The organism is Pseudomonas sp. ADAK18, from assembly GCF_012935695.1.
Taxonomy (GTDB): domain Bacteria; phylum Pseudomonadota; class Gammaproteobacteria; order Pseudomonadales; family Pseudomonadaceae; genus Aquipseudomonas.
In genome coordinates, this window is the sequence record NZ_CP052859.1 from 2,682,142 (window position 1) to 2,738,674 (window position 56,533).

Sequence of the window (56,533 nt, forward strand, 5' to 3'; positions counted from 1 at the left end):
TTTAGGTAATCGATCCTGGCTTCTTCAGGGGGATTGCGCAGGATAATGTCGATACGCACCTGTTTCCCCTGCTCCACCAAACGAGACGAGGCGTTCCCAAGAGCGTCCAACAGTTGCTCTGCCGTTACATCTGGCTTTTTGCCTTGCGTGATGAGCGTGTCACGAATCTTTCCGGCCACTTCGTTCATCGCTTCAGCCAGGTGCGTCAGTTGCGCTTGCGCGCTGATCGGCGTGTTGGAGGACTGTGCCTCTTTGCTCACCTGGCGACTGACCATCGCTTCCTTCTTCAGCAGCGCCTCGGCATCTGCCTGTAACTTGCGCAATGATCGCGCAGGCCTCACCACCGGACTGGGTGCGTCGACAACTTGCTCCCATTCGCCGGCGACGGAGCTCTGGCGAAAGCTGGCGACCGGGGTATGGTCGACAGGATCGCTGACATCCACGATCTCGCCCGCCGCACCGATGTCTGCGGGCGCACTCGCCCCGCCTGAATCCGATTTTTGCGGTCGCGTACCAGACGCCGGCCCGAGTCCCGCAGCGCAGTGGGCGTCGGTCTGATGGCGGGCTCTTCGGCTTGCTCCCTGAGTGCCAGGGCCAATGTGTGCTGAGCTTCCTGGCGTACCCCCTCGATCTGGCGGTGCAGCCCCCTGACCATGTCCTGGTCAATCAGGTCTGGCACGCTATCACCATAAAAACGCAGCCATCCCTGGGCATCCGCGTACTCCTGGAGAATCCCCTCCAACCCCTGGACTCGCTCCTCCAGACTGACGAGACCGGGCTCCTGCAAGGTCTTCTGTGAGCATGCCGCCAGCAGCACCTGATCACCTAGCCGCTTGAGGTCCACAAAGTCGTCGAACTCCTCCGGGAGCGGACGCCGGCGCAGCACCAGCCCCTGGTAGACCTTCAACTGTACGATCTTCCAGTCCAGCGGCGTTGCCGGCAGCGCCAGTACCTGCGCCAACGGGCTCGCTGACAAGTCGAACCCCGGCACGTTCAACAACTCACCAAAGCGCGCCAACTCCAGGATACTCAGGTCAATCAACTGATCGTTGTACCCGGCGACTTTCATCAAGTACCCATGCATCGCCTCGTGAGCGGATTGGGCCTGGGCCGAGTCTTCATCGTCGAGCTGCGAGAGCCAAACCTGACGTAGCTCCTCGGTCGGGCCCGCCGCCTGGCGCGCCAGAATCAGCAGAGCCATTTGTTGGCGCAGATTTTCCACGTGCCTCTCAAGTTGCATGATCAGCTCCGTTTCATAGCCAACCATGGGTTTATTGGCGTTCATTGCCTTGAGCAGGTCCATTTTGTCGAACTGGCATCGATTTTCATCCTGTAGTTCTTTCAGATAACGCACGGCAATGGCCTGGCGCTGGGGATCGGTAAACTTTTGCGCGTTGGATGCATGAGCACTTTCATGGAGTGTGAAGGCCGCATCGACTCCACGCTCGGCATTCACCAGCCGGGCGGTCAAAAGGTTGTAACGTTGCTCAAGTTCCACGTTGTAGCGGCGGATCTCTTCGCGCCGAGCGGCAGCGGGCTTCTTCGGCCCGCCCCCAAGCAACCGCATGTCAAAATCGAAATGCCACAGATCGTTACGCCCCCGTTTGAGCCAAGGCCCCCAGCGCGTTGGCTGTTTCAGATCGACCACCCTCAACTCACCTTCAAAGAGACTGACGGCATAGAACCCGCCCTCGATAACCGCATGATGGTGCCACTTTTGCGGCCCGATACTGACCCGCACCAGTCCGCGGGCGGTCCCCGTTTTTTCAATATTGCTCGGAATATTCGGCCACGCCTGCCCAGGACCGGGGCGCCATTTGAAGGTCTCGATCGCTGCCAACTGGGCCGTGGACAATCGCTGATTGGCATTTGCCCAGGAAAAATCCATTGCCGTGATATCGCCCAGGGTACGGCGCCAGGGGAACCTCGCCGCCGGCAGCTGAACGTGAACCGGACTGCTCATTACCTCAGGCAAGTGCCTGATTTCGGGTTTCGCTTCATTCAGCCCGAGTCGTTCATCAAGCCCCATCACACGGCTCGTGAGCAGGCCTGAGAGGCTCGCAATCAAATCGGTAACGACTGCCGCACGGGCAGCCTGATCAGCATCCTGGGGCAAGGTCACGAGCGCCTGGGTTGAAGCCAGTATCTGGCTCAACCACCCCGCGACAGCGACCGGCCCTCGCAGCAACGGCAACAACACATTGAACAACTGCCAGAGATCATTCTTGAAGACGGTCCAGCGCAACTCTTCGTTGGAGGCGGACTGCTTGTCGGCCTGCCGCCACAGGCTGATGGCGTTTTCCTTGAACACCACATCGAGGAAACCCTCCGGAATTTCCAAGTCACTTAGCAACGCGGGGCTGGGCTGTGTAACTGACTCGAACTCATCTCCTTGCAAAAAACGCCTTGCGTTCGGGCTGCGGAAACCGCCGTTGCCGAACAGTGCCCGACTGCGCTCGGACATACTGTCGAGGACAATATGCTGCAGCTCACTGCCCGGACGCATGACCTCATCAAGCAATGCCTGGCGACTGTCGAATTGCCTGAGGGCATTCACACTCGAAGGGTGATAAAGAATGTGCGGTAATGGGGTGTTATCCCGGGGGCCAATCACAAACAGGTTAAACGCCCGGTGCACTGACCCGCCCGCATGCTCCAGAAAGGCCAGGTGGCGCGCCACAATCGCCTCGCCGTCGACCACCCGCGACGTCGCTTCGGCCTGCATAATGGCCTGCATCACCCGATAGCCGGATGGGGTAAGGCCGCCGTGGCCTCGCAGCATGTATTCAAAGGCCTGCATCGGCAGTTGTACGCTCATCTGGTCAACGAAGAGTCGCCTTCGCCGATCGGCCTCGACCGCGTCGAGAATCAGCCGGTCCTTGAGCAGCATTGGATAGTGTTTGCCAATATCCACGGCGCTAATAAGACGCTTGAGATAACTGGGCGTTATCCACTTCGCAGGCCTTCCATCGGCGACTGCCTGGTTGCGTATATCAAGCCGCGCATAGGGCGTCATAAACGGGTTTTCCAGGGCGTATTGAGTCAGCGTGTGCGACACGCTTTCTGTCCACCCCACCGTGGAGCCCTGGGTGCGCACAAAAGTCAGTACGTAATTATCCGGATCGACCGTTACCTCCCGGGGATGATCCAGGGCCATTTGCCGCTGCAACGCCTTGCGGGCATAGACATCAATCGGATCGATGCCGTCGAGAAAACCCACCCCAGCCGCCCGTTGCTGGACATCCGCCAACCGCGCCAGCCAATGGCCGTAGGTCTTGCGATCAAGCGCCGAGGCTGTCTGCAACCACAACGGCAGTTGCTCCTCGCTAAGCTCTCGCGCAGCGTCAGAATCAAACCAAGCCAGGGGCGATGTCAGGGTACTGAGCAGTTTTTTATAGCTGGCGACCCGGGGAAGTTGCGTCCAATCGATCACGGATATATCCCGTAACTGCTTCTCCAGAAGACTCTGGGCCAGACTATCGAAAACATCGCCTTCGGGCTCCTTGAGGGTCCATTGGAGGACTTGATCGGGCGCGTAGTGACTCATGTAGCGTGGCAACAAGCTTCCTAACTGGTCCAGTGAGTCGAGCCTGAGCAGATACGAAGCCGGACTGTAGACATGAACACTGGCCCCCTGGAGCCTTTGAAAAACCAACAGCGGTACCCATTGCCCAAGCTGCGCACCACTGGCAACGTAGACCTGAGATATGTGTAACGCGTCGGGCCCTCCAAACCGTTGCCGATCCGCCTTACTCGGGTAGATTCCGTTCAGCAGCAATTGCTGCGACTCGCTGAGTGGTGGAATCTGTCGAGCGGTTTTCAAGCACTTTCGCAGCTGCTCACTGACCAAGCGCCACCGGGTCGACAACGGGTCCTGCGAAGAGATGCCATTCCAGTACTGCACCATCCGCGCCTGGAGCGCCGGGACCAGATCGGACGCCAGCGAGTTGAGCATGAACTCCAGGTCATCTACCGAAAACGCTGTGTTTTCCGGTGTGACACTCGTGCTCGTGCCCCCCACCAACACTTGATGGTAGTTAGGTGTGTAGTTCAGCGGTTGCCGGCTCATGCAGCGCGAAATCAAGGCATCGCTCAGCGACGTCAACTGACCGTAGGTCAAAGAGTCGCCTGCCCGCTGTATTACGCCAATCCATAAGGTATGGGCACGCACTAGCGAGCCTGTAAACCAGTCATTGATCCAGTCATTGATCAGGGACTCGGCGACGTCCTCCAACCTGGGACGGCCCGCGAACTCCTTGGCAAGGTAATCGCGGGACATGCGGATCTGTTCAAGCGCTATCTGAGGCTTACTCATCGGGGGGGGGTCCTGACTTTAGTGAGCACCAAAACTTAACGCGTGCCCCACACCGTTCAGGGGTAGATAGTTAGGCCCCGTTCAAGCCTGCATAACCACACATTGTCTTTGGCAAACTCACGGGTATAATCCAGCATAAACACGCACTAACAGGCATAAACATGCACAGCACAATTGATCTGCCCTCTCTGCGTAAACAAAAAATCCTGCTGCTGCTGGAACGCGACGGTAAAGTCATGGCATCGGAACTGGTGGATCATTTCGCTGTGTCCCAAGACACGATCCGTCGCGACCTCGGCGAACTGGCGTCAGCCGGCCTGCTACAGCGCGTCCACGGTGGTGCCTTGCCGCGCCCCAAGGACACTGGCAAGGACTACTTCACCCGGGTCAGTGAAACCAATGAGATAAAAAGACACCTGGCCCAGCTCGCGGCCAATCGTGCGCAGGACGGCCAGATCGTGCTGTTCGACTCTGGCACCACCACCTTGCAGATCGCCCAGTCACTCCCCCGCAACCTCACCCTGACGGCGGTGACCAACTCGCCACTGATCGCGGTTGCCCTGGCGGAGCACCCGCTCATCACGGTGATTCTGGCCGGCGGCCAGCTCAATCCGGCGACCATGGCCGCCACCGGCCATGAAGCCGTGCGGCTGATCCAGGGCATCAAGGCTGATCTGTTGTTCACCGGTGTCTGCGCCCTGCATCCGCAGATCGGCATCAGCTCATTGCACTACGATGAAGTCGCGGTGAAACAGGCTATGCTCGACAGCGCTTCCCACGTCGTGGCAGTGACCCTGGCCGATAAACTGGGCGCCTCGGAACCCTTCGTCGTTGCGCCTTGCTCGCGGATTCATACATTGATCACCGAAGAATCCGTGGCCCCAGGCAGCATTGACAGCTATCGCCAGATGGGGATCGAAGTGGTGCAAGCGGATGCGTGAATAGCTGGAAATGATGTTCGTCACTCCCTTCAAGAGGAGCATGCTGATGACGTTTCGCACCCTGATACTGGATGCCCCTGGCCCTGCGCTCCTGTTCGAAGAAATTGATCGTTTTCTTGAGCTGGGCCTATCAATCACGCTGAACCTTCACTACCTGAGCGAGAAGGACAACATCCAACAACGCTACGGCGAACGCATTCGCTACACAGACATCAACTGCCATGACCGAGCGGCGTTTATCGCCGCTGTCGTAGAAGCCGGCGGTTACAGCGCGTTCAAGACTCGGTTGAACATTCCCCTTGATGACGAACTGATAAAAGCCGTCGCTTCACCAGCCCTGGCGACCCCATTGCGAGCCATCGCCCAGGCGGGCGTTGGGCTTAACCATATCGATCGGCAAGAAGCCGCTCGAAGGAACGTGGCCATTCTGAACACGCCGGGCTCCAACGCGACAGCCGTGGCTGAGTACGTCCTGGCCCAGGCGTTGTTCCTGGCCCGTGACCTCAATCACTACAACAGCGAAACCCACAAAGGCCAATGGTCAAAAGGCACGCTCGCTCCTGCGTTGGAAATTGCCGAACTCACCCTCGGGCTGGTAGGCACGGGGCGCATTGCCCAGGAAGTGGCGCGCAAAGCCCAGGCGCTGGGCATGAGGGTCATCGCTACGGGCTCCGAGCATTTCACCGAGCAAGTGGCACAAGAACTTGGCCTTGAACGAAGGGCAACACTCAGCCAACTGTTGGGCGAGGCTGACATTGTGTCCATCCACACCCCACTCACACCGCTCACTCGTGGCCTGTTCGGGAGCCCCGCCTTTGCCCTGATGCGCCCAGGCTCGATCCTGATCAATACCGCACGCGGCGGCATCATCGACGAGGCTCAGTTGGCGACGTTCATGGCCCAATATCCCGGGCATATCAAAGCCGTGGCCATCGACACCTTCGCCCTGGAAAAGGATCGCTTCAACTCACCCTTGGTGGGCATCACCAACGCCGTCTTGACACCTCACATCGCGGGTAATACCCACACTGCAATCAGCGCTGCGTCGAGGCAAATCGTCGACAAGATCTACGCGTTCAACCAAGAACTTGCCCAGGCCACGACGACCTGAGATCAACCGATCCGCTTACAAGACAAGCGCCCTCGGGCACCTGTCTGTTTGCCGGTTCGGCCTCAACCCTTGCTGTGCTCCGACGACGCTGCGCCCCTGCCAAAAAGACCCCAGAGGATCAACCCCAGCAACGGCATGAAGATAATCACTACCAGCCACAGCCCCTTGTTTTCCCAGAGACTGCTGCTGCGCAACACCTGGTTGATCGCCCACAGCTCCGCCAGCACCAGCAGCACGGCCAAGCCAATCCAGACATATTCTATTTGCATGATTCACCTCCTGAGGTCTCAGGTATTAGGTCAAGAGACACGCATGAGGGTTCATTAAAATTGCAGGAAAGGCTCATTCCCCAGTGCTGGACAACGACGATTCATTGTCTTGGGTCTGATCAAACTGCTCCCGAGAGCGCCTGAAACCTTCCGCGTTTTCCACCACCCAGGTCCACAGCGGAATCATATGCACCAGCAGTTCTTTGCCCAGGCCCGACAGTTCATACTCGACCTTGGGCGGCACCTCCTGAAAGTCGTGGCGCAGCACCAGGCCATCGCGTTCCAGCTGGCGCAATGTGCGCGTCAGCATGCGCTGGGTGACGCCCTCCATGCGCCGGCCGATCTCGGCATGGCGCAGGCGCCCGTTAACCCCCAGCACATGCACAATGCCCAACGACCAGCGGTTTCCCGCATGGGTCAGCACTTGGCGTTTAAGCCCGTCGTCATCGGCGCTGAGGGCTTCGCAGGCGGCTTGTGAGCGCCTGATGATCTCGTCGTTATCCATGTCGTTCTCCCGGTATCACGGGTGTGCCTTCTTATGCGCGGTTGGTAATTCTGCAAGCATGACACGACTTTCACCTGGCAACCGCCCCCAACGGAGAACCCTATGACTTCGACGCTGAACACTTCCATCCTCGTGCTGGGCGCCGGCGAACTCGGCATGGCTGTGCTGCGAGAGGTGGCCGTTATGGCAGCCCCTCGCGACGTGCGGGTCACCGTCTTATTACGCCCCGCCACACTGCAATCCACCGCCGCCGACAAGCAAAAAGACCTCGCTGAATTGCGCGCCTTGGGCATTGAGCTGCTGGCCGGCGATCTGGTGAACGACTCTCAAACCGACCTCGCTGCAGTGTTCGCACCGTTCGACACGGTGATCAGTTGCATCGGTTTTGCCGCTGGCCCCGGCACCCAGCGCAAACTGGCGCGCGCAGCCATCGAAGGCGGCGTGAAACGCTTTGTGCCGTGGCAGTTTGGGGTCAATTACGACGTGATCGGTCGTGGCAGCGCGCAGGACCTGTTCGATGAACAACTGGATGTGCGCGACCTGCTGCGCGCCCAGCACGGCACGCAATGGATCATCGTTTCCACCGGGATGTTCACCAGTTTTCTGTTCGAGCCCTCCTTCGGAGTGGTGGACCTGGCGCAAAACACCGTGCATGCCCTGGGAGATTGGGACACCGCTGTCACCGTCACCACACCGAAGGACATTGGCCGGCTGACGGCGCAGATTGTGTTTGCCGAACCGCCCATCGCCAACCAGGTGGTCTACACCGCCGGCGATACCCTGACCTACGGCCAACTGGCGGATACCGTCGACACGGCGCTCGGTCGCACGGTAACGCGTGTGCGCTGGTCGATACCCGAGTTGCAATCCGATCTGTCTAAAGCGCCCGAAGACAGCCTCAAGAAATACCGCGTGGTGTTCGCTCAAGGCAAAGGCGTGGCCTGGGACCCGGCCAACACCTTCAATGCCCAACGGCAGATTGCCGTGACCGGCGTTGCCGAGTGGATCCGTCACAACCTCAAGGCACCGCTAACCAGCGTCTGAACCCACGCTTGCCGGGCAACGGGCACCAGGCAAAATCCCAAGGCAGTGGCGGCAGCTCCTCTTCCGATAACACCGTGCTGCATCCTGCGTCCTTCCAGTCGACGATCCGGATGGGCGCCCCTTGCCAGGCAAGCACCAGCCCCTGGGCCTGGCTGTCGTCAGTGTTGATCCAGCGCGCAGCGGCAGCAGTCATGAACACCTCAATCGTCTCTTCATCGATCTGTGCTCGATACCGGGAGCTCAGCAACCAACGACAGATACTCAAGTGATACGTCCAATTTTGCGGCGCACGGTTTCGGTAAGCCCAGGTCATGAAGCTGCGAAACAGGTTCAAGCCCTCCGGTGGATCGAGCTTGAGCAATCCCGGACAGACGTCGAACAAGGTATGCCAGTAAGGCAATAACCGAGCATCCAGATGGACAAAACAACGGGAGTTGCTCGGGTAATCAGGGAACGGTAGCAGCACGTCGCCGCGCGGCTGGCTGCGGGAGGTCTTGCTGACCAGACGCGCAGCGCCTGAAGGCAGAAGATAGGCCATGGAACACACTCACACTCGTGACGATTGACGCTGGCCGCCAATAACGGCGCAACGCACAGCAGGCGCCCTGATCACCGGACGCCACGGGCACACGTCAGAACGCCGGGGAAGCGCGAGGGTTGGCGGAAGGCCAAAGGTATCGGGGAGGTGTCTTGTTGCGCTGTTCGTGGCCAGGACGCGGCGTTTGCCCCAGGCTCAGCAGCCAGGCCAGGCAGAGCAGGTAGACGATTGCCAGCGTCACGGCCGAGCAGACCGGGCAGGCGAAGAAGTTCGACCAACTGCTGGCGCTCGGGCTGCCAAGACCGCTGTCCGAAGCAGGCGCCTTGCTGCCCAATGCCGAGCAAAACTGCCCGCCCAGGCCATTGAGCTCCAGGCCCATCATCTGCCCATGACCCAAACCGCAGACGAACACATTGAACAGGACGCAGAAATACAAGGTCCAGGCAATGAGCGAACGGTCCGGGCGGGTCAGTTTCATGGCGGCGACTTTAACACCGAACATCCAGGCGGATGAAGCCCGGCCTGCCCTGCGGCAGAACGTCGCAGATTACGTAGAGCGGCCAGGGTTGGTAGAATGTGCGCCCTCCTCGTTTACTCCTTTTCAAAGCCTGATTGATACGTTTCGCGGGACCCAGGCGCTTCACAGGATGCACCGTTGATGAGTACGTTATTCACCCGCCGCAAAGTCATCCAGGGCATGGGCCTGCTGGGCCTTGGCCTGCTGAGCGGCTGTGACAACAGCCCCAGACTGAACTTCAAGTACGGCAAGGATCTGAGCGACAAGATCATGGGCCGTACCTTCAGGCTCAAGAACACCGAGGGCGAATCCGTCACCCTCAGCTCCTTCCGTGGCTTGATGCCGGTGGTGTTTTTCGGCTTCACCCAATGCCCGGCGGTCTGCCCAACGACGCTTGCCCGGATGGCCCAGGCCAAGAAACTCATGGGTCGCGACGGCAAGATCATGCAAGTGATCTTCATCACGCTGGACCCGGAGCGCGATACGCCGAAGGTGCTCGACGCCTACGTCAAGGCCTTCGACCCCAGCTTCGAAGCGCTGTACGGCACCCCGGAAGAAATCGCCGTGGCCGCCAAGGAGTTCGGGATCTTTTATGAAAAGATCCCCGCCGGCGACAGCTACACCCTGTCCCACACCGCCACCAGTTTTGTGTTCGACACCCGCGGCAACCTGCGCCTGGGCCTGTCGGCATCCCTTAACGCCAAAGAGTGCGCAGAAGACCTGCTCACCGTTATGGAGGTCTGCTAATGACTGCCGTTCAAACCCTCAAACGCATCGCCCTCGGCCTTTCCCTGCTGGGCCTCGCCGCCCACGCCAGCGCCCAGACCCAGGTCAGCGACGCCTGGGTGCGCGCCACTGTACCGGGGCAGCCGTCCAGCGGTGCCTTCATGACCGTCACGGCCGACAGCGACAGCAAGTTGCTCAGCGTGGCGTCACCGGTGGCCAAGACCGTGCAGATCCATGAAATGAGCATGAAGGATGACGTGATGCGCATGGGCCCGGTGGACTTCGTCGCACTGCCCGCCGGCAAAGCGGTGAAGCTCGACCCTGAGGGCTACCACGTGATGCTGATCGACCTGACCGGCCAGATCAAGGAAGGCGACCAGGTGCCGCTGACCCTGACGGTGGAAAACGCCAAGGGCGAAAAACAGACCATCGACATCAAGGCACCGGCCCGTGCCTTGAACGGTATGGACCACAGCAAGATGCATTGATGCGCAGTGATGGCGCTTGCCCGTTTGCCACAGAGGGCAAGCGCCATACTTAGAACGTCTGCTATCAACACTTTCTATATATTTTCAATCTACAAACCAACTCGTTAGCCTGCTCAGGCCGGATGCGTCTCCCTGTCGCCGTCCGGCCACACAATTCTAAAAATAAGCAGCAGACAACGGGAATAACAATGAATAAGTCCCCCTTTGCCCTGGGCCTGACTTCGGCCACCCTCGGTTTGACCCTCGCCTTTCCCTCCTTCGCCGAAGCTGACTTTTTTGAAGACAGCAAAGCCGATCTGGAATTTCGCAACTTCTACTTCAACAGCGATTACCGTCAAGACGGCGCCAGCCAATCCAAGCGCGATGAGTGGGCTCAAGGGCTGATTCTCAACTATCAATCGGGGTTTACCGAAGGCCTTGTGGGATTTGGTGTGGATGCCATCGGCTTGCTGGGCCTCAAGCTGGATTCGGGCCCCGACCGACAAAATACCGGTTTGTTGCCCGTCGGCAGCGACAAGGCGCCCGACAGCTACAGCCGCATGGGCGCCACGGCCAAGGCCCGGATCTCCAAGAGTGTGCTGAAAGTCGGGACTTTGATCCCCAGGCTGCCCACCGTTTTGCCCAATGACGGACGCCTGCTGCCCCAAACCTTTCGTGGCACCCAACTGACCAGCCAGGACATTACCGACCTGACCCTCGACGCCGGGCGCCTGACCAGCAATACCCTGCGCAATGTCAGTGGCCACGACGACATCGAGGTGACCGCCAAAGGCATCAAGGGCGCCGTGCCCAGCGACCAATTCGACTTCGCCAGCGCCAACTACAAATGGACCCAGAACCTGGCCACCGGGTACCACTACGCCAACCTGGAAAACAACTACAAACAACACATCTTCAACCTGGTGCACACCCTGCCCTTGGGCAACGCCCAGTCGTTCAAGACCGACCTGCGTTATGCCGACTCCAGTAAGGACGGCAACACCAACGTCGACAACCAAGCCTTTGGCGCACGCTTCACCTACAGCATCCAGGGCCACTCGTTCGGTGCGGCCTACCAGCGCATGAAAGGCACCACGGGTTTCCCGCATCTGGACGGAACCGATTCCTACCTCGTCAACTACGTGATGATCTCGCCGGACTTTGCCAACCCCGAAGAAAAATCCTGGCAAGCCCGCTACGACTACGACTTCGCCGCCATTGGTCTGCCCGGTCTGACCTTCATGACCCGCTATCTCAAGGGCAACAACTTCGAGCGCAGCCGAGGCGTGGAAGGCACCGAATGGGAGCGCAACACAGACATTGGCTACGTGTTCCAGAGCGGCGCGCTGAAGAACCTCGAGGTGAAATGGCGCAATGGCACCTACCGCAGCAACGGCTCCGGTAGCGACATCGACCAGAACCGCTTCATCGTCAGCTACACCCTGCCCCTGCTTTAATTTTTCCGGAGCATTGCCCATGAATACCAAGAAAAGCCTGGTTCACCTGGCAGTGGCGTTCGCCCTGTTCAGTACTTACGGCGCCTATGCCGCCGACACCGGCGAGTTGCCTTGCAACACCACCGAACAATGCGCGGCTCAGGCGGCGAAAGTCGGTGCGTCAGTGGACACCTCGCAGTCCCCGCGCAAAGCCAAGGGCGACCCGACACAAACCCAGTTCGCCTGGCTCAACCGCATCAACAAAGCCTCGATCGTGATGCTCACTGAAGAAGGCATCGTCAAGCCGGACATGGGCCAGAAGATCGCCGGCGGCGTGCGCTACGCCATCGACCAGGCCGACCAGTCGGGGGGCAAACGCCCCAGTGATGTGCTGCAACTGGAAAAAATCATGACCGACAAAATCGGTCCCGAGGCCTCGCTGATCCACTCCGGCCGCAGTCGGCAGGACATGCTCGCGACCTTTCGCCTGGCCAAACTGCGCGCCCAGGTGCTGGCCTACAGCGATGCGTTGAACGCTACACGCCAGCGTATCCTGGCCATCGCCGAGAAGAACGTCGACACGCTGGTGCCGGCGTATACCAACGGCGTGCAGGCCATGCCCATCAGCTACGCCCACTACCTGCTGGCGTACGAGGCGGCTTTTGATCGGGACGGCCAGCGCATTCGCGAGTTGTACACGCGTTTGAACCTGAGCCCGATGGGTACGGCCGTACTGGCGAACTCCGCATATCCGCTCAACCGTGAGCGCCTGGCCGAGTTGCTGGGCTTTGATGGCGTGCGGGAAAACTCCCTGGATTCCAGCCAGGTGTCCACCTATGACATCCCGATTGAAGCGGCGAACCTGGCGGCCTCCTCGGCGATTCGCATTGGCGCGATGATTGGCGATATCCATACCCAATACCACCAGATCCGCCCTTGGTTGTTGCTGGATGAAGAGTCCACCTACACCAGCAGCGCCATGCCGCAAAAGCGCAACCCGGGGCTGTTGATGCGCACTCGCGAGTCGGCCTCGGATGTGGTCGGGCTGGCGCAGACCGTGACCTTGCGCGCCCATAACGTCACCACCGGCATGACCGACTACAAGTTCGCCTTTGATTCATTGGGACTGTTCCAATCCACGGGCGAGATGTTCACGAGCATGGACGCGGTGCTCGACGCCCTGCAAATCAACCCGCAGCGGGCGCTGGAGGAGCTGGAGTCGGAGTGGACCACCTCGATGGAGCTGGCCGACACCCTGGAGCGCCAGTTCAAGGTGCCGTTCCGGATTGGTCATAGCTTTGCTTCGCTGATCGTCACCGAAGCCCGCAGCAATGGCACCACCCCGAAAACCTTCCCATATGCCGATGCACAGAAGCTGTATCGCCAGGCAGCGGACAAGTACAAGTGGACACCCAACACCTTGCCATTGGATGAGGCCGGTTTGCGTTCAGCACTGTCGCCGACCAACATGGTCAAGACTCGCAAAGGCACGGGTGGACCACAGCCGGAAGAGGTCAAGCGGATGCTGGTCGAGGCGCACAAATCCCTCGAAGCTGATCAAAAGTGGCTGACGGGGCGCCGTGACAAGCTCAAGAGCGCGGAAGGTAATCTGGACAAGGCTTTCGAAAAATTGGCAAATAGCAAAGACTGAAACCCGATCAAAAGGTGGGAGTTGTCGAGCCCCGGCGAGGCTGCGATGGGGTCAGTACTGCAAACATTGGTGTTGGCTGACCCACCGCTATCGTAGCCTCGCTGGGGCTCGACAACTCCCACATTTGCCCTGTGTCAGACTCAAGATCCAGCAAGGTCCAGCGCCAGCTCCCGCCTCAATGCATCACGATCCAGGGCCTTCTGCCAACTGCAAATCGCCAGGCAAGCCACGCAATTACCCAACACATTGGTCAGCGAGCGGCACTTCATCAGCCGCTCCACCCCCAACAACAACCCCACCCCCTCCAGCGGGATCCACTGCAGAATGTTCAAGGTGGCAATCAAGGTAAACAACGCCGAGCCCGCCACGCTGGTGGACCCCAACGAGGTAAACAGGCAAATCAGCAACACGACCAGCAGTTCCGGCGCGGTGATACTCACGCCGGCCAAATGGGCCAGAAACATGACGGCAGTGGTCAGATAAATATGGCTGCCGGTTAAATTGAAGCTATAACCGGTTGTCAGTACCAGGCGTACTAACTGACGATCACACCCCAGCGCCTCAAGTTTACCGACAAACCCCGGAAGTGCTGCGACCGATGAGCCCGTAAACGCCACCAACAACAACTCTTCCTTCAAATAAACGATCAACCTGGACAATCGAACTCCCGCCGCCCGTGCGATCCCCGCAAACACCACAACAACAAATAATGCACAGGCCAGATAAATAACCACAATGAACTTCAGCAACGGCAAAACCGAGCTCATGCCATATTTACCGATAACAAAAGCCATGGCCCCAAATGCCGCCAACGGGGCGAACTTCAAGATAATGTGCAGCAGCCGAAAGAGCATCGCCAAAGACGACTCCAGCCAGGCCAGGCAGCGGTTGCTGCCTTTTACCCCACGACCGAGCAACAACCCGCAAAACGCAGCCGCGACCATCACCTGCAGCACCAGACTGTGGACAAACACCCCGTAAACGCTGGACAAGATCGGCATCAACGAAAGCTCATGCACGAGCGCTCCCGAGGTGTGTGTTGACACTCGCTGGCCAAAACCCAGGGACGCCACTTCGGTCTGATCAAGACCGAAGACTGAGCCGGCCATCAATCCCATCATCAGCGCACACAGCGACATCAGCTGGAAATACAGCACTATCCGGCCCACTACGCGGCTGTGTTTTTGTTCACGCTGAATACCGGAAACACCGGTAGTGACCAATACAAATAACAGAAAGGGCATCAACAAACCGACCAACTTTATAAAGCCGTCGCTGAGCAGCTTCATATCAATCGCTACATCTGGGCAGACCAACCCCAACATTATCCCAAGAGCAATGGCAACCAGGATTGGCATGCTCGTATTCCTGGCAGATCGGGTTGACATCGGTGTTCCTCAGTCTTTTTATTTATTGTTATTGTCGTGACCCAGCACTTTCGGCATATTGGTCACCAAGGCGCACCCAGGCCACAAATAATAAAGTCTTGCCACGGGATATACCACCATGGAACTTCGCCATTTACGCTATTTCATCATGGTGGCTGAAGAGCGACATTTCACCCGCGCCGCCGCCCGCTTGAACATGCAACAACCGCCCCTCAGCCAACAGATTCGCGCTCTGGAACAAGAGCTGGGGTTTGAGCTGTTCAAGCGCCACCCCAAAGGGGTCGACCTTACCGCTGGCGGGCTGGTGTTCCTCGATGAAGCGCGGATCATCCTGGCCCGGGTCGAGCACGGTTCCCTCAAGGCCTCCCGCGCCGCCCACGGCATCGAAGGCACCCTGGTCATCGGCTTTACCAGCTCCGCCGCCGCCCACCCGCTGATCCCGCGCATCATCCGCGCTTATCGCGAGCACTATCCGGGCGTGGAGCTCTCGGTCAAGGAAGGCAGCGCCCGGGAAATCACCGAAGAAACCCTGGAAAAACGCATCGACATCGGCATCCTCCGCGCCCCGGTCAGCGACCATCAAAGCCTCAGTTTCCACCGTCTGCTCAACGAAGAAATGCTCCTCACCCTACCCGTCGGCCATCCGCTGCTCAAAGGGCAAGAACCCTCAATCAGCCTGAGCACCCTCAAGGACGAACGCTTCATCCTTGTACGCCGCCCCGGCGCGCCGGGCATGTACGCCAACCTGATCAAGGCCTGCCAGAACGCCGGCTTTGAACCGAAGATTGCCTTTGAAGTGGAACGGATGCTGACCAACGTCAGCCTGGTGGCTGCGGGAGAAGGTATCTCGGTGGTGCCCGCCTCCATGCGCGATGTGCACCGGGACAGTGTTGTGTATTGCCGAATTCGAGATGCGCGACCACGGTTGTTGGCGCCAATCACCTTGGTACGGCGCACGTTCAACCCGTCGGCGCCGTTGCAGAATTTTATTGAGCTGGCGCGGGAGTTGGCTGGGGTTTATCGGAAGGGGTAATGCCTACGGGCTTTTGGGTCAATCCACCACAAACAACCTCGCTCCCGTGTCAGTCGATGACCGATGCCCCTCCATACCATTGCCCACCTGATAACTCATCCCAGCGGTGAGGGTGAATCGACGACCGTCCTCCAGTTCAGTGTGCAACTCGCCCTCCAGGCATAGCAGGACATGGCCTCTCCAGCACCAGTGATCGGCCAGGTAGCCGGGGCTGTATTCAACCATTCGCACCCGCACCGAACCGAACTGGCAGGCTCGCCAATAAGCATGGCCCGTTTCTCCGGGATGGAGAGTCGACTCCACAGTTGACCAGTCAGTGGTACCAAACGGGATTGCAACAAGATCCATAATTGCCTCGGTAATCAAAGAACTGCAGAGGACCGTACTGGCTGCCTGAGACTTGCGATAGACACAGATGGTTGGCTTTTGTGGGATACAGCCCCGCGCTCTTGTTATCCTGTTGCTCCACTGCGCCTGGATGTCCTTTGATGCAAATCGACCCCGCCTACATCCTCCACGAGACCGAACACTGGATCCTCAACCATCACCTGGCGTCCGCATTGCCGGGCTACCTGATGCTGGGTGCCAAGACGCCTATCAGCTCACTGGCTGATTTGCCGGAGCCGGCGCTTGCGGAACTGGGCGGGTTGCTCGCCAAGACCCAGCGGGTCATGGAGGTGCAGTTGGCGCCCAAGTGGCTGTACATCAGCCGGTTCGGGCACATGCCAGGCTTCCCCCTGCACTTTCATTTCATCCCGGTGTACGGCTGGGTGGAGGACCTGTTTTGGCAGGATGAGCGCTACCGGGTGCTGGAGAATTTTGCCGCAGCCACCTCACCACAGCCCCTGACGGACGGAGCCGAGCTGACGCTGTTTATCTGGCGCGAATTCGGTGAGAGCTTCACGCCACCGGCAACGCAGGGACCGTCGGTGTGCGAGACGATTGGGCGCTTGAGGGAGGCGTTCAGAAACGAAGTCGTTTAGTCCTAAGCCTCAAGCATTCTCGTTACCCCGTCGGGTAAACGAATACCGATCGATATCCGTCCTCAATTGCCAGCCCCGACCCTGCCAATAGCGCGCTGCGCTTTCGTTGGTCTTGAACACATCAAGGTGACACTTCTGGATGCCTTGCTGTTCAAGCGCTGAAAGACAGCGTTCTACCAGCGTATTGGCGATGCCCTGGCGCCGATACTCGGGCAACACCAGCAAATGCTGCAAATACCCACGACGTCCGTCATGCCCGCACATCACGCAAGCGCAGAGCACGCCATCCGCTTCAACGACAAAACTCATACCAGGGTTGCGCTCCAGATACCGGGAGGTCGACTCGCGGGAGTCGGCATCACGCAGGGAAATACCAGGGGTGTTGCGCATAAGGTCGATGACGGCGGTGTAGTCGTCCATGGTCATGACGCGGATGTTGAGCATTGGATTGAGCCTGGTGGTGTGGGTTTTCCATACTAACGCGATCCTACAGGGGATCACGTCAGTGCCTGGCGGCTCTGCATCAGTTATTTATGCTCAATTCACAGCTTAATAATATTTTATTAATAACCGCCCGCCCCCTAGCCTTGAAGTCATGCCCGACCTGAATCCAATCGCTGTTCAGAAGGATAGAGACATGACTGTTGAGACCCTAAAAATAGACACCCTTGTGGTAGGCGCCGGCCAAGCCGGCGTGGCCATGAGCGAGCATCTGAGCAAGCAGGGGGTGCCGCATCTGGTGCTGGAGCGCAGCCGTATTGCCGAGCGCTGGCGCACCGGGCGCTGGGATTCGCTGGTGGCCAACGGGCCGGCCTGGCATGACCGCTTTCCCGGCCTTGAATTTGATGATGTCAGCCCGGATGGGTTTGCCGCGAAAGAGCGTGTGGCGGACTACTTTGAAGCCTACGCCCGCAAGTTCAACGCGCCGATCCGCACCGGCGTTGACGTGAAGTCGGTGGAGCGCAATACCGGTCGTCCTGGCTTCACCGTGCACACCTCTGAAGGCGTGATCGAAGCCAACCGCGTGGTCGCAGCCACCGGACCTTTCCAGAAGCCGGTGATCCCGGCGATTGCGCCGCAGAATGTGCCCTTCACGCAAATCCACTCTGCCGACTACCGCAACCCTGCGCAGTTGCCCGAGGGCGCCGTACTGGTAGTAGGTGCCGGGTCTTCGGGGGTGCAGATCGCCGATGAATTGCAACGGGCCGGCAAGCAGGTCTATCTGTCGGTGGGTGCCCATGACCGCCCTCCCCGAGCCTACCGCAACCGCGATTTCTGCTGGTGGCTGGGGGTGCTGGGCGAGTGGGACCAGGCGGCGATGAAGCCGGGCCGAGAACACGTGACCATTGCGGTCAGCGGTGCGCATGGCGGCAAGACCATTGATTTTCGCGAGCTGGCTCATCGCGGCATGACGCTGGTGGGGTTGACCCAATCCTTCGATGGCAGCGTGGCGACTTTCCAGCCGAACCTGGTAGAAAACCTGACCCGCGGTGACGAGAACTACCTCGCACTGCTGGATTCGGCAGACGCCTATATCGAGCGCAATGGCCTCGAACTGCCGCTGGAACCTGAAGCCCGGCGCGTGTTTCCGGACCCTGAATGCGTCACCCAGCCGATCCTTGAACTGGACCTGGCCAAAGCCGGCGTCACCTCGATTATCTGGGCCACCGGCTTTGCGGTGGATTACAGCTGGCTGAAAGTCGACGCCTTCGACGCCAGCGGCAAGCCTCAGCACCAGCGCGGCGTGTCCAGCGAGCAGGGGATTTATTTCCTGGGTTTGCCCTGGCAGTCCCGTCGCGGTTCGTCGTTTATCTGGGGCGTCTGGCATGACGCCAAGCACGTGGCTGACCATATCGCCACCCAGCGTAAATACCTCGATTACCGGGATGCATCGCAGCGTCGCGAAACCACTCACTCCCCTGTCAGCGCCTGATACTCAAGGAATTCAAGATGCCTACCCACACCCGTATTCGCATGTTCAACACCAAGGAAACCTACCCCAACCAGACCCTGGACAACGACCTGTGCCAGGCCGTTCGTGCCGGTAACACCGTCTACGTCCGCGGCCAGGTCGGCACAGACTTCGACGGCAACCTGATCGGCCTTGGCGACCCGCGTGCCCAGGCCGAGCAGGCCATGCGCAACGTCAAGCAACTGCTGGAAGAAGCCGGCAGCGACCTCAGCCACATCGTCAAGACCACCACTTACCTGATCGACCCACGCTACCGCGAGCCGGTGTACCAGGAAGTCGGCAAGTGGCTCAAGGGTGTGTTCCCGATTTCCACCGGCCTGGTGGTATCGGCCTTGGGCCAGCCGCAGTGGCTGATGGAAATTGATGTGATTGCCGTCATCCCCGAGTAAACAGGAGGCAGGACATGACCTTTTCAATCGTCGCCCGTTGCGCTGAAACCGGCCAGCTCGGTATCGCCATCAGCTCATCGAGTATCGCCGTGGGCGCCCGTTGTCCGTGGCTGCGGCCCGGTGTAGGCGCCGTCGCGACCCAGAACATCACCCTGCCGGCCCTTGGCCCGGAAGTGCTCGAACAGCTTGAGTCAGGGTTGTCACCAGATGACGCGGTGGAGAAGGTGCTGACCCGCAACGGCTACAGCCAGTACAGACAGTTGACGGCGATTGATCATCTCGGGCGCACCGTGCATTTCAGCGGCAGCGAAACCCTGGGAACCCACAACGCCGTATCAGGTGAACAGTGCGTCGCCGCCGGCAACATGCTGGCGGACCGTTCGGTGATTGAGGCCATGGTTGCAGCCTTTGAAAATGGCGAAGGTCAACTGGCTGACCGCCTGTTGGCCGCCATGCACGCCGCCATCGCCGGCGGTGGCGAAGCCGGGCCCGTGCATTCGGCCGCCATGGTGGTGGTCGGTGAATTGACTTGGCCGATCGTCAACCTGCGGGTGGATTGGGCCGACCAGAATCCGATTGGCGAACTGCAAACGCTGTGGGACGCCTATCGCCCGCAAGTCCAGGACTACATCGACCGTGCACTGGCTCCGGACAAATCCCCAGGCTACGGCGTGGCCGGAGACGATCGATGAGCACCAGCCGTGATGTGCTCAAGACGCTGGTGGGGTTTGATACCACCAGCCGCGAATCCAACCTGCAGTTGATCGAGTTTGTCCGCGACTACCTCGCAGGCTTCGGTGTCGCCAGTGAGTTGGTCTACAACGATGAGCGCAGCAAGGCCAATCTGTTCGCCACCCTCGGCCCGGCGGATCGACCGGGCATCGTGCTCTCGGGGCATACCGATGTGGTGCCGGTGGATGGCCAGCCGTGGACGGTCCCGCCGTTCGAGCTGACCGAGCGCGACGGCAAGTTGTATGGCCGGGGCACGGCGGACATGAAGGGCTACATCGCCTGCGTGCTGGCCTTGGTGCCGTCGCTGGTCAATGCATCGTTGCGGATGCCGGTGCATATTGCACTGTCCTATGACGAGGAAGTGGGCTGCCTGGGGGTCCGCTCGCTGCTCAAGGTGCTGGAACAACGGCCGGTCAAGCCGATGCTGTGCATCATTGGCGAGCCCACCGAGTTGAAGCCGGTATTGGGTCACAAGGGCAAGCTGGCGATGCGCTGTGATGTGCATGGCGACGCGTGCCATTCGGCCTATGCGCCGTCTGGGGTGAATGCTATCGAGTACGCCGCCGAACTGATCGGCGAGCTGGGGCGGATTGGCCAGCGCCTCAAGGGGCATCAGGATGCGCGGTTCGATCCGCCCTTCACGACCGTGCAAACCGGGGTGATTTCCGGGGGCAAGGCGTTGAATATCGTCCCTGCCGATTGCCGTTTCGACTTTGAAGTACGCGCCCTGCCCTCGCAGGATCCGGCGGTGGTGGCTAAAGAACTGAAGGCCTACGCCGAGCAGCAGGTTTTGCCGCGTATGCGGGCCGTCAGTGAACAGAGTGCGATTCGCTTCAGCGAGCTGTCGGCGTATCCGGGGTTGGTCACGGATGAGCGTAGTCAGGCGGCGGAGCTGATTGCGGCGTTTTCCGGTTCGCGGGAGTTTGGCACCGTGGCGTTTGGCACCGAAGGTGGGCTGTTTGATGCGGTGGGCATTCCGACCGTGGTGTGCGGGCCTGGCAGCATGGACCAGGGGCATAAGCCGGATGAGTTTGTCAGTGTGGCGCAGTTGGAGGGGTGTGATGAGATGCTGGGGCGGATGTTGCTCTCAATCCTCATCTAAGCCAGACACTATTTCCCGAACGCTGAAGATTAAATGTGGGAGCTGGCTTGCCTGCTCCCACATTTAGCCCGCGGATTTGCTCGATAGCGCGCCATTGCTACGCTAATAACCGAGCCAACTCCTCCCGGCAGTAATCCACAAACAACTGCACCGGCTTGGTCAACGGCGCCCGCCGCAACCACACCGCCGACAGCCCCGACCCGGTCACTGTTTCCGTCAGCGGCACACACACGACCTTCTGCCCGTCATAGGTGTATTCCGAAAACGGCTTGGTCACCAGAATCGAAAAACCAAACCCGCGCCCCACCATGCCCCGCACCATCTCGATGGACGGCGAACTGAACACGATGTGCGGCGTCAGCCCGCGCTCCTCGAAAATACTCACGAAGTAGGTCCGGCTAGGCAACACGTCCAACAAAATCATCGGTTCCAGCACCAAGTCCGCCAATGACACCTTGGCCTGCCGGGCGAAGCGATGATCCGCCGGCAACAAGGCGTACGGCTGTTGTGGCGGCATCAGCGGTACCGTCTCGATGGTGCTGCCCAAGTCATGCTCAAACAACATCGCCACATCGATGCTGCCGGCCGTCAGCGCCTGGACCAGCTCCTGCTGCTCGCCGTCACGCATGCGGATTTCCACCCCCGGCCAGCGCTCCTTGAACCCAGCAATCAAGCGTGGCAAATACAGCGGCGCTACCGTCTCAAAACAGCCGATATCGATCTGCCCCGCCACCACATCATTGTCCGCCAGGGCGTTCTGCTCAAACTCGTGGGCCACCCGCAACAGCTCCAGCGCCTTGCGATAGAACCGCGCGCCGCTGGGCGTCAGCGACACGCCCTGGGCGTGATGGCGGATAAACAGCTGCACGCCAAAACTTTCTTCCAGGTGCTTGATCGCCGTCGACACCGACGGTTGTGCGATGTACAGCTTGCGCGAGGCCTCGGCCACGCTGCCGCACTCGGCGGTGGTTACAAAATATTTGAGTTGGCGCAGGTTGTAGGCAGCCATGGGCACCTCTGAAAACGTGGGATTTCGCCCCAAACAAGTGCAAGAAAAGCGGCTTTTTTGGTGGTTTCATTGCCATGCAACATACCGGAGCAAAAAACACCGCGAGATATTTTTTTTAAGGTCTGAAGCAACAAACTTACTAATTTACCTGCCTGTGACCATTGCACATGATCACTCCAACAACAAAAACGTCGCACATGCGGCGCACAGCGAAGTACGTCCACGTACTCACCTTGCCTTGGAGTTCGTCATGGTCACCACTGCAACATCCTCCGCACCGCTCATCGAAAAACATACGATTGGCTATGTGCCCCCGGAAGATCGCCACGGAAAGGTAAGAGATCTGTTCACCCTCTGGTTCGGCGGCAACATCGCGCCGCTGCCCATCGTCACTGGCGCCCTGGGTGTGCAACTGTTCCACCTGAACCTGGTCTGGGGCATCGTCGCGATCCTCGTCGGCCACCTGGTGGGCGGCGTGCTGATGGCGCTGCACTCGGCCCAGGGCCCGCAGATGGGCATCCCACAAATGATCCAGAGCCGCGCCCAGTTCGGCTCCCTCGGCGCCCTGCTGGTGGTGGTGATCGCCGGCGTGATGTACATCGGCTTCTTCGCCTCCAACATTGTCCTTGCGGGTAAATCCCTGCACGGCGTGGTCGACAGCGTCCCGGTTCCGGTCGGCATCGTCATCGGCGCCATCGGCTCGGGGATTATCGGCATCATCGGCTACCGCTTTATCCATGTGCTCAACCGCATCGGTACCTGGGTGCTGGGTGCCGGCATCGTGCTGGGCTTCGGCTACATCTTCACCCACGTGCAGACCAGCGACTTCCTCACCCGTGGCAGCTTCAACATTTCAGGCTGGCTGGCCACCGTGTCCCTGGCCGCGCTGTGGCAGATCGCCTTTGCGCCCTACGTTTCGGACTACTCCCGCTATCTGCCGGCTGACGTACCCGTCGCATCGACCTTCTGGACCACTTACCTGGGCACCGTCCTCGGCTCCAGCCTGTCGTTCATCTTCGGCGCCGTGGCGGTCTTGGCGACCCCAGTCGGCATGGACACCATGGAAGCGGTCAAACTGGCGACTGGCTCCATAGGACCGTTGATGCTGTTGCTGTTTTTGCTCAGCGTCATCAGCCACAACGCCCTTAACCTTTACGGTGCAGTGCTGTCGTTGATCACCCTGGTGCAGACCTTTGCTTATCGCTGGATCCCGACGGCCAAAGCGCGTGCGGTGATCTCAGTCGTCGTGTTGGCGGCCTGCTCGATTGCAGCGGTGTTTGCCTCGAAGGACTTTATCGGACACTTCGTGGACATGGTGCTGGTGTTGTTGGTGGTGCTGGTGCCGTGGACGGCGATCAACCTGATCGACTTCTATGCCATCCACAAGGGCAAATACGATATTGGCTCGATCTTCCGGGTCGATGGCGGGATCTACGGGCGCTACAACCCGCAGGCGCTGCTGGCGTATGCGGTGGGGATTGCGGTGCAGATTCCGTTCATGAACACACCGCTGTATGTAGGGCCGATCTCGGCACATATCAACGGGGCGGACCTGTCCTGGGTGGTGGGGCTGGTGGTGACTTCGCCACTGTATTTCTGGTTGGCGAATCGGGACAGTGCGTATAAGCGCCGGATGGCGGGGAGTAAGTTGGTGGGTAGTGCTTGAATGCATTTTGTGGGAGCTGTTGAGCCCCAGCGAGGCTGCGATAGGATCACCTCGGTGTTTCTGTCAGACCGCAGCGCCTGCATCGCAGCCTCGCCGGGGCTCGACAGCTCCCACATTGGATCTCCATTCCTTAACTGGACGGCATTCGGGCAAGCCTCTTTTCAATTGCGCAAAACCCGCTAGGATCGTGTCCTCGATCCTTCAAATCCGGTCACCTCAATGCCCACCCTGCACTTTCGCAACGCCGTTTCCGAAGACGCCACCCGCTGTTACCACATAGAAATTGGCGCCTACGAAGGTGACGAAGCCGCCACCCTGGAAAAGATCGCCACCCGCATTGACCTCTATCCTGAAGGCTTTCTGATTCTGGAAGTGGATGGTGAGGTAGTCGGTTTCATCAACAGCGGCTGTGCCCATGAAGTGGCCATGTCCGATGAATCGTTCAAGGAACTGGTGGGCCATTCGGCCGACGCGCCCAATGTGGTGATCATGTCGGTAGTGGTGGACCCGGCTCACCAGGGCAAAGGCTACGCAAAACAACTGATGGAGGCGTTTATCCTGCGCATGAAAGGCATGGGCAAGCAGACCATTCACCTGATGTGCAAAGACCAGCACGTCGAGCTGTACCAGCGGATGGGTTATCGCTACGTTCAGCCGTCCGCCTCTGACCATGGCGGTATGGCCTGGCATGAGATGGTCATGGATATCTAAGGTGGGCCGAGCCTTAAAATAAAAGGAATGAGATGAAACAGCACCTGATCGAAATCGGCGACAAAACCGATGCAGAGGCCGAGCATGTCATCGGCAGCGGTCTGGCGGCCTTTAACGAACAAATCGCCGGGTTTAATGATCGACGTCCGTTGAACGTGCTGGTCAAGGATCCCCACACCCGGGAGATCCTCGGAGGGATCACCGGAAGAACCACGTTGGGCATGGCCTTTCTCGACCTGTTCCATCTGCCGGATGCACTGCGTGGTTCAGGAATGGGGACCCAACTGCTGCGGGCGTTCGAGGATGAAGCGCGTACGCGTGGTTGCCGCTCAGCCGTGCTGTACACCATCAGCTTCCAGGCTCCCGGATTTTACGAGAAGAATGGATGGGTACGGTTTGGAGAAGTACCCTGTGATCCGCAAGGTACTCATCGTGTGTTCATGAGCAAAACGCTCTGAGACCTTTCAGTCATGGGTGTCCAACCGCTTGGTGAAGAGCCGGTTCTCATGGGTTTCATTCTGGAAGTTATAGGAAGGCGACCCCGCAAGCTCATAACCCCGCCGAGGGTAAAACGCCAATGCCCGCTCGTTGCCCACCCACACCGTCGCCCATAGCAACGAGGCTCCACCCGCGCAGGCTTGCCTTTTGGCTGCTTGCAGCAAGCTGTAGCCGATACCCAGACCGGTGAATCGCTCCTGTATGTAGAGCCGCTGCAGCTCGGCCACCTCGGGCGCCGAGATCAGTTCGTGGGGGGCAGCCAGGGCAACCTGCGCGAAGCCCACGAGATGGTCATTCGATTCGACAACGATAATGGATATACCCGGCTGGGCGATCAGCCTGGAGAGCGCCTCGGGGGAAAAGGCTTGCAGCGCCTCGGCAGCGATTGAGCCGCGAATACCTTGCGTGGCGTAGGTGTCGAGAAATACCTGCATGCCCAGCACGCCAAGGCACAACGCATCATCAGGTACTGCATCACGAATCAGGATCTCGGGAACATGAGCAGGGATCATTCAGGAACCTGTTTCAAGGTTAAGGAGTGCATCGTTTTATCACAGTGTGCTGCACACCGATTGCCAGTGTTGCTACGCCGAAGTAGGGTTAACCGTTTCCATCACGAGCAGGCCCCATCATGACTTGGTTTTCAGACCCCGACGCTGTCGCTCGTTACGCCGAAGGCCCCGTGAGATTGGTCCCAGGCTTTGATTCCCTGCAGCGGATGACAACGCTGCTGCTTCGCGAAAGCGTCCCGCCTGCGGGCAACGTGCTGGTGCTTGGCGCAGGCGGTGGCCTGGAGTTGAAGCGGTTTGCCGACAACGAGCCCGGGTGGCGATTCGTCGGTGTTGATCCGTCTGCTGAGATGCTCAAACTTGCCCAAGCGACATTGGGCCCGCTGGCAGAGCGGGTTGAGTTGCATGAAGGCTACATCGACACCGCGCCCGGCGGCCCATTTGATGGCGCCACCTGCCTACTGACCTTGCACTTCGTCCCGGCCGAAGAGCGGCTACGCACACTCAAGGAAATCTGGCGCCGCCTGTTGCCCGGTGCACCACTGGTTGTCGCCCATCACAGTTTTCCCCAGTCGCCCAACGAAAAAGCTCGCTGGCTGAAACGTTATGCGGCCTATGCGGTGGACTCCGGCGTACCCGCTTCAGACGCGGAGCGTGCGATTGCGGCGATCAGTGCCCAATTACCGGTGCTGGCTCCAGAAGCAGATGAAGAGCTGTTGAAGGCCGCAGGATTCGAAGGTGTCGAACTGTTTTATGCGGGGTTCAGTTTCAAAGGATGGGTCGCTTACAAGCCGGCTTAATCAACGTTCAACGCTGTTAAAAGCCTGCCAGGTAGCGTCGCTGCCTGGCATTGGGCAAGCCCGTCTCACCAACTCCCCGAAGCCCCGCCACCACCACTGGAGCCACCACCTCCGGAAAACCCGCCGTCGGAGCTGGAGCTTGAACTCGACCCCGAACTGCCACTGCCCCCGGAGTCTGAACCGCCTGCGACATTCCCGAAAATAACCAGTGCCGCACAGGAACTCATAGGGAAGGCCAGCAGCCAGCCGTTAAGCCCTTCGTCGAGCACAAAACCCGCCACCGCGTATACCGCGGCGACAACCGCCAACTGGATAAAAAACGCCACGCGGCTCTGGCTCCAGGCAGTCTTCATCAAGACAAACAGGAGCAGATACAGGCCCAGCACCACCAGTCCCGCCAGCGGCAGCACCAGCCAATAGATAAAGGACAACTCCCTCACGTAGTGATTGGTCAACAACAGACCTGTGGAGTACGACAGCAGGCCCAGCACCATGTAAAACACCGTTCTTGCCAGCCACAAGGCACCGAACAGCGCACCGCTCATCAGCATGAGGAACGGCACCGCCAGCGGGTAAATCGCCCACTCCCTGCCGCCGATGACAGCCACCAGCGTCAACGTCGTCGTCACGACCGCGAGGGTGGCCAGCGCTCCCCGCCAATGCAGCTTGCGAGCGCTGACCAGCACGCCGCCGACAGCGCCGAGGATCAGGGCCAGGAACAGCGTGTAAGCCTCCGGGGTCCAGGACCATGGGGCGTCTTGGGGAAGGGTTTCGCCGTCCACCAGCAGGACCAGGTCATTCACCCCTCGTTGCACGCCACCTGCGTAGTCATCCTGACGAAACGCCGGTTTGATGTGCTCCTCGATGATACGGTTCGCCAGCAGGTCGGTGACTGCACCCTCCAGGCCATAGCCAACCTCGATGCGCACCTTCCGTTCGTCCTTGACCACCAGTAACAGAATGCCGTCGTCGATACCCTTGCGCCCCAGCTTCCAGGTGCGGAACCAATGATTGGCGAACTCTTCGATACTGGCCCCGTCGGTCCCGGGCACCAGCAATACAGCGATCTGCGAGCCCTTGCGCTGTTCAAGGGCCGCCAGTTGCGCGATCAACTGGGCCTTGGTAGTCGAGTCGAGGGTGTTTGTGAGGTCGATCACCCGCTGGTCCAATACGACCTTGTCCAGGCCTGACGGCACGCTATCGGCTTGGGCCATCAAGCCCCAGCTTGCGAGGAAGGCCACCAGCACGCACAGCGCGCATTGCCGCAGAAATATCACCATCTCTTGTTTACCCGAACGATTCATCCTGAAAACGCCGCCTCTACCTTCCAAGAAGATGATCCGCGACCGCGCCCCGCAATGTGACTTCGACAGAACCGATCAGCACCACTCCACCGACCCCGTCCCATTGCACGGTCACTGTGCCCCCATCACATGCCACCTCGACGGTATCATCCAACAGTCCACGCCGGATCCCATTGACCACCGCGCCACAACAGCACGACCCCGACCCTTGCGGAATGCCACCACCCCGCTCCCAGATGCGAAGCCGGATACGGTTGCGGTCGATAATCTGGACAAAATGCACGTTGGTTTTGCTGGGAAACAGCGGATCGGTCTCGATCTTCGGCCCCATGCCTGCGACATCGATGGATGCCAGATCCTCGACGAAAAACGTGCAATGCGGATTGCCCATGCTGCACGCGGCGGGGCTCCCGGGCAGCGGTAAATGATAGGTGTCCATTGCCTGCGCAAGCGGAATCGCTTGCCAGTCGAGCAAGGGTTGGCCCATGTCGACCGAGACCTGTTGGCCCGACGCTCGCGCGCACGTCAGCAAGCCCCGCTGGGTCCTGAGCACAATGGAGGATGTACCGGCTTCGCGCATCAACATGTCGGCAACGCCACGGGTGGCGCTGCCACAGGTGTCGAGCACAGAACCATCGGGATTCCAGAACCGTATGCGCGCCGCCGCATCCTCGCAGTCCAGCACCAGTGCAAGCTGATTGAAGCCGATACCACGATGTCGATCCCCCAGGCGGCGGGCGACTTGAGCGGTGATTGGATCGCTTTGGCCGCGCAGGTCGATTACAACGAAATCATCGCCATGGGCATGCATTTTTACGAAGTTCAAGGTCATGCTTTGTCCTGTCCCCGCCGATTACTCTTGCTCAAGGATACTGAGACATCGGGTACTCCGTCACCCTTGCACAATGGATCTCAACCTGTAACCATCTATTTCAATATAGGGTGGGGGGGTATGGTATGTCGCACATTAAATCGGGTAAGGACGATCTGCTCAAACGCGTCAAACGGATCGCCGGGCAAATCCAGGCAGTAGAACGTGCCCTGGAGTCTGACGACGACTGCGGCAAGACCCTGCATCTGGTGGCCGCTACACGGGGCGCGATCAACGGGTTAATGGATCAGATCATTGAGGATCATGCCCGCGAGCATGTCGCCAACCCCGAGTTAAGCCATGAAGAACGGGCCAAAGGTGTAGAGGAATTGCTCGAAGCCATCCGCCGCTACTCCAAATAGGACGCCGTGACATGAACACTTCGCACACCAGTCACCTCCACGATCACGTGTTCCTGGGCGCCTCCCATGATGAAAACGCCAAGCGCACCTTATGGGTTGTTGCGCTGACGGTAGTCATGATGGTGGGAGAAATCGCCGCCGGTTACCTCACCGGTTCCATGGCGCTGCTGGCAGACGGGTTTCATATGGCAACCCATGCCGGCGCATTGGGTATCGCGGCGGCGGCTTACGCTTATGCCAGGCGCCATGCGTCAAGCCCCCGCTACAGCTTTGGTACCGGGAAAGTCGGTGATTTGGGCGGATTTGCTTCGGCGTTGGTGCTGGGGTTGGTGGCGATTGGCATCGGCATTGAATCGCTGGTGCGCTTGTTCGAGCCGACCCAGGTCGACTTCGGCACCGCGACGCTGATTGCAATCGCAGGCTTGCTGGTGAACATCGTCAGCGCCCTACTGCTCTCCGGCAGCCATGATCACCCTCCACATGACCATGGTCACGATCATGGCCATAGCCACCACGGGCACGATAACAACCTGCGTTCGGCCTATGTCCACGTGCTTGCCGACGCCCTGACCTCCATCCTGGCAATCGCCGCCCTGCTGGCCGGGCGTTATCTGGGTTGGGTCTGGCTGGATCCGGCGATGGGGATTGTCGGTGCACTGGTGATTGCTCGCTGGGCCTGGACCTTGATACGCGATACCTCGGGTGTACTGCTGGACCGTACGGATGACCACGTCGCCGAGGAAATCCGTGAGATTCTCGAGGCTTCAGGTGATGTAAAAATTACCGATCTGCACGTATGGCACGTGGGGCCGCAGGCTCGGGCAGCCATTGTGAGTGTGCTGGGCGACGCCAGCATCACCGCCGACACCATTCGCGAGCGGCTGGCGCCGGTGCATGAAGTGACCCATTTGACCGTGGAATATCGTAGTTTCTAGCCTGGCTCACTGACCGAAGGACCCACGATGCTCATTGTTTTCAGCGGCCTTCCCGGCACCGGAAAGACAACCATTGCTTCAGCATTGGCCAGACAAATCAGTGCCGTTTACTTGCGTATCGACAGTATTGAGCAGGCTATCCGGGATGCCGGAGTTCTCATGCAGGACGTGGGAACCAGCGGCTACAAGGTCGCCAATGCACTGGCGCTGAGCAATCTTGGGTTGGGGCACCGGGTCATCGTCGACTGCGTCAACCCGGTGAGTGAAAGCCGTACCGACTGGCGCGAAGTGGCTAAGCGTACAGGCGTGTCGCTGGTCAATATCGAGGTGGTTTGTTCCGATCAACAGGAACATCAGCGACGCGTAGAAACCCGCAAGGGTGACATTGCGGGCCTGACGCCACCCAGTTGGCAATCGGTGATAAGTCACGACTATGAGCCGTGGACGCAGGCTCCGTTTATCATCGACACGGCGCACGTGTCTGCGACTGAAGCCGTGGCGATGATTACCCGGAAATGTTTAGCCGATGCGCCTCAAAGCACACTTCCCATCGCCTTGAACAACGCCGGATCGCGTCCATAAATATCCGGCGCATACAGCAGCGCGCCTTGGCTATCCACCTGCACCGTCCAATACCCCAGCAACACCGGTACCGGCGCGGTGAGCCTGAACTCGTGAGTCAAGCCAGTGGCAATCAACTCGTCCGTACGGGTGCGCTCAGCCGGGCTGACCAACAGGTCCCGCAGATGCAGCGGTTCCTCTACCCTCACACAGCCTGAACTGAACGCCCGTGGCCCCTTGGAGAACAGCGGCTGGCTGGGGGTGTCATGCAGGTAGACCGAGTACGGGTTGGGAAAGCGCAGCACGATCCTGCCCAACGGGTTTCGCGGGCCAGCACCCTGGCGCAGAAGAATATTGCCGGGGCGAGACCAGTCGACCTTATCAGGGGACAGCGGGTTACCTGCGCTGTCCAGTACTTGCAGGTTCTGCTGACGCAGGTATTCAGGGTTCAAGCGGATGGCCGGTAGTTTGTCCTCGCGCAGGATGGTCGGCGGAATGGTCCAGGTGGGGTTCAATGTCAGCCGCGTGATCCGGGACTTCAATAACGGTGTCTGCCGTTCGGCGCGCCCCACTTGCAGGCGGGTCTGCCATACAGGCACTCCACCTTGGTAAAAACTCAGTTGGGCAGCCGCCACATTGACCAGCACGCCTTCGGGCTCCAGGTCCTGGGCCAGCCAACGAAAGCGCTCGAGGTTGATGCGCAATTGTTCGCGGCGTACCGCCGGGCTGACGTTCAGCTCGGTGACCGTTCCCGGCCCGATGACGCCATCGGCCTGCAGTGAGTGGCTTTGTTGGAACTGTTTGACGGCACTGACCAGGCTCCCCGTGTATTTCCCTGAAAGGCCGGTGGGAATACTGCTTAGATAGCCCCCACTGAACAACCGCTTCGCCAACTCGGAAACGCGGGCATCATTCATGCCCGGACGCAACAAGGGACCCTCGGCGATAGCGCCCCAATGGGCTAGCGGTTGCTGGCGTTGGGCGGCATAGGCCTTGCGCAGGCTGCGATACAGTTCGGCACTCGGGCGGGCCTGGTCGAATCCCTTGGACATGTCCTGGAGCCCCACACCGGCTATCGCCAGCACCTCGGCCTCCGGGTCCCGCGTCGGCGGCTGGGAGTGCCAAAGGGGCTCGAAACTGGCTTGTTGCAAGCGACCGTAATGCAGGTCCTGCAAGGCTTGCAGGTACTGCTGGCTGGTGCCGATATCAGTGCAGAGCACGTTGCCGGTGGCCGCGTCCACCGGTAACGGGTAGTGAGCAGGGTCCAGGCCGTCGTCGGCCAATAGCTGTAATTGGGTATGCAAAGCCGAGCGGCGGGCGCTGTCCGACCAGAGCTCAACGTTGCCCTGCTGCTGGTAAAAAAGCTGCAATCGACGCTCGCCCGGGGCATCCACCTTTCCTGCCAACCCGGGGCAAACGCTCGACAATTGTGCAAGAGCCAACTGTACTGGGGATGGCAGCTCGACGATCGACTCCTCGGCCGTCGCGACCAATGGTGCAACGAGCAAGCAAATGCTCAAGTAACATGCGTGTTTTTTGAACAATTGCTTTACTCCAATCCACCGGGGAGATGCTCTGTACATGCTGACTTTTTGCTGCCGACTCGGCTTGATCGCCACCACCCTGCTCGCGCTGTGTACTCCCGCGCTCGCCGGCAACAACAACCCTCCTACCTTGTATAGCAGCCTGGCCCGTACGGCTCCAGAACTCAATCCCGATGTTCTGAAAAGAGCCCTGAGCGCCATGCAGTGCGCCGTCGGCAATGGTATTGAACGCTCCGAGCGCCTGGCTGTGATCGACTACTCACTGCCCTCGACCGCTCGTCGCTTGTGGATCTTCGACCTGCGCAAGCAGAAGTTGGTTCTGCGGGACCTGGTGGCCCACGGGCAAAAATCCGGGGAAAACTTCGCCACCCAGTTCTCCAACCGTGAGGGCAGCTATCAATCCAGCCTGGGATTGTTCCGCACCCAGGAAAGTTATGAAGGCGCCCACGGCTATTCGCTGCGCATGGACGGCCTGGAGCCGGGCTTCAATGACCGTGCCCGGGACCGGGCGATTGTGATTCACGCCGCCGATTATGTAAGCCCGTTATGGAGCAAGCGCGAAGGCCGGATCGGCCGCAGCCAGGGCTGCCCCGCCGTGCGGCCACAGGTAGCGCGCCAGGTGGTGGACAAACTCAAGGATGGCCAGTTCATGTTCTCCTGGTACCCCGACCAGCGCTGGCTGAAGTCGTCGGCTTACCTCAACTGCAAACCACGGCAGATGGCCAGTGCCGGTTGAGGTAGTATCGGTCAGCCGAGCCTGACAAGAGAGAACCTCACATGCTTTTACACCAGTCAACGTGGATCGAGATCGAGCAGTTCCTGCAGCGCAGCCGCACCGTAGTGATTCCCATCGGTTCCAATGAGCAGCACGGCCCCACGGGCTTGCTGGGCACCGATTGGATGTGCCCGGAAATCATCGCCCATGAGGCGCAGAAAAACGCCGACATCCTGATCGGCCCGACCTTCAATATTGGCATGGCCCAGCACCATCTCGGCTTTCCAGGGACTATTTCCCTGCGCCCATCGACCTTTATTGCCGCGATTGGTGATTGGGTGCGCTCGCTGGCCGGTCATGGCTTCGAGAAAATCCTGTTTCTCAATGGCCATGGCGGCAACATCGCCTCGATTGAAGCCGCCTTCTCGGAGCTCTACGCCGAAGCCAGCTTTGCTCGCCGCCCAGCCGGGTTCGCGCTGAAGTTGTTTAACTGGTGGGACCTGGAAGGTGTTGGCGAACTGGCGCACCGGCAATTCCCAGTCGGCCATGGCAGCCATGCCACACCCTCAGAGATCGCCGTCACGCAATGGGCCTATCCGGACGCGATCAAGTCGGCGCACTACTCGCCGCAAATCGCCAACACCGGTCCGATCCGCGAAGCCAAGGACTTCCGCGCACGCTTCCCGGACGGTCGCATGGGCTCGGACCCGGCCCTGGCGACACCGGAAAAAGGCGGTGAGTTGGTAGCGCTGGCGGCCAAAGGTCTGGTGCAGGCAGTCGATGCCTTCAGCCGAGAGCCCAAGCCGGACTGACAGGACTAAAAACTAAGGGCGAACACTATCCCTGTCGCGAGGGGGCTTGCCCCCGTTGGGCTGCGAAGCAGCCCCAATAAGATCGCTGAGTTTTTTTCAGATAGACCGAGGTGGCAGGCTTTAGGGCTGCTACGCAGCCCAACGGGGGCAAGCCCCCTCGCCACAAGTCACTCTCCACCCGCCTACAGGCATTCCTTTGCCACCTGTTCAAACCGCGATGGCTTGAACGTCGACGCCAGCGGCTTGCGCTCATACAAAAATACCTTACCGCCGGTGGAAACCTTATAGGCCTCCAACACATTGTCGGCAGCAATCTTGCTGGTCACCACAACCCTGACATGGCGCGAGGACTGCGACACCGTCGGCGTCAGGGAGTTTTTCTGCAACTTGGGCACAACGCATTGAATGTAGGCGTCGGGGGTTTTATTCGTCTCCAGGGTCAGTGTTGGAGCATTAGGAGCCGAGGCACAACCGACCAGCAATAAAGAACCAATGGCCATAACTGGCACAAATAAGAGACGCATATAAATTCCTGAAAATAAAAAAAGGGGCACTTCAACCCGCCGCCACCAGCGACTTGAGCGAGGCATCGAACTGCTTCAACGCGGTCAGTTGCACGTCACGCTGACGCTCGATTTGCGCAGCGATCTCGGGTGCAGCTTTGTTATGTACCCAGACCGAAGGCATCTGCTGCTCCACCGAGCCCTCTGCCTTGGCGATGTATTGCAAATTCGCGTCATAGAACGTGGCGACAAAACGTGCCTGGACCTGGCTATTACGCGGGGTCAACAGCTGGTTATGGGTGTCCAGCATCACCACCACATCGGGGTGAGCCTGCACCAGGGCATCGAGGTTGTCGTAGACAGTCACCGACAGGAACGTACTCTGCAGTGAACTCATCAACCAGTCGATTGCCAGTTCTGGGTCGGAACTGTTGACGAATGCCTGGCGAATCCGCCCATCCAGCGCGTTCTGGGCGCCATTCTCGGCCATGGCGTGATAGCGTTCAAGGTAATGCAGGTTATCAAGGGTGTTTTCGCTGTAGAGCACTCCCACTGATTGCGCGTGTTGCAGGGAGCTCGTACTGCCAGCGATGGGCAACAGATGGCAGCTTTGAGCCTCATCGGCATAGACCGGCGCCGCGAGCCCACTGCCCAGCATCAGGGCCATCAAAACCAGTTGGGTGAACGTCCTCATCGCGCAAGTTCCTTGAGTAGCCTCTTCGGTGAAAGCATTTTTCCGTGTTTCCCGAAAAAACAGAACTTGCATTTCTTGATGGTGACTATTATCTGAACCAATAGTGTCGCACTAACGGCCCAACAAAAACTTATAAGGATCCTGCCATGAAGCCCCACCAGAAAACCTTCGACCGAATCCGCGAAGCCGTATTACCGGAGTTTCGCGAGCGGGTTGCCGACTACCTGGTCGACTATGAAAACGTCCTGCAAGAACCGGCAGCAGACGGCGACCGTGCATACGCCAGCGCCCAGCAATTGCGAGGCTATTTGCGCGGATTGAACACAACCCGGGTGCTTGGCATGGCAGATTGGGAAGATCTCGATCGCCGGGTTGTGCAGGCCTGGTTGACTACAACGCCGGCCGCTGCTGATTGACCCATTCTTGCACCGATGGTCGCTGCCATTGGCGCTTGGCGTAGTTCACCAACTCGGCGGGCACACGGTCACCGTTGAGAATCAGCCGATTGAGCATCACAGCCAGGTCGACATCAGCAATCGACCACTGGCCAAACAGGTACTCACGGTTGTCCGCCAGCAACGCTTGCGCGGCACTGAGCAACTTGCCTGCCGCCACCTGGGCCGCGGGTGACAAAGGCGCTGACTTGACGCCGTAAAACACCACCAGGGTGGAACGCTCCTGGCGAATCGACAGCAAGTCGCTGCGTAACCAGGCCTGCACTTGCCGCGCCCTAGCCCGCTGACGTGGCTCTGCTGGGTACAGCGGTGTCTGCGGGAACACTTCCTCAAGGTACTCGGTGATCGCCGAGGACTCCGACAACGCAAAATCGCCGTCTACCAGCGTGGGCACCCGTTGGGTCAGGGACAGATTGGCAAAGCCTTGCGCGTTGTTTTCGCTGGCATCCAGATCCAGCGTGAGCACTTCAAACTCAAGACCCTTCTCGCGCAGGGCCACAAAGACCGACATCGCGTAAGGGCTGGTGAACTGAGCATCTACGTACAGACGTAACGGGCGGTTATTCACGGCGCGATCTCCAGAGGTGAAAACCCAGCCTACGAGATCCGCCAGCACAAATAAAATGCAGGATTCTTATGGGGGCATTCCTGACTGGAATGCATTGAGTAATGGCAATACTATGGCAACTCGATTTATTCAAGGAACGAACAAATCATGAAACAAGCAGTTGTCGTCATCCACGGCATCGGCGAGCAGCGCCCAATGGACACCCTGCGCGGCTTTGTGGAGGCGATGGTACCGACGGAGACGCCCGAGGGAACGCCCACCTACTGGAGCAAGCCCGACCGATTGTCACGCAATTTTGACCTGCGGGTACTGAAATCCCGGGGCCGCAGTACCACCGACTTCTACGAGTACTACTGGGCGCACAAGATGCAGGGGACCAAGGTCGGTCATCTACTCAGCTGGCTGTGGGACCTGTTCAAGCGTCCGCGTCGGGATATTCCCCAGGCAATCGTACCGATCTGGCGCGCTACCCGTTGGACGTTGCTGGTATTCGTGCTGCTGGTGGCCAGCGGTACACTCGCGACGATTTACGGCCGGTTTACCCACGACGCCAACCCGTTCGCACTGATCCCGTTGCTGCTCGCCGGAATCGGTATCGCACTGAAGTTTTCCGCGCTGTCCTACCTCGGCGATGCCGCCCGCTACCTGAGTTCCAACCCGCAGAACGTGGTGATCCGTGAACAGATCCGTGCCGATGGCGTTGAACTGCTACGCGGGTTACACCAGCAAGGCTACGATCGGATCATCGTCGTGGGCCACAGCCTGGGCAGTGTGATTGCCTACGATATCGTCGGTTACCTGTGGTACGAACATTATGACCAGTTGAGCAACGTAACCCCGGCGAACCAGGCACTCGTCGAGCGTTATGCCAACCATGAAAAGCTGCAACCGGTGGTTCAAGACACGTTGCCAAAGGCCGGAAGAAACCTCGACGGACGCCTGCAGAACATCCTGAAGTTTCGTGAGCAGCAGAGCGAAGCCTTCCTGGAGCAGCGCGCCCTCGGCAACCCCTGGCGCATCACCGACCTCGTCACCATCGGCAGCCCGATGGCCCACGCCAGCCTGTTGCTGGGCCGCAGCGTGAGTGACTTCAAGCAACGCATCGCACGGTGCGAAGCGCCGGCCTGCCCGCCCACACTCGACGAAAAAGGCTACGGCTACAACGCGCAATCCCCCGTGATACTGGGGCAGAGGCCCTTTACGCCACTGCACCTGCATCATGCAGCGGCCTTCGCCGTCACCCGCTGGACCAACCTCTACTTCCCCGCCCCCTTCGGCCTGTTTGGCGACATTGTCGGCGGGCCGGTCATGCCGGTAATGGGCGCAGGCGTGCTCGACTTGCCGGTGAGCGTGAGCAAATGGAAAGGGTTTCTGGCCAAGTCCTGGCTCAGCCACACCCACTATTGGAGCGAGCGTGACGGTAAACGCGGCTACCTCGACGGATTGACGTTCGATGATTCGGCGATCACCAACGGTGAACGGCCATCAGCGACCGAAGCCCTGCGCTGGGCTGTCGACCTAAGGGGCGGACGACGTTTTCGCCCGGTGGGTGCCAGGGAAGCGTTGGTGGAGTCTGAAGCCTGATTGTTGTGAAGATCTAACAAGCTCAGTGAAACCCTGTGGGAGCTGGCTTGCCTGCGATAGCGGTGGGTCAGTCAACATCCATGCTAGCAGTGCCGACGCCATCGCAGGCAAGCCAGCTCCCTCATCGGGCTTAACCCGAGAACCCACCCGCCGTCAGAAAAGCACGCTCCTCATCCGTGGTCTGTCTAGCCAGCACCTCATTACGATGAGGAAAGCGTCCAAACCGATCAATGATGTCCGCATGCTCCTCGGCCCACCGGTAGGTGTTAGCGTCGAGCTGTTTGTTCAACACCAGCGACCGCTGCTGATCCTCCACGCTTTCTGAATGCTCCAACGGCAAATAGCAAAACGCCCGCAATGAGATATCGACCTGTTGATCCATCCCGGCATCGATCATCCGGCGCGCGTAGAAGCGCGCAAGCGGGTCGGTTGCGAACATGTGGGCGGTGCCACGAAAAGAGTTGCGTGGGTATTGATCAAGCAACAGAAGCAAGGCCAACGCCCCTTCCGGACTGTCCATCCAGTGTTCCAGTTCACGCCTGGCGGCCTGGAAGTGGGCAGTATGGAAGGTGTCGCGAAATTGGTTATCAAACGCGTCGTCTTTTTTGAACCAACTGGCCGGGCCGGCCTGAGTCCAGAAATCGACGACCGACTGGGCAGTTGAATGGGCAGCATTGGGCACGATTGAGGCCTCGGGATCAGGAGCGAACAACTACTGTAACGCCGTAACGACGCAAGAGCATCCCTCGAATCCACGCAATGCCGGCTCGCGAGTGCGAGCCGGCGCCTCCTCAAAGACGACCGTAAGCGCGTGCCGTGCGGTCGACAGCCATGCGGGTCTTGTCCACCAGCTCGTCGATATCGGCGTGGCTGGCCACCAGCGCCGGCGCCATGATCATACGGCCCAGGGTAGAGCGAATAATCAGGCCTTCTTCAAAACCAAACGTACGGCATTGCCAGGCCATTTCGTTCTCGTTGGCAAACCGTTTGCGGCTGGTTTTGTCTTCTGCGAACTGCAACGCAGCGACCAACCCGGTGCCCTGAATCTCGCCAATCAATGGATGGTCGGCAAAGACTTCACGCAAACAGCGCTGCAAGTAAGGCCCGGTTTCCTGTTTGACCTGGGTAACGATGCCCTCATCGCGCAGCGCCTTCAGGTTGGCGATGGCCACAGCCGCCGCCACCGGGTGCCCGGAATAGGTCAGGCCGTGGGCGAATACCCCGCCCTGCTCCACCAGTACCTGGGCCATGCGTTTGGACAGAACCAAGCCGCCCATGGGGATGTAGCCGCTGGTCAATCCCTTGGCGATAGACAGCGTGTCCGGCTCAAAACCGAAGTACTCGTGGGCAAACCATTCACCCGTGCGACCGAAGCCGCCAATCACCTCGTCAGCGCACAGCAGCACGTCGTACTGACGGCAGATACGCTGGATTTCGGGCCAGTAGCTCTCAGGCGGAAAAATCATCCCGCCCGCGCCCTGGAACGGCTCGGCAACAAATGCCGCGACGTTTTCAGCGCCCAGTTCAAGGATCTTATCTTCCAGCTGTCGAGCGGCGCGCAGGCCGAACGCTTCGGGGCTCAGCTTGCCTTCATGGGCAAACCAGTAGGGCTCGTCGATATGCGCAACGTCCGGGATCATCCCGCCCATTTCATGCATCGACTTCATGCCACCCAGTGCCGTGGCGGCGAGGGTCGAGCCGTGATAGCCATTCCAGCGACCGATCATGATCTTCTTTTGCGGCTTGCCCAGGATCTGCCAGTAGCGGCGCACGGTACGGATCAACACCTCGTTGGCTTCGGAGCCGGAGTTGGTGTAGATCGCGTGGCTGTAATGGTCAGGCAACAAGCTGAAGAGCAACTCGGACAACTCCACCACCGCCGGGTGGGTGGTGTGGAAAAACAGGTTGTAGTACGGCAACTGCTCCAGTTGATGGCTGGCTGCTGCGGCCAGGTCCTTGCGTCCGTAACCGAGGTTGGTGCACCACAGGCCCGACATCCCGTCCAGGTAGCGCTTGCCATCGCTGTCCCACAAGGCCAGGCCCTCACCCCGCACAATCACGCGCGGACCTTCCGCATTCAACGCCTTCTGATCGACAAAGGCATGGATATGGTGGGCAGCGTCGAGAGCCTGGTATTCGGCCGTGCTACGCGGGGCATCGAGTCTGATGTTCATTGCAGGTCTCCTTGATTATCAGTTTTATGAGTACTGGCAAGCAGGTGTTGACCGCATAGTGTTAGGAAGTGGGGAATGGCGAAATTAGGATTTTTATTGTCGCAGGGAAGGAAAAAACTACTGGCTTACCGTTCCCTGTAGCCGCTACCGAGGCACGAGGCTGCGATGCGGTCCGCAGGATCGCCCTTGGGGCCGCTGCGCAGCCCATCGCAGCCTCGTGCCTCGGCAGCGGCTACAGGTATCAGGTATCAGGTATCAGGTATCAGGCCAATTCGGAACGCAGTTGACGCGCCGCAGTGACCATATGAATCAACGCCGCCTCAGTCTCCGGCCAGCCGCGGGTTTTCAAACCACAATCCGGGTTGACCCACAGGCGCTCGGCCGGAATCCGCTTGGCCGCCTTGCGCAGCAGGTTGGCCATTTCCGAAGCCTGCGGCACCCGTGGCGAGTGGATGTCGTAGACGCCCGGCCCGATGTCGTTCGGGTAAGCGAAGGCTTCGAAGGCGTCCAACAGCTCCATGTCCGAACGTGAGGTCTCGATGGTGATCACGTCGGCGTCCATGGCCGCAATGGATTCGATCACGTCATTGAATTCGCTGTAGCACATGTGGGTGTGGATCTGGGTTTCATCACGCACCCCGGAGGCACACAAGCGGAACACTTCAGTGGCCCAATCCAGGTAGTGCTGCCACTGCGCCTGGCGCAACGGCAAGCCTTCACGGAACGCCGCTTCGTCGATCTGCACGATCTTGATGCCGGCCGCTTCCAGATCCACCACTTCATCACGAATCGCCAGGGCGAGTTGGCGGGCCTGTACTTCGCGGCTCACGTCTTCCCGTGGAAAGGACCACATCAACATGGTCACCGGGCCGGTCAGCATGCCCTTCATCACCTTGTCGGTCAGGCCTTGTGCGTAGCGGATCCACTCTACGGTCATGGCTGTCGGGCGACTCAGGTCACCAAAAATCACCGCCGGTTTCACGCAACGGGAACCGTAGCTCTGTACCCAACCAAAGCGAGTGAACACGTAGCCGTCCAGTTGTTCGGCGAAGTACTCGACCATGTCGTTACGTTCAGCTTCACCATGAACCAGCACGTCCAGGCCAAGGTTCTCCTGCACCTCAACCGCGTGACGAATCTCGCTGTGCATGGCTTCGACGTATTCGGCCTCGCTCAACTTGCCGGCCTTGTACGACTGACGAGCCAGGCGGATCGACGCGGTTTGCGGGAACGAACCGATGGTGGTGGTCGGGAACAGCGGCAGGTTCAGGCCGGCGCGTTGTTTCTCGATACGCGTGGCAAACAGCGAATCACGCTGGCTGTCCTTGGCAGTAATCGCGGCGACACGTGCCTGAACGGCGGGCTTGTGAATGCGTGGCGAAGCGGCACGAGCAGCCTGGACAGAACGGCTTTCAACCAGTGCGGCAAGCACCTTGGGCGCTTCAGGCTCGTTGACCGCCTGGGCCAGGACGGCAACTTCTTCGCACTTTTGTACGGCGAAGGCCAGCCAGCTCTTCAGTTCGGCATCCAGCTTGTCTTCACGCCCCAGGTCCACCGGGCTGTGGAGCAGCGAGCAGGAAGGCGCAACCCACAGGCGCTCACCCAGGCGCTCATGAGCGTGCTGCAGAGTCTCCAGGGCTTTTTCCAGATCGCAACGCCAGACATTACGGCCATTGACCACGCCCAACGACAGGATTTTGTAGGCCGGCAGACGGTCAAGAATCGTCGGGTATTGCTCAGGCGCCCGCACCAGGTCGATGTGCAGACCGTCCACTGGCAGATTGGCCGCCAGGCCGAGGTTCTCTTCCAGGCCGCCAAAGTAGGTGGCAACCAACTTCTTCAGTGGGTCGCGCTGAATCAGGTTATAGGCACGCTCAAAAGCGTTTTTCCAATCCTGCGGCAGGTCCAGCACCAGGATCGGCTCGTCGATCTGCACCCACTCCACACCCAGGTCTGCCAGGCGCTGGAAGATCTGGCCGTACAGCGGCAGCAGGCGGTCCAGCAGGTCGAGTTTATCGAAGTCGCCGCCCTTGGCCTTGCCCAGCCACAGGTACGTCAGCGGGCCAATCATGACTGGCTTGACGGTGTGACCCAGGTCACGCGCCTCCTTCACTTCTTCGAAGAGTTGATCCCAGCCCAGCTGGAATTGCTGATCAGCGCTGAATTCCGGGACCAGATAGTGGTAGTTGGTGTCGAACCACTTGGTCATTTCCTGGGCGTGAGCACCGCCACAGCAACTGTCGCTGACGCCACGAGCCATGCCGAACAGGGTTTGCAAGGTAGCTTTGCCATCGACCGGGCGGAAACGCTCAGGGATTACGCCAAACATCAACGAGTGCGTCAGCACCTGGTCGTACCAGGCGAAGTCGCCGGCGGGCAGCAGTTCGATACCGGCTTTCTTCTGCAAGTCCCAATGGGTCTTGCGCAGTTCACGGCCCACGGCACGCAGGCCAGCTTCGTCCAATTCGCCCTTCCAAAACGCTTCCTGCGCTTTCTTTAGTTCACGATCGCGTCCAATGCGCGGAAATCCAAGGGAATGAGCGACGGCCATGACAAAAAACTCCAATGTGTATGTATGGGAGCTATTGTCGGCAGGGATCGATAATGAGACAAACTCATTTTATTCCAGATGATCGCGAGTTTTATTCATGAAGAGAAGCGACGTCCGGGGAGCACCAACGCGAAGGCGAAAGGCCGAAGTTCTTCTTGAAGTGCCGGGACATGTGGCTCTGGTCAAAGAAGCCGGCCTCCACCGCAGCCTCAGACAGCGAGCGCCCGGCCTGGACCAGTTGTTTCACCCGGTCCAGGCGCCGCAACGTGAGATAGCGGTGCGGGCTGGTGCCATAGAACAAGCGAAAGTCGTTGGACAAGCTCCAGCGATCACGTTCGGCGCATTCGGCGAGGTCGTCCAGCGTGATCGGGCGATCAAGGTTGTCGTCGATGTATTCACGGGCCCTGCTCGCAGCAGCAAAGTGCCCGGTTTTACCGGCAGTTGATTGGCCAGCCAATTGCGCCAGGGTCGTGACGAAACCATACAACGCGTCATCCTCCGCCAGAGGATCCGCCTCCCGGGCGTCCAGCAGCGCATTCGCGGCCACACCCAGGCGCGAATCCCGGGTAACACCGCCCTTGAGGAACGGCAACGGCTTGCCCCACACAATCTGCTGCACCAGAGACGGCGGAACGTACACACCACGGTAGCGAAACCCGGTGTCACTGCCCGCACAACCGCCATGGGATTCGTCGGGGTGAACGATCATGACCTCGCCGGGCAGGCACAGCTTCGATTCACCCCGGTAGTTGAGTCGATGCACACCAGCCACAATTCGGCCGATGGCATAGGTGTCGTGCCGATGAGGGTCGAACGCGTGGGCACCGAAAAACGCCTCGAAGCGCTCCAGCGTCGAAGACGTTGGCGTGTGTTTGACCCAGTCGCCTGCAGTATGAATGTCTTGCATGTCGGCACACCGCTGTAATAGTTAAAGCGTCACGTAGAAGCCATGGAACATGTAATAGGCACATACCGCCAGCGCCAGCCCCATCAAGCGATTGAACAGGGTGAAATACACCTCACCGCTGATACGCCGCCCCAACATCGCCCCCAGTAGCGAATAGATCCATGGCGCGCCACTGGCACCTACGGCCAGCAGTACCGAGATCAGGGCAATCGAGCCGCCAGTGATGTGCGCCGCCGGCAGCATGACGCTGGTGATCGGCAGCACCGCGATGATGCCCTTGGGGTTGGCCAACTGGATCAGCAGGCCGTTCCAGAAGGTCAGGGTTTTCTGCGGTGCCGTGGTTTCACCCTCCTGCGGCACCACCGTCCTGGAGGTAAAAACCTGATAGGCCAGATACAGCGTATACACGCCCCCCACCAGCGAAATGTAAGGCAGCGCCGCGTGAGAAATAACCGCCTCGCCGGTGTAACCAAAGAGGATGAACAGCACCAGCATCGCGCAACCAACCCCGGCGAAAAAGCCCATGGAGCGGCGAAACTTGCCCGTCAGCCCCGCATTCAGCCCCATGAGGTTCACAGGGCCGGGACTGTACATCACACTGAACGCGTAGAGAAAAATGTCCATCAATTACCTCTGCCGTAGACCAATGGCAGGAGTCTACGCAGAGCACCCTGGGGTGGGCTTGTACGATTGTGGTTCACTCGCCCGTCACAGTTGTCGAGCCCCCACGAGGCGACGTCGGCCGCACCATAGCTCCCACCGAGTCGTGTCCTACGCAGCCTCGCTGGAGCTCAAGACGGAATCTACGCCCCTCCTCTTAGTGACTGCCAGGATTGGCCCGTAAATGCTCCACCTTCTGCTCCAGCCCTTCCCAGCCCGGTGCATTCGGTGCAAACCGGCTACGCAGATAAGCCGCCAACTCTGCGACCTGGGTATTGGACAGGCTGTCCTTGAAGCCTGGCATGTAACCCAGGTCTTTGGTCGCCGGCGTGCTGATGCCCTGCAAGATCACCTTGATCAGATTGTCCGGTTGATCGCTGTGCACATTGGTGTTGGTCGCCAGTGACGGGCTGACCCCAAACAACTTCGGCCCCAGCCCGTCGGCGTGACAGGCCTTGCACGAGCCGTCGAATACCCGTCGCCCGTTCGCATTGGGAACCGTTGTAGCGGCAACGACCTGCGCCTCGGCAGAGGCATTGCTGTTGAGCGACGCCAGGTAGACCGACATCGCCCGGATATCCGTCTGGGGCAATTTGGCCAGCTCAGTCACCACCGGCCCCATCGGCCCTGTCGCCACGCCGTGGGCATCGGAATAGCCAGTGCTCAGGTAGGTGAACAATTGGTCCTCGGTCCACGGCGTGGGCGCCTTGGAGAGCCCGTTCAGCGCCGGCGCCTCCCACCCATCCACACTGCCCCCTGCGAGGAACGCCGCACCGCCCTTCTCTGCGCCCATCACGTTACGTGGCGAATGACAGGCCGCGCAGTGCCCCAGCCCATTGACCAGGTAAGCACCGCGATTCCACTGCTCGCTGCGCTGCGGTTGCACAGTGATTTCTCCTCGACGTAAAAACAGCGCATTCCACCCCGCCATCAATGGCCGAAGATTGAACGGAAAACTCATCGCATTAGGTGTCGGCGCCTGACTCACCGGTGCCTGAGACATCAGGTAGGCATACAGCGCCTGCATGTCTGCATCGTTGATATTGCGAAACGCCGTATAGGGAAATGCCGAGTACAAATTGCGCCCGTCGCGGCCAATGCCGTCACGCATCGCTCGCTCGAACGCCGGGTACGACCAGTTGCCAATCCCGGTCTTCTCATCCGGGGTGATGTTGCTACTGTAGAGCGTGCCGAACGGCGTGTGCATCGCCAGGCCGCCTGCATTGGCTGCCCCACCCGGCGCCGTGTGGCACACCGCGCAGTCTCCGACTGCCGCCAGTAAACGCCCGCGCTCCAAGGTCGCCTTGGACCAGGTGCCGGCGCTGGGTGGCGCGATCGGCGCGATTTCGCCGTGGAATGGCCAGGCGGTGGCGGCCATGCCCAGCACCGCACCAAAGGCGGCGAACAATGAGCCAAACAGCCATTTCCTGCGCTTTTCCGGTGACTTGGCGGGTTCGCCCAGAACGCCTGCATTCAGTGCCGCCAGCACCCGTTCAGGAGTAATCGGCAACTCACGAAAACGAATCCCGGTAGCGTCATAGATTGCATTGGCAATGGCTGCCGCGCTGGGCACCGACGCCGACTCACCGGCGCCCATCGGCGGCTGGTCCTGGCGCGGCATCATCAGCACGTCGATCTGCGGCACCTCGGGAAAGGTCAGGATCGGGTAACCGCCCCACTCCTTGCTCGCCACGGTCGACTCTTCAAACGTCACTCGCTCTTTGAGCACGCGGCTGGTGGACTGGATCACATTGCCGTGGATCTGATGCTGCACTCCCGCCGGGTTGATCATCATCCCCGAGTCATGGCCGATCACGACCCGCGTGACCGAGACATCGCCGGTCTGCTTGTCGATGGCCACATCCGCCACCCACGCCGCCCAGGCCGCGCCGAAGCCGGGGAACTTGCTATGGATATAGCGCGCGTAGGCAAAGCCCCGGCCCCGCAGCAGATGATCTTCGTTGACGGTTTGCATCGGCGCCGTGCGCGGTGCCCAGTTGGCACGCTCAGCGGTGGACTTCACCAGTTCGATAGCGCGCTCGTCCTTGAGGTAACGCAGGCGGTACTCCACCGGATCAACACCCGCCGCGAAGGCCAGCTCGTCGATATAGGATTCATGGGCAAAGGTGTTGGGCAGTGCCGACACCCCGCGCATCCACGAGGCGCGGACAATCGGCGCCATGTCGTTGATCGTCACGCGCATGTTTTCAATGTCATAGGGTGGGATGGAGGTGCGGTCGCCCATCTCGAACATCGCCGACACCGGCTCCACCCGGCCAGTCAGCAGCAGAGCCAAGGTCGGCGCACCGTTGGAGGGGTAGCTGGTTTCAAAATCATAAGCAGCGATGCTGCCATCAGCGTTCAGGCCTCCATCGACATCCATCAACTGCGCAGTGCCTTTGGGCTCCCACAGGTGCTCCTGCGCACGGGTCAGTTGCACCCGCACTGGCTTGCCCACTGCGCGAGACAGCAGCAAGGCGTCGGCACACACATCGTCGGCGCAATTGCGGCCGTAGCAACCGGCGGCCTCCATGCGGATCACCTCGATCGACTCTTCCGCGCACTCCAGCAACCAAGCCAGGTCAGCCCGCAGCAGGTGCGGGTTCTGGCTACCGGACCAGATCCGACTGCCCGTCGGCTGATAGTCCGCCACGCCACAGGATGGACCGATGGAACCGTGCATCTGATACGGCCACAGGTAGGTGCGCGGCATACGCTGAGTGGCAGCGGCCAAGGCTTCATCGACGTTGCCTTGATCGAGCACCGTGCGACGTACCCGTGGATTGTCGCGGATAGCCTGCTCGACATCACTCATGTCCGGCAGCTTGTGGTTCCACGGTTTCCAATGAACCTGCAACGCCTCGCCAGCCTTGATCGCCTGTTCTTCGCGCAGTGCGACCACACCGACAAAATCACCAATCACCACCACCGCGACGACCCCGGGGATATGGGCAATGGACGACTCATCCACGCTCAACAGGCTGTTGCCCACAAAATCACCGCAATCCAACCCGGCATAGGGTGGGCGGACGACCCGACCGTGGAGCATGTCCGGCACGCGCATGTCATGGACGTAAGTCAGCTCACCGGTGGCCTTGCCGGGGATATCCACCCGAGCAGCACCCTTGCCTACCAAGCGGTAATCGCCGATAGCCTTGAGCGGTGCTTCACCAGAAATACGTAGCTCATCATGTTCGCCGCGCACCAGTTCGCCGTAGGTGATCGTACGCCCGTCTTCGACGCGAATGACTCCAGCGTCGACCTTCAAGCTATCTGGCGCAACATCCCAGCGCCGGGCTGCTCGTGCCAATAGGAAGCGTCGGGCTTCGGCGGCCGCGTTACGCAACGGAATCGCCGAAATCTGCAATGTTGCACTGGCGATGGTCGCGCCCTGGTTCGGTGCTCGCTCGGTGTCGCCGAGCACCATGCGCACCTGCTCCATGGTCAGGTCCAGCTCTTCAGCGACGATCTGCGCCAGTGAGGTGCGAATGCCGGTGCCCAGGTCGACATGGCCATTGAAGGCGTACACCAGGCCGTCGTCATTCACCGCAATAAACAACCCCAGCTCCGTGGGTTTGACTGTCGGTGTACCACCTTTGGCCACCGGCCCCGACGGCGGCAGCACGTCATCGACGATCAGCAGGACGCCGGCCTTGGCCAGCCATTGGTCTCGGGAAGGGATTGCGTCTGTCATGGTCATCGGTCCACGTTCAAGGCATTTGCTGGGCGGCACGCAGCACCGCCCGGAGGATTTCGATATGGGTTCCGCAGCGGCAGAGATTGGCCGAGAGTTCGTTGCGGATCTCGGTTTCGCTTGGGTGCGGATTACGGTCGAGCAAGGCCTTGGTGGTCATGATCATGCCGTTGAGGCAATAACCGCACTGCGCGGCCTGCTCGTCGATAAACGCTTGTTGCACCGGGTGCGGCGCCTCGCGACTGCCCAGGCCTTCCAGGGTGACAATCGCCCGGCCTACGGCGCCGGACAGCGGGAACACACAGGCCCTGGCCGCCACACCGTCGATAATCACCGTGCAGGCGCCACACTCCCCCAGGCCGCAGCCGTACTTGGGGCCGTTGAGTTGCAGGTCATTGCGCAAGATCAGCAATAGCGGCGTGTCCGCCATTGCGCTGACCTCTGTGGTGTGGCCATTGACCTCAAGCGCTACCGTGATGTGCTGGCTGATCATTCGCTTCGCCCATTGCAGTTGGTGAAGTACTCACTACATGAAACAGCCGTGAAAAAAATCGCGCACTTGAGGTCTCGCGACACACTTGACTGGTGAAGTGGTTACTACATCAATACAGAGCAAAAACGATGCCAGCCCGGCACATCCTCCGCCGTCCGTAGCAGCTGTCGAGCTCAAGCGAGGCTGCGTCCGGCCACGCTGCGGGACTCAGATAGACCGCATGCGCCTTCTACGCAGCCTCGCTTGAGCTCGACAGCTGCTACGGGGGGTCGGGGATCAGGGGGTAACGGGGTCGTCAATCATCTTGCGCAGCAAAAACAGCACCGCCACGCGCTCGGCGGGGTTGAGGTTGCTCAGGGTCAATTCGGTAATCTGTGCAGCGCAAGGCACAGTTTGCTGCACCAGAGCGGCGCCGGACTCCGACAGATCGACCACCACTTTGCGCTTGTCCTGGGGATCCGGCTCAAGGCTAATCAGCTCTCGAGCCTTGAGGCGCTCGACGATGCCACGGATGGTCGCCTGGTCGACGGCGGTGGCCTTCACCAACTCCGTCAACGAACTTGCACCATGATCGCGCAACGCACACAGTGTGACGAACTGCACGGCAGTGAGCTGGGAGTCGCCGACATTCTGCTGAAAAATCGCCAGGTGGCGCTGATAGGCCTTGCGCAGCAGGTGGCCAACTTGTTCAGAGAAAACGTAGGAATCAGGCACGGCAGGCTCGACAGGCGGTAAACGATGGGTAGCCATGATGGCGGGGATGCGGGTTGGACTCAAGGTGCTCATTGAAGGAACCGGGTCAAACGGTGGGAGCGGGCTTGCTCGCGAATACGGTGGGTCAGTTAATGCATATTTGGCTGACACTCCGCCTTCGCGAGCAAGCCCGCTCCCACATTAGGTCTTCAGCGTGCCAGGGAAGCTTGCGGCGCCACCACATCCCCCCCCATCACCACCGCCTCATCATCCAGGTACACATCGCAATTGCGCAGCGGAATGTCCATATGGCACGGCGTCTTGCGCGTCCCGCCCACCTCGGTATTCGGCCCGGTGGAAAACAGGAAGTTGCCGTAAAACGCCCGGGCATCCATGCACATGCCGTCGTTCTTGTCGTGCAAGCCCATGGCTGTCCACTGCGCACGCGGCTGCAACCCCCAACCGATATGCGAAATGCCGTACACCTCGGGATCATTGAAGTACTTCATGTAATCACGCAGGTATTCGGCCTCGAAACCACCGTGGATCCTGGTGATAAAGCCTTTCTCGATCTCCAGGGTGATCTTCTCTCGGGCGTAGGTCTTGAACGGCAGCAGAATGTCACCGATGTCCAACACCAGCACGCCTTCGGCGGTTTCTTCATTGGGCCAGGAAAACAGGAAGCCGCTGGGCCAGTGGTCCCAACGTCCGGGTTCATCGGCAAAACCGTACTCGGTCACGGACGGATACTGCCCTAGGGCCGCCCGGAAATCGCTGCCGGCGCGGGATTTGACGTGGATCGAGCGAGCCTTTTTCAGTACCTGTTCGGCGGCCAGCACGCGCACCTTGTCTTCCTCGGTAGGCAGCATCCGCGCCAGCACTTCCGGCGGCTCCACGGCCAGCAGAATACGCGTGCCGGTCTTGAGGATCTGCTCCTGCTCCGGTGAGTGCAGCAACATCATCGTATCGACAATCAGGTCCGCCGCTTCCAACGCCCGTTGCGCCGCAATATTGCCGGTGAGCGCGGTGTCGCCGCAGTAAGCCGTCATGTCATTGCCCATGGCCTTGGGGTGGTTGAACGACGGTAGCTCCACGGCATACACCTTGGCCCCTAGCCGCTGCGCCGCATCCATCGCGGCGCGCACAGTGCGCGGGTCGGAATAATGGCTCTTGAGCACGGCGACACTCTGGGTCGGATCGACCTTCGACAGCTTCAACACGTGCTCGAACATCTGGGTCAGTTCGCAATCACTTACCGGCATTTCCCGTCTCCTCAGGTGCTGCACCAAGTTCAGGCACCGCGCTTCACTCTAGTGCATTTTTATAGCGTACACGCCAATTAACAACGATAAGACCTGAATTGACAGCGGACTGCAAGCGCCATCAAAAAACGTTACGAATGGAAACATACCCAATAAAACAAAGATCATTAAAGTTGCACGGGATAGATATGGCCAAAATTACAATTTTTCAGATGTGGGCTTTTCATTTGAAAAAATGAGCGTATACACTTTAAAAACCTTGCGGACAGACACCGCCGGCAATCATTCGAATAAGAGGACCTGGCCCCATGCCAAGCACACAAAAAATCGCAATCGTCGGCGCCGGACTGGGCGGTGCCGCCGCTGCCACCCTGCTGCAACAAGCCGGTTTCGACGTGGACATCTACGAGCAGGCCCCGGAGTTTTCCCGCCTGGGCGCCGGGATCCATATGGGTCCCAACATCATGAAAATCTTCCGCCGCATGGGCATTGAAAAGCAGTTGGACCTGATGGGTTCCCACCCAGACTTCTGGTTCAGTCGCGACGGCCAGACCGGCGATTACTTGTCACGCATCCCACTGAAAGACTACGGCGCCTCTTACATCACCGTGCACCGGGGTGACCTGCACGCGTTGCAGATGTCGACCATCAAGCCGGACACCGTGCACTTCAACAAACGCCTGGAAACCCTAGAAGAAACCGACACCCAGGTACGCCTGACCTTCGCCGATGGTGAGGTGACCTACGCCGACATCGTGATCGGTGCCGACGGCATCAACTCGCGCATTCGTGAAGAGTTGCTCGGTGCGGAAAAACCGCTGTACAGCGGCTGGGTCGCCCACCGCGCGTTGATCCGTGGCGATCAACTGGCCAAGTACGATTTGAAGTTTGAAGACTGCATCAAGTGGTGGACCGAAGACCGGCACATGATGGTCTACTACACCACCGGCAAGCGCGACGAGTACTACTACGTCACCGGCGTGCCACACCCGGAGTGGGACTTCCAGGGCGCTTTCGTCGACAGCAGTCGCGAAGAGATGTTCGAGGCGTTCCAGGGCTATCACCCCACTGTGCAGGCGCTGATCGAATCCACTGAAAGCGTGACCAAATGGCCGCTGCGCAACCGCAATCCGTTACCGCTGTGGAGCCGTGGTCGCCTGGTGTTGCTGGGCGACGCCTGCCATCCGATGAAACCACACATGGCCCAGGGCGCCGGCATGGCCATCGAAGACGCAGCGATGCTGACCCGCTGCTTGCAGGAAGTCGGCCTGAGCGACTACCGCACCGCGTTCGAACTCTATGAAGCCAACCGCAAGGAGCGCGCCTCCCGTGTCCAGGCCGTGTCCAACGCCAACACCTGGCTGCGCACCCAGGAAGATCCGGCCTGGGTCTACGGCTATGACCTCTACGCCCAACCACTGAAATCGGGGGTGGCGGCGTGAGTACCTTTCTCTACGGCGGCAACGTCCAGGCCAATGGCATTCGCCAGCACTACCTGCGCTATGGCGGCAAGGGCCCGGCGCTGATCCTGATTCCCGGCATCACCAGCCCGGCGATCACCTGGGGTTTTGTCGCGCAGCACCTGGGCGTGCATTTTGACACCTACGTGCTGGACGTGCGCGGTCGCGGCCTGTCCGCAACCGGCCCGCAGCTGGATTACAGCGCGGACACTTGCGCCGATGACATTGGTGCCTTTGCCGACGCCTTGCAACTCGACACCTATCACCTGGTCGGCCACTCCATGGGCGCACGTTTTGCCGTGCGTAGCGCGGTGCGCCACCCGCAGGGCGTCAATCGCGTGGTGCTGATTGACCCGCCGGTCTCCGGCCCTGGCCGCCGTGAATACCCAAGCAAACTGCCGTGGTATGTCGACTCGATCCGCCAGTCGCTGATCGGCATGGATGCAGAGGCGATGCGTGCTTACTGCGCCACCTGGACCGAAGAGCAACTGCACCTGCGCGCCGAGTGGCTGCACACCTGCTACGAACCCGCCATCGTGCGCGCCTTCAACGATTTCCACGACGTGGATTTCCACCAAGACCTGCCGCGCCTCAAGGCCCCTGCCTTGCTGATCGTGGCCGGGCGCGGCGGCGTGATCGAGCCCCAGGACATCGCTGAGATCCAGGACTTGCAACCATCGATCAAGGTGGCTCACGTCGCCAATGCCGGGCACATGATTCCCTGGGACGATCTGGAAGGCTTCTTCCACGCTTTCGACGATTTTCTTGGCCCGCACCTGAACTGAATAACGGAGACCACCATGCTCAAGCCTTACCGCATCGGCCAGATCGTGCCGAGCTCCAACACCACCATGGAAACCGAGATTCCGGCGATGCTCGCGGCACGCCAGTTGATCCGCCCGGAACGTTTCACTTTTCACTCCAGCCGTATGCGCATGAAGCAGGTGCGCAAGGAAGAACTGGCGGCGATGGATGGCGAATCCGACCGTTGCGCCGTTGAACTGTCCGATGCCAAGGTCGACGTGCTGGGCTACGCCTGCCTGGTGGCGATCATGGCCATGGGTCTGGGTTACCACCGCAACTCCGAACAGCGCCTGCGCAAGGCCACCGCCGATAACGACGGCAACGCCCCGGTAATCACCAGTGCCGGTGCGTTGATCGAAGGCTTGAAAGTAATGGGTGCCAAACGCATCGCTATCGTCGCACCCTACATGAAGCCTCTGACCGAACTGGTGGTGGATTACATCCGCGAAGAAGGCTTTGAAGTGGTGGACTGGCGCGCCCTGGAGATCCCTGACAACCTCGAAGTGGCCCGCCATGACCCGGCGAACCTGCCGGCCATCGTCGCTGGCATGAACCTGGAAGGCGTCGACGTTATCGTTTTGTCAGCCTGCGTGCAGATGCAGTCGCTGCCGGTGGTGGCCAAGGTTGAAGCACAAACTGGCAAGCCGGTGCTCACCGCCGCTATCGCCACCACCTACGCCATGCTCAAGGCCCTGGACCTGGAACCTATCGTTCCCGGCGCCGGCGCCTTGTTGTCGGGTGCTTACTGAGGATCTGCACGATGAGCGAACAATCCGCCGACGCCAACTACCAGGGTGTGTGGGGCAATCGCATCGGCTTCGGCAAAAAAGCCGCGCTGCTGATGATCGATTTCATGCAGGGCTACACCACCGAAGGCGCACCGCTGTTTGCACCGGGTGTGGTGAGTGCCGTGGCTGAAAGCGCTGAATTGCTGGCCAGCGCACGGCGCCACGGGATTACGGTGGTGCACACCAATATCCGCTACCATCCCGGCCATTTCGCCGACGGCGGCATCTGGGTGAAAAAGGCCCCGGTGATGAAAGACATGGTCGAGGGCAATCCCCTCGCTGCGTTCTGCACCGAGGTGTTGCCCCGGGACGATGAAGTGGTCATCAGCAAACAGTACGCCAGTGCATTTTTCGGCAGCAGCCTGGCCCCAATGCTGCACGCCCAAGGCATCGACACCGTGGTGCTGGCCGGCTGTTCCACCAGCGGCTGCATTCGCGCGACCGCCGTGGATGCGGTGCAGCATGGTTTTCGCACCATCGTCGTGCGCGAATGCGTCGGCGACCGGCACTCGGCGCCCCACGAAGCGAACTTGTTTGATATCGACAGCAAGTATGGCGACGTGGTGAGCAAGCAGGAGGCGATGAGTACTTTCAGGGAGCGGTAAGGCTTCATCAAGAACCGCGCCATAGAGCGCGGTCTTGCAAAAAACTGAGCGCCCACTTTGGAATGCATTCAAATGTGGGAGCTGGTTCATGTGGGAGTCGGGCTTGCCCGCGATGGCATCACTTTGGTCTGACTCATAGACCGAGTTGTCTGCATCGCGGGCAAGCCCGGCTCCTACATGAATCGGTTCCCACAACGGATCACGACAAACAGGGCCAACTCAGTCTTCTGACACTGCCTTTGGAAGTCGCTGGTACAGCACTCCGAAGTGCTGAAAAAGCGGCTCTATAAAAACCATAAGTCACCGCCAGGAGACACCCATGCCCATTGCGAATGCAGCACCGGCGACCACCCTCGCCGACCCGATCCACGCGCTCTACCACAAGATCACCTGGAAACTGATTCCCTTCCTGTGTTTCTGCTACCTGGCCGCGTACCTGGACCGGATCAATATCGGCTTCGCCAAACTGCAAATGCTCGACCAGTTGCAGTTCAGCGAAACCGCCTTCGGCCTCGGCGCCGGCCTGTTCTTTGTCGGTTACATTATCTTCGAAGTACCGAGCAACCTGGTGCTGGAAAAGGTCGGCGCGAAGATCTGGATCGCCCGCATCATGATCACCTGGGGCCTGCTATCGGCCTGCACCATGCTGGTCACCTCCACCACCCAGTTCTACATCCTGCGCTTCCTGCTCGGCGCCGCCGAAGCCGGGTTCCTGCCGGGGGTGCTGTATTACCTGACCACTTGGTTCCCCACCTACCGCCGGGGCCGGATTATCGCCCTGTTCATGATCGGTCTGCCGCTGTCCAGCGTGATTGGCGGGCCGTTGTCCGGGTGGATCATGGGCCATTTCGACCATATGGGTGGCCTGCGTGGCTGGCAGTGGCTGTTCCTGATAGAAGCGGTGCCCAGCGTATTGCTCGGCATCTGGACCTTCTGGGCGCTGCCCAACAACTACCAACAAGCCAAATGGCTTTCGCCGCAAGAAAAATCCTTGCTGGAAAGCGAGCTGCGCAAAGACGACGCCGACGGTGCCGGCAGCAAGCACAGCTTCCGTGACGGCTTCTTCAACCTCAAGGTGTGGATGCTCGGTGGCATCGACTTCTCGATCCTGCTCAGCGCCTACGCCATGGGCTTCTGGATGCCCACCTTCATCCGCAACGCCGGGATCATCGACACCTTCCACATCGGTATCCTCACCGCGCTGCCAAGCGTTGCCGCGCTACTGGGCATGCTGCTGATCGGCGCCAGCTCCGACAAGCACCGCGAGCGGCGCTGGCACATCATCGTGCCGTTCTTCGTAGGCGCCGCCGCCATGGCCACCAGTACGTTCTTCACCCACAACGTCGTTGCCACCGTGGCCCTGTTTGCGATTGCCTCAGCGGCAATCATTGGCGCTGTCCCGGTATTTTTCAGTCTGCCGGCGACCTTTCTCAAAGGCACCGCCGCCGCTACCGGTTTCGCCTTGGCCTGTTCCGTGGCGAACATCGCAGGCCTGGTGAGCAACTCGTTGATGGGGGTGGCGATCGACGTCACCGGCAGCAGTGCCGGCGCCCTGTGGTTTTTCGCCGGCTGCCTGATTCTCAGTAGCTTCCTGGTGATCGCCTTGCCGGCGAAACTGGTGAATCGTTGATCTTGCCAAAGCCCGGTAAACATCGCCCGGTTGAAAGACCCATGGCACCGGGCCCGGAAGGCGTTAGAATCTGCGCCATTCCGAAGATCCCACTGACACGAGCCCTCCATGAGCTTTGATTTCGACACGCCCCACTCCCGCCTCGGCACCGGCAGCACCAAGTGGAGTCGCTACCCGCAAGACGTCCTGCCGATGTGGATTGCCGACATGGATATCGCCGCGCCGCCGGCAGTTCTGGCGGCGTTGCACCAGCGCCTGGACCAGCAAATCCTCGGTTACAGCGTGGCGTGCGACAAGGTACGCGAGGCTATCGTGGCCGACCTGTGGGCCAAGTACGCCTGGCGTGTGCAGCCCGATGAACTGCTGTTTTTGCCCGGTGTAGAGCCGGGCTTCAATATGGCCCTGCATGCCTTTGTCCAACCAGGGCAGCCGGTGGTGTTGCAAACCCCCAACTATCGTCCGTTGCGCTTGGCACCCGGCAATTGGAACCTGCCGAAGATCGAGGTGCCGTTCGAACTGAGCGCCGAGGGTGAATACCTCACACCCCTACCGGCCCTGCGCCAGGCGCTGACCGGTGCCGGTGCGCTGCTGTTGAGCAACCCCCACAACCCGATCGGCAAGGTGTTCCCTCGGGAAGAATTGCTGGCGGTGGCCACGGCTTGCCTGGACCAGGGTGCGCTGATCATCTCCGATGAAATCCATGCCGAACTGTGCTTCGACGGCCGCCGGCATATCCCCACCGCGAGCCTGAGCCCCGAGATCGCCCGACACACCATCACCCTGATGTCAGCGAGCAAGGCTTATAACGTCGCCGGGCTGAAAACCTGCTTTGCGGTGGTCCAGGATCCGGTCATCCGCGAACGCTTCAATAATGCCCGCTGCGGCATGGTCGACAGCGTCAGCCCGTTGGGCCTGGAAGCCACGCGAGCGGCCTACAGCCAATGCGGGGACTGGTTGGAGGCGCTGGTCAAGTACCTGCAAGCCAACCGTGATTACCTGTTGAATGCGGTGCAAACCCGCCTTCCGGGCATCGTGATGCATGCCCCTCAAGGCACGTACCTGGCGTGGCTGGATTGCAGCGCCCTGGGCCTGGATGATCCGCAACAGTTTTTCCTGGAACAGGCCAAGGTCGGCCTCAGTGCCGGCCTGGAGTTTGGCGATGACAGCCAGCAATTTGTGCGTTTGAACTTCGGTTGCCCGAGGTCGATGCTCGAAGAAGGGTTGCAGCGCATGGAGCGCAGTCTTCAGGGCGTGTAGGCGCCCATCAGTGTGGGAGCGGCGATACGCCTCTCCCACCGTTGGTGGGATTCACAACTTGGCGATGGAGACTTCGGTCGACTTCACAAATGCAATCACCTCACTGCCCACCTTCAATTCCAGGTCCCGCACCGAGCGGGTAGTGATAACTGAAGTAACAATGCCGGACGCCGTTTGCACGTCAATCTCGGACACCACTTCACCGAGCAGGATTTCCTTGATCACGCCTTTGAATTGGTTGCGCACGTTGATCGCTTTAATGGTCATGTCGGCTTTCCTTTAGCTGATGGGTCATTCCGCACGAATGCGCAGGCGTTCAAAATGCACGCTCCGCA

At 59.8% G+C, this 56,533-nt stretch carries 57 protein-coding genes (1 of these 57 cut by a window edge); 30 read left to right on the forward strand and 27 right to left on the reverse strand.

The genetic code is table 11. The features are described 5' to 3' along the window. Nucleotides 1-443 carry the 5' portion of a hypothetical protein gene (locus tag HKK55_RS11895; RefSeq protein ID WP_169354857.1) on the reverse strand. It extends 340 nt beyond the left edge of the window, so only the first 443 of its 783 coding nucleotides appear in the window; the start codon lies at nt 441-443; its stop codon lies off the left edge, out of view. Then, a complete protein-coding gene (locus HKK55_RS11900) occupies nt 338-4,315 on the reverse strand; it encodes a DUF6543 domain-containing protein (protein ID WP_169354858.1) in 3,978 nt (1,325 codons plus the stop codon). Before HKK55_RS11900 ends, HKK55_RS11895 begins: the two co-directional genes overlap by 106 nt. Before the next feature lie 161 nt (nt 4,316-4,476). Between HKK55_RS11900 and HKK55_RS11905 the strand changes: the two genes are divergently transcribed. Then, on the forward strand, nt 4,477-5,256 hold the full coding sequence (locus HKK55_RS11905; RefSeq protein ID WP_169354859.1) for a DeoR/GlpR family DNA-binding transcription regulator: 780 nt from the start codon (nt 4,477-4,479) through the stop codon (nt 5,254-5,256). 46 nt (nt 5,257-5,302) lie between these two features. Further along, nucleotides 5,303-6,367, forward strand: coding sequence for a D-isomer specific 2-hydroxyacid dehydrogenase family protein (locus tag HKK55_RS11910; RefSeq protein ID WP_169354860.1), 1,065 nt, complete (start codon nt 5,303-5,305; stop codon nt 6,365-6,367). A gap of 62 nt (nt 6,368-6,429) precedes the next feature. On the opposite strand, the gene HKK55_RS11915 is transcribed toward HKK55_RS11910, so the two are convergent. Then, nucleotides 6,430-6,636, reverse strand: coding sequence for a PLDc N-terminal domain-containing protein (locus HKK55_RS11915; protein WP_169354861.1), 207 nt, complete (start codon nt 6,634-6,636; stop codon nt 6,430-6,432). A gap of 73 nt (nt 6,637-6,709) precedes the next feature. Continuing rightward, the gene (locus HKK55_RS11920; protein WP_169354862.1) at nt 6,710-7,141 is read right to left on the reverse strand and encodes a helix-turn-helix domain-containing protein; all 432 of its coding nucleotides are present in this window, start codon (nt 7,139-7,141) and stop codon (nt 6,710-6,712) included. A 102-nt stretch (nt 7,142-7,243) separates the two neighbouring features. On the opposite strand from HKK55_RS11920, the gene HKK55_RS11925 reads away from it, so the two are divergent. Beyond that, nucleotides 7,244-8,185 (forward strand): aromatic alcohol reductase, encoded by a 942-nt coding sequence (locus tag HKK55_RS11925; protein ID WP_169354863.1) that lies wholly within the window; start codon nt 7,244-7,246, stop codon nt 8,183-8,185. On the opposite strand, the gene HKK55_RS11930 is transcribed toward HKK55_RS11925, so the two are convergent. Both HKK55_RS11930 and HKK55_RS11935 read right to left on the reverse strand, forming a co-directional pair. After that, nucleotides 8,160-8,723 (reverse strand): putative natural product biosynthesis protein, encoded by a 564-nt coding sequence (locus HKK55_RS11930; RefSeq protein WP_169354864.1) that lies wholly within the window; start codon nt 8,721-8,723, stop codon nt 8,160-8,162. The two genes, HKK55_RS11925 and HKK55_RS11930, sit on opposite strands and share 26 nt — an antisense overlap. 94 nt (nt 8,724-8,817) lie before the next feature. After that, nucleotides 8,818-9,201 (reverse strand): DUF2946 domain-containing protein, encoded by a 384-nt coding sequence (locus HKK55_RS11935; protein ID WP_169354865.1) that lies wholly within the window; start codon nt 9,199-9,201, stop codon nt 8,818-8,820. Nucleotides 9,202-9,381: 180 nt separating this feature from the next. On the opposite strand from HKK55_RS11935, the gene HKK55_RS11940 reads away from it, so the two are divergent. From HKK55_RS11940 to HKK55_RS11955, 4 genes are all read left to right on the forward strand, one after another. Next, complete coding sequence (locus HKK55_RS11940; RefSeq protein ID WP_155583908.1) at nt 9,382-9,987, forward strand: SCO family protein; 606 nt, start codon at nt 9,382-9,384, stop codon at nt 9,985-9,987. Beyond that, a complete protein-coding gene (locus HKK55_RS11945) occupies nt 9,987-10,454 on the forward strand; it encodes a copper chaperone PCu(A)C (RefSeq protein ID WP_169354866.1) in 468 nt (155 codons plus the stop codon). Before HKK55_RS11940 ends, HKK55_RS11945 begins: the two co-directional genes overlap by 1 nt. Before the next feature lie 188 nt (nt 10,455-10,642). Beyond that, nucleotides 10,643-11,890, forward strand: a complete 1,248-nt coding sequence (locus HKK55_RS11950) for an OprD family porin (protein ID WP_169354867.1) — start codon at nt 10,643-10,645, stop codon at nt 11,888-11,890. A gap of 19 nt (nt 11,891-11,909) precedes the next feature. Further along, nucleotides 11,910-13,520: an argininosuccinate lyase gene (locus tag HKK55_RS11955; RefSeq protein WP_169354868.1), complete on the forward strand. Its 1,611-nt coding sequence runs from the start codon at nt 11,910-11,912 to the stop codon at nt 13,518-13,520. 140 nt (nt 13,521-13,660) lie between these two features. On the opposite strand, the gene HKK55_RS11960 is transcribed toward HKK55_RS11955, so the two are convergent. Next, the gene (locus HKK55_RS11960) at nt 13,661-14,908 is read right to left on the reverse strand and encodes a cation:dicarboxylate symporter family transporter (RefSeq protein ID WP_169354869.1); all 1,248 of its coding nucleotides are present in this window, start codon (nt 14,906-14,908) and stop codon (nt 13,661-13,663) included. 118 nt (nt 14,909-15,026) lie between these two features. Here HKK55_RS11960 and HKK55_RS11965 point away from each other — a divergent pair, with 118 nt between their 5' ends. After that, nucleotides 15,027-15,941, forward strand: a complete 915-nt coding sequence (locus HKK55_RS11965) for a LysR family transcriptional regulator (protein WP_169354870.1) — start codon at nt 15,027-15,029, stop codon at nt 15,939-15,941. 18 nt (nt 15,942-15,959) lie between these two features. Here the strand turns inward: HKK55_RS11965 and HKK55_RS11970 are convergent, their stop codons facing one another. Then, nucleotides 15,960-16,289, reverse strand: coding sequence for a DHCW motif cupin fold protein (locus tag HKK55_RS11970; protein WP_169354871.1), 330 nt, complete (start codon nt 16,287-16,289; stop codon nt 15,960-15,962). Nucleotides 16,290-16,429: 140 nt separating this feature from the next. Between HKK55_RS11970 and HKK55_RS11975 the strand changes: the two genes are divergently transcribed. Next, on the forward strand, nt 16,430-16,924 hold the full coding sequence (locus HKK55_RS11975; protein WP_169354872.1) for an HIT family protein: 495 nt from the start codon (nt 16,430-16,432) through the stop codon (nt 16,922-16,924). A gap of 9 nt (nt 16,925-16,933) precedes the next feature. Here the strand turns inward: HKK55_RS11975 and HKK55_RS11980 are convergent, their stop codons facing one another. Beyond that, nucleotides 16,934-17,368, reverse strand: a complete 435-nt coding sequence (locus HKK55_RS11980; RefSeq protein ID WP_169354873.1) for a GNAT family N-acetyltransferase — start codon at nt 17,366-17,368, stop codon at nt 16,934-16,936. 151 nt (nt 17,369-17,519) lie between these two features. Here HKK55_RS11980 and HKK55_RS11985 point away from each other — a divergent pair, with 151 nt between their 5' ends. The 4 genes from HKK55_RS11985 to argE are packed head-to-tail and all read left to right on the forward strand — an operon-like array spanning nt 17,520 to nt 21,119. Further along, entirely contained in the window at nt 17,520-18,857 is a 1,338-nt protein-coding gene (locus tag HKK55_RS11985) for an NAD(P)/FAD-dependent oxidoreductase (protein WP_178128844.1), read from the forward strand. Between the two features lie 17 nt (nt 18,858-18,874). Beyond that, a complete protein-coding gene (locus tag HKK55_RS11990) occupies nt 18,875-19,285 on the forward strand; it encodes a RidA family protein (protein WP_155583912.1) in 411 nt (136 codons plus the stop codon). Between the two features lie 14 nt (nt 19,286-19,299). After that, a complete protein-coding gene (locus HKK55_RS11995) occupies nt 19,300-19,977 on the forward strand; it encodes a DUF1028 domain-containing protein (protein WP_169354875.1) in 678 nt (225 codons plus the stop codon). Beyond that, nucleotides 19,974-21,119, forward strand: a complete 1,146-nt coding sequence (argE, locus tag HKK55_RS12000; RefSeq protein WP_169354876.1) for an acetylornithine deacetylase — start codon at nt 19,974-19,976, stop codon at nt 21,117-21,119. The genes HKK55_RS11995 and argE overlap by 4 nt, the downstream gene beginning before the upstream one ends. Nucleotides 21,120-21,216: 97 nt before the next feature. Here the strand turns inward: argE and HKK55_RS12005 are convergent, their stop codons facing one another. Then, nucleotides 21,217-22,128: a LysR substrate-binding domain-containing protein gene (locus tag HKK55_RS12005; protein WP_169354877.1), complete on the reverse strand. Its 912-nt coding sequence runs from the start codon at nt 22,126-22,128 to the stop codon at nt 21,217-21,219. 250 nt (nt 22,129-22,378) lie between these two features. Here HKK55_RS12005 and HKK55_RS12010 point away from each other — a divergent pair, with 250 nt between their 5' ends. From HKK55_RS12010 to HKK55_RS12020, 3 genes are all read left to right on the forward strand, one after another. Beyond that, entirely contained in the window at nt 22,379-23,794 is a 1,416-nt protein-coding gene (locus HKK55_RS12010) for a cytosine permease (protein ID WP_169354878.1), read from the forward strand. Between the two features lie 219 nt (nt 23,795-24,013). Beyond that, nucleotides 24,014-24,505 carry a GNAT family N-acetyltransferase gene (locus tag HKK55_RS12015; protein ID WP_169354879.1) on the forward strand — a complete coding sequence of 164 codons (492 nt, stop codon included), beginning with the start codon at nt 24,014-24,016 and terminating at the stop codon, nt 24,503-24,505. 32 nt (nt 24,506-24,537) lie between these two features. Beyond that, nucleotides 24,538-24,963 (forward strand): GNAT family N-acetyltransferase, encoded by a 426-nt coding sequence (locus HKK55_RS12020; protein ID WP_169354880.1) that lies wholly within the window; start codon nt 24,538-24,540, stop codon nt 24,961-24,963. 6 nt (nt 24,964-24,969) lie between these two features. Here HKK55_RS12020 and HKK55_RS12025 read toward each other — a convergent pair whose 3' ends face one another. Beyond that, the gene (locus tag HKK55_RS12025) at nt 24,970-25,515 is read right to left on the reverse strand and encodes a GNAT family N-acetyltransferase (protein ID WP_237151342.1); all 546 of its coding nucleotides are present in this window, start codon (nt 25,513-25,515) and stop codon (nt 24,970-24,972) included. Nucleotides 25,516-25,634: 119 nt separating this feature from the next. On the opposite strand from HKK55_RS12025, the gene HKK55_RS12030 reads away from it, so the two are divergent. Beyond that, complete coding sequence (locus HKK55_RS12030) at nt 25,635-26,312, forward strand: class I SAM-dependent methyltransferase (RefSeq protein ID WP_169354881.1); 678 nt, start codon at nt 25,635-25,637, stop codon at nt 26,310-26,312. Nucleotides 26,313-26,377: 65 nt separating this feature from the next. Here the strand turns inward: HKK55_RS12030 and HKK55_RS12035 are convergent, their stop codons facing one another. Both HKK55_RS12035 and dapF read right to left on the reverse strand, forming a co-directional pair. Then, nucleotides 26,378-27,592 (reverse strand): YgcG family protein, encoded by a 1,215-nt coding sequence (locus HKK55_RS12035; protein WP_169357839.1) that lies wholly within the window; start codon nt 27,590-27,592, stop codon nt 26,378-26,380. Nucleotides 27,593-27,632: 40 nt separating this feature from the next. Then, a complete protein-coding gene (gene dapF / locus HKK55_RS12040; protein ID WP_155583919.1) occupies nt 27,633-28,448 on the reverse strand; it encodes a diaminopimelate epimerase in 816 nt (271 codons plus the stop codon). Nucleotides 28,449-28,573: 125 nt separating this feature from the next. Here dapF and HKK55_RS12045 point away from each other — a divergent pair, with 125 nt between their 5' ends. From HKK55_RS12045 to HKK55_RS12055, 3 genes are read left to right on the forward strand one after another with little or no spacing between them, the layout of a single operon-like run. Next, complete coding sequence (locus HKK55_RS12045; RefSeq protein ID WP_169354882.1) at nt 28,574-28,849, forward strand: metal/formaldehyde-sensitive transcriptional repressor; 276 nt, start codon at nt 28,574-28,576, stop codon at nt 28,847-28,849. An 11-nt stretch (nt 28,850-28,860) separates the two neighbouring features. Further along, on the forward strand, nt 28,861-29,784 hold the full coding sequence (gene dmeF, locus HKK55_RS12050; RefSeq protein ID WP_169354883.1) for a CDF family Co(II)/Ni(II) efflux transporter DmeF: 924 nt from the start codon (nt 28,861-28,863) through the stop codon (nt 29,782-29,784). 27 nt (nt 29,785-29,811) lie between these two features. Further along, nucleotides 29,812-30,366, forward strand: a complete 555-nt coding sequence (locus tag HKK55_RS12055; RefSeq protein ID WP_169354884.1) for an AAA family ATPase — start codon at nt 29,812-29,814, stop codon at nt 30,364-30,366. Here HKK55_RS12055 and HKK55_RS12060 read toward each other — a convergent pair. Beyond that, nucleotides 30,318-31,889 (reverse strand): murein L,D-transpeptidase, encoded by a 1,572-nt coding sequence (locus tag HKK55_RS12060; RefSeq protein WP_169354885.1) that lies wholly within the window; start codon nt 31,887-31,889, stop codon nt 30,318-30,320. The genes HKK55_RS12055 and HKK55_RS12060 overlap by 49 nt on opposite strands. Before the next feature lie 37 nt (nt 31,890-31,926). On the opposite strand from HKK55_RS12060, the gene HKK55_RS12065 reads away from it, so the two are divergent. Together HKK55_RS12065 and HKK55_RS12070 are read left to right on the forward strand one after the other, a co-directional pair. Further along, complete coding sequence (locus tag HKK55_RS12065; RefSeq protein WP_169354886.1) at nt 31,927-32,625, forward strand: murein L,D-transpeptidase catalytic domain family protein; 699 nt, start codon at nt 31,927-31,929, stop codon at nt 32,623-32,625. Between the two features lie 41 nt (nt 32,626-32,666). Further along, the gene (locus tag HKK55_RS12070; protein WP_169354887.1) at nt 32,667-33,416 is read left to right on the forward strand and encodes a creatininase family protein; all 750 of its coding nucleotides are present in this window, start codon (nt 32,667-32,669) and stop codon (nt 33,414-33,416) included. 182 nt (nt 33,417-33,598) lie between these two features. On the opposite strand, the gene HKK55_RS12075 is transcribed toward HKK55_RS12070, so the two are convergent. Together HKK55_RS12075 and HKK55_RS12080 are read right to left on the reverse strand one after the other, a co-directional pair. Beyond that, nucleotides 33,599-33,940, reverse strand: coding sequence for a hypothetical protein (locus HKK55_RS12075; RefSeq protein WP_169354888.1), 342 nt, complete (start codon nt 33,938-33,940; stop codon nt 33,599-33,601). Between the two features lie 31 nt (nt 33,941-33,971). Then, the gene (locus HKK55_RS12080; protein ID WP_169354889.1) at nt 33,972-34,613 is read right to left on the reverse strand and encodes an ATPase; all 642 of its coding nucleotides are present in this window, start codon (nt 34,611-34,613) and stop codon (nt 33,972-33,974) included. 146 nt (nt 34,614-34,759) lie between these two features. Between HKK55_RS12080 and HKK55_RS12085 the strand changes: the two genes are divergently transcribed. Next, nucleotides 34,760-35,029, forward strand: a complete 270-nt coding sequence (locus tag HKK55_RS12085) for a hypothetical protein (RefSeq protein ID WP_169354890.1) — start codon at nt 34,760-34,762, stop codon at nt 35,027-35,029. Here HKK55_RS12085 and yfcF read toward each other — a convergent pair. After that, nucleotides 35,004-35,636, reverse strand: a complete 633-nt coding sequence (gene yfcF, locus HKK55_RS12090; protein WP_169354891.1) for a glutathione transferase — start codon at nt 35,634-35,636, stop codon at nt 35,004-35,006. The two genes, HKK55_RS12085 and yfcF, sit on opposite strands and share 26 nt — an antisense overlap. A gap of 147 nt (nt 35,637-35,783) precedes the next feature. Between yfcF and HKK55_RS12095 the strand changes: the two genes are divergently transcribed. After that, nucleotides 35,784-37,220 carry a hypothetical protein gene (locus tag HKK55_RS12095; RefSeq protein WP_169354892.1) on the forward strand — a complete coding sequence of 479 codons (1,437 nt, stop codon included), beginning with the start codon at nt 35,784-35,786 and terminating at the stop codon, nt 37,218-37,220. A gap of 130 nt (nt 37,221-37,350) precedes the next feature. On the opposite strand, the gene HKK55_RS12100 is transcribed toward HKK55_RS12095, so the two are convergent. The 9 genes from HKK55_RS12100 to HKK55_RS12140 all read right to left on the reverse strand — a co-directional run bounded on the left by HKK55_RS12100 (nt 37,351) and on the right by HKK55_RS12140 (nt 49,654). Further along, entirely contained in the window at nt 37,351-37,932 is a 582-nt protein-coding gene (locus HKK55_RS12100) for a DUF924 family protein (protein ID WP_237151343.1), read from the reverse strand. Nucleotides 37,933-38,011: 79 nt separating this feature from the next. Continuing rightward, the gene (locus HKK55_RS12105) at nt 38,012-39,394 is read right to left on the reverse strand and encodes an aspartate aminotransferase family protein (RefSeq protein WP_169354894.1); all 1,383 of its coding nucleotides are present in this window, start codon (nt 39,392-39,394) and stop codon (nt 38,012-38,014) included. Between the two features lie 262 nt (nt 39,395-39,656). Further along, a complete protein-coding gene (gene metE, locus HKK55_RS12110) occupies nt 39,657-41,945 on the reverse strand; it encodes a 5-methyltetrahydropteroyltriglutamate--homocysteine S-methyltransferase (protein WP_169354895.1) in 2,289 nt (762 codons plus the stop codon). 91 nt (nt 41,946-42,036) lie between these two features. Next, nucleotides 42,037-42,852: an AraC family transcriptional regulator gene (locus HKK55_RS12115; RefSeq protein WP_169354896.1), complete on the reverse strand. Its 816-nt coding sequence runs from the start codon at nt 42,850-42,852 to the stop codon at nt 42,037-42,039. A gap of 21 nt (nt 42,853-42,873) precedes the next feature. Then, entirely contained in the window at nt 42,874-43,476 is a 603-nt protein-coding gene (locus tag HKK55_RS12120; RefSeq protein ID WP_169354897.1) for a LysE family translocator, read from the reverse strand. Nucleotides 43,477-43,669: 193 nt separating this feature from the next. Further along, entirely contained in the window at nt 43,670-47,206 is a 3,537-nt protein-coding gene (locus HKK55_RS12125; RefSeq protein WP_178128845.1) for a molybdopterin cofactor-binding domain-containing protein, read from the reverse strand. A 16-nt stretch (nt 47,207-47,222) separates the two neighbouring features. After that, entirely contained in the window at nt 47,223-47,699 is a 477-nt protein-coding gene (locus HKK55_RS12130; protein ID WP_169354899.1) for a (2Fe-2S)-binding protein, read from the reverse strand. A gap of 276 nt (nt 47,700-47,975) precedes the next feature. After that, nucleotides 47,976-48,413 carry a MarR family winged helix-turn-helix transcriptional regulator gene (locus HKK55_RS12135; RefSeq protein ID WP_169357840.1) on the reverse strand — a complete coding sequence of 146 codons (438 nt, stop codon included), beginning with the start codon at nt 48,411-48,413 and terminating at the stop codon, nt 47,976-47,978. A gap of 188 nt (nt 48,414-48,601) precedes the next feature. After that, nucleotides 48,602-49,654, reverse strand: coding sequence for a 2,5-dihydroxypyridine 5,6-dioxygenase (locus HKK55_RS12140; protein ID WP_169354900.1), 1,053 nt, complete (start codon nt 49,652-49,654; stop codon nt 48,602-48,604). Between the two features lie 308 nt (nt 49,655-49,962). Here HKK55_RS12140 and HKK55_RS12145 point away from each other — a divergent pair, with 308 nt between their 5' ends. The 6 genes from HKK55_RS12145 to HKK55_RS12170 all read left to right on the forward strand — a co-directional run bounded on the left by HKK55_RS12145 (nt 49,963) and on the right by HKK55_RS12170 (nt 56,198). Then, a complete protein-coding gene (locus HKK55_RS12145; RefSeq protein WP_169354901.1) occupies nt 49,963-51,096 on the forward strand; it encodes an FAD-dependent monooxygenase in 1,134 nt (377 codons plus the stop codon). Next, complete coding sequence (locus tag HKK55_RS12150; RefSeq protein ID WP_169354902.1) at nt 51,093-51,899, forward strand: alpha/beta fold hydrolase; 807 nt, start codon at nt 51,093-51,095, stop codon at nt 51,897-51,899. Before HKK55_RS12145 ends, HKK55_RS12150 begins: the two co-directional genes overlap by 4 nt. Nucleotides 51,900-51,914: 15 nt before the next feature. Beyond that, nucleotides 51,915-52,667 carry an Asp/Glu racemase gene (locus HKK55_RS12155; RefSeq protein ID WP_169354903.1) on the forward strand — a complete coding sequence of 251 codons (753 nt, stop codon included), beginning with the start codon at nt 51,915-51,917 and terminating at the stop codon, nt 52,665-52,667. A gap of 11 nt (nt 52,668-52,678) precedes the next feature. After that, on the forward strand, nt 52,679-53,311 hold the full coding sequence (locus HKK55_RS12160; protein WP_169354904.1) for an N-carbamoylsarcosine amidohydrolase: 633 nt from the start codon (nt 52,679-52,681) through the stop codon (nt 53,309-53,311). A gap of 319 nt (nt 53,312-53,630) precedes the next feature. Further along, complete coding sequence (locus tag HKK55_RS12165) at nt 53,631-54,941, forward strand: MFS transporter (protein ID WP_169354905.1); 1,311 nt, start codon at nt 53,631-53,633, stop codon at nt 54,939-54,941. Nucleotides 54,942-55,049: 108 nt separating this feature from the next. Then, the gene (locus tag HKK55_RS12170) at nt 55,050-56,198 is read left to right on the forward strand and encodes a MalY/PatB family protein (protein WP_169354906.1); all 1,149 of its coding nucleotides are present in this window, start codon (nt 55,050-55,052) and stop codon (nt 56,196-56,198) included. Nucleotides 56,199-56,249: 51 nt separating this feature from the next. On the opposite strand, the gene HKK55_RS12175 is transcribed toward HKK55_RS12170, so the two are convergent. Further along, nucleotides 56,250-56,465 (reverse strand): molybdopterin-binding protein, encoded by a 216-nt coding sequence (locus HKK55_RS12175; protein ID WP_003173733.1) that lies wholly within the window; start codon nt 56,463-56,465, stop codon nt 56,250-56,252. Nucleotides 56,466-56,533: the final 68 nt, after the last annotated feature.

Coding starts and splice junctions, on each gene's coding strand:
- HKK55_RS11970 (WP_169354871.1), bottom strand. CDS start 16,289: ATGGATCTTGTTGCAATCCCGTTTGGTACCACTGACTGGTCAACTGTG.
- HKK55_RS11920 (WP_169354862.1), bottom strand. CDS start 7,141: ATGGATAACGACGAGATCATCAGGCGCTCACAAGCCGCCTGCGAAGCC.
- HKK55_RS12140 (WP_169354900.1), bottom strand. CDS start 49,654: ATGCCGGTAAGTGATTGCGAACTGACCCAGATGTTCGAGCACGTGTTG.
- HKK55_RS12070 (WP_169354887.1), top strand. CDS start 32,667: ATGCTTTTACACCAGTCAACGTGGATCGAGATCGAGCAGTTCCTGCAG.
- HKK55_RS12085 (WP_169354890.1), top strand. CDS start 34,760: ATGAAGCCCCACCAGAAAACCTTCGACCGAATCCGCGAAGCCGTATTA.
- HKK55_RS12055 (WP_169354884.1), top strand. CDS start 29,812: ATGCTCATTGTTTTCAGCGGCCTTCCCGGCACCGGAAAGACAACCATT.
- HKK55_RS11980 (WP_169354873.1), bottom strand. CDS start 17,368: ATGCTCAACATCCGCGTCATGACCATGGACGACTACACCGCCGTCATC.
- HKK55_RS12020 (WP_169354880.1), top strand. CDS start 24,538: ATGAAACAGCACCTGATCGAAATCGGCGACAAAACCGATGCAGAGGCC.
- dmeF (WP_169354883.1), top strand. CDS start 28,861: ATGAACACTTCGCACACCAGTCACCTCCACGATCACGTGTTCCTGGGC.
- HKK55_RS12125 (WP_178128845.1), bottom strand. CDS start 47,206: ATGACAGACGCAATCCCTTCCCGAGACCAATGGCTGGCCAAGGCCGGC.
- HKK55_RS12075 (WP_169354888.1), bottom strand. CDS start 33,940: ATGCGTCTCTTATTTGTGCCAGTTATGGCCATTGGTTCTTTATTGCTG.
- HKK55_RS12120 (WP_169354897.1), bottom strand. CDS start 43,476: ATGGACATTTTTCTCTACGCGTTCAGTGTGATGTACAGTCCCGGCCCT.
- HKK55_RS12105 (WP_169354894.1), bottom strand. CDS start 39,394: ATGAACATCAGACTCGATGCCCCGCGTAGCACGGCCGAATACCAGGCT.
- HKK55_RS11940 (WP_155583908.1), top strand. CDS start 9,382: ATGAGTACGTTATTCACCCGCCGCAAAGTCATCCAGGGCATGGGCCTG.
- HKK55_RS11905 (WP_169354859.1), top strand. CDS start 4,477: ATGCACAGCACAATTGATCTGCCCTCTCTGCGTAAACAAAAAATCCTG.
- HKK55_RS12095 (WP_169354892.1), top strand. CDS start 35,784: ATGAAACAAGCAGTTGTCGTCATCCACGGCATCGGCGAGCAGCGCCCA.
- HKK55_RS11960 (WP_169354869.1), bottom strand. CDS start 14,908: ATGTCAACCCGATCTGCCAGGAATACGAGCATGCCAATCCTGGTTGCC.
- HKK55_RS12035 (WP_169357839.1), bottom strand. CDS start 27,592: ATGGTGATATTTCTGCGGCAATGCGCGCTGTGCGTGCTGGTGGCCTTC.
- HKK55_RS11930 (WP_169354864.1), bottom strand. CDS start 8,723: ATGGCCTATCTTCTGCCTTCAGGCGCTGCGCGTCTGGTCAGCAAGACC.
- HKK55_RS11995 (WP_169354875.1), top strand. CDS start 19,300: ATGACCTTTTCAATCGTCGCCCGTTGCGCTGAAACCGGCCAGCTCGGT.
- HKK55_RS11975 (WP_169354872.1), top strand. CDS start 16,430: ATGCAAATCGACCCCGCCTACATCCTCCACGAGACCGAACACTGGATC.
- HKK55_RS12010 (WP_169354878.1), top strand. CDS start 22,379: ATGGTCACCACTGCAACATCCTCCGCACCGCTCATCGAAAAACATACG.
- HKK55_RS12025 (WP_237151342.1), bottom strand. CDS start 25,515: ATGATCCCTGCTCATGTTCCCGAGATCCTGATTCGTGATGCAGTACCT.
- dapF (WP_155583919.1), bottom strand. CDS start 28,448: ATGACCTTGAACTTCGTAAAAATGCATGCCCATGGCGATGATTTCGTT.
- HKK55_RS11965 (WP_169354870.1), top strand. CDS start 15,027: ATGGAACTTCGCCATTTACGCTATTTCATCATGGTGGCTGAAGAGCGA.
- HKK55_RS11915 (WP_169354861.1), bottom strand. CDS start 6,636: ATGCAAATAGAATATGTCTGGATTGGCTTGGCCGTGCTGCTGGTGCTG.
- HKK55_RS11950 (WP_169354867.1), top strand. CDS start 10,643: ATGAATAAGTCCCCCTTTGCCCTGGGCCTGACTTCGGCCACCCTCGGT.
- HKK55_RS12005 (WP_169354877.1), bottom strand. CDS start 22,128: ATGGCTGCCTACAACCTGCGCCAACTCAAATATTTTGTAACCACCGCC.
- HKK55_RS12080 (WP_169354889.1), bottom strand. CDS start 34,613: ATGAGGACGTTCACCCAACTGGTTTTGATGGCCCTGATGCTGGGCAGT.
- HKK55_RS11935 (WP_169354865.1), bottom strand. CDS start 9,201: ATGAAACTGACCCGCCCGGACCGTTCGCTCATTGCCTGGACCTTGTAT.
- HKK55_RS12045 (WP_169354882.1), top strand. CDS start 28,574: ATGTCGCACATTAAATCGGGTAAGGACGATCTGCTCAAACGCGTCAAA.
- HKK55_RS12115 (WP_169354896.1), bottom strand. CDS start 42,852: ATGCAAGACATTCATACTGCAGGCGACTGGGTCAAACACACGCCAACG.
- HKK55_RS11955 (WP_169354868.1), top strand. CDS start 11,910: ATGAATACCAAGAAAAGCCTGGTTCACCTGGCAGTGGCGTTCGCCCTG.
- HKK55_RS12030 (WP_169354881.1), top strand. CDS start 25,635: ATGACTTGGTTTTCAGACCCCGACGCTGTCGCTCGTTACGCCGAAGGC.
- HKK55_RS12160 (WP_169354904.1), top strand. CDS start 52,679: ATGAGCGAACAATCCGCCGACGCCAACTACCAGGGTGTGTGGGGCAAT.
- HKK55_RS11985 (WP_178128844.1), top strand. CDS start 17,520: ATGCCCGACCTGAATCCAATCGCTGTTCAGAAGGATAGAGACATGACT.
- HKK55_RS12155 (WP_169354903.1), top strand. CDS start 51,915: ATGCTCAAGCCTTACCGCATCGGCCAGATCGTGCCGAGCTCCAACACC.
- HKK55_RS12065 (WP_169354886.1), top strand. CDS start 31,927: ATGCTGACTTTTTGCTGCCGACTCGGCTTGATCGCCACCACCCTGCTC.
- HKK55_RS12130 (WP_169354899.1), bottom strand. CDS start 47,699: ATGATCAGCCAGCACATCACGGTAGCGCTTGAGGTCAATGGCCACACC.
- HKK55_RS11910 (WP_169354860.1), top strand. CDS start 5,303: ATGACGTTTCGCACCCTGATACTGGATGCCCCTGGCCCTGCGCTCCTG.
- HKK55_RS12015 (WP_169354879.1), top strand. CDS start 24,014: ATGCCCACCCTGCACTTTCGCAACGCCGTTTCCGAAGACGCCACCCGC.
- HKK55_RS11900 (WP_169354858.1), bottom strand. CDS start 4,315: ATGAGTAAGCCTCAGATAGCGCTTGAACAGATCCGCATGTCCCGCGAT.
- HKK55_RS11925 (WP_169354863.1), top strand. CDS start 7,244: ATGACTTCGACGCTGAACACTTCCATCCTCGTGCTGGGCGCCGGCGAA.
- HKK55_RS12170 (WP_169354906.1), top strand. CDS start 55,050: ATGAGCTTTGATTTCGACACGCCCCACTCCCGCCTCGGCACCGGCAGC.
- metE (WP_169354895.1), bottom strand. CDS start 41,945: ATGGCCGTCGCTCATTCCCTTGGATTTCCGCGCATTGGACGCGATCGT.
- argE (WP_169354876.1), top strand. CDS start 19,974: ATGAGCACCAGCCGTGATGTGCTCAAGACGCTGGTGGGGTTTGATACC.
- HKK55_RS12175 (WP_003173733.1), bottom strand. CDS start 56,465: ATGACCATTAAAGCGATCAACGTGCGCAACCAATTCAAAGGCGTGATC.
- HKK55_RS12165 (WP_169354905.1), top strand. CDS start 53,631: ATGCCCATTGCGAATGCAGCACCGGCGACCACCCTCGCCGACCCGATC.
- HKK55_RS11990 (WP_155583912.1), top strand. CDS start 18,875: ATGCCTACCCACACCCGTATTCGCATGTTCAACACCAAGGAAACCTAC.
- HKK55_RS11945 (WP_169354866.1), top strand. CDS start 9,987: ATGACTGCCGTTCAAACCCTCAAACGCATCGCCCTCGGCCTTTCCCTG.
- HKK55_RS12145 (WP_169354901.1), top strand. CDS start 49,963: ATGCCAAGCACACAAAAAATCGCAATCGTCGGCGCCGGACTGGGCGGT.